The following is a 47,862-nucleotide window of genomic DNA, read 5'->3' as shown; positions in this document are numbered from 1 at the left end:
GGCAGCCCCGTGGGGCGCCTGCTCGATCAGGCCAAATCCACATGAAGTGACGAAGAACCTGACTCTTTGGGTAACCCCAGGAACATTACGGTTTACTATGAGAAGGCGCAGGCAACTCTCGGAGCGCCAGTAGGCACTGACCCTGCTCCTGCTGGATCAGAGATATTCACCGATGTGAATGGCAATGCCGTATATTTTGACGGCACGGATTATTATGATGCTGGTGGCGCCAGTTCCGGTGCTACACCGCCCGCAGGCTCTACTCCCCTGACGCCAACGGCCGAGCCGAATACTTGGAATGTAAAAGTCAGCATGGATGGCTTCTACGATCCGGCTAACGATACGACCGTTGAGTTCGATAATAACGGTACTTTGCAGGCCGTTGGTGGTACTGCAGGCACTACTACCTATGACCTGAATTTCGCCAGCAATGCCAATACCCCACTGGGTGGTGATGCCCAAGCACTTGCTGTTCAGGTCAATCTCGCTGGCACTACCCAGTTCGGCAATACCTCCACGACCAGTACCCTGACTCAGAACGGCTACACCTCCGGCACGATGGTGGGCATCACAATCGAAGACGATGGCACCATCATGCGCAACTACTCCAACGAGCAGTCGCGCCCGGCCGGCCAGATCGCCCTGGTGAACTTCCGCAACGAGGAAGGGCTGACGCCGGCCGGTGACAATGCCTGGACGGCGAGCGTCGAATCCGGCCCGGAACTCGTCGGCGAGCCGGGTACCGGGGTGTTCGGTGGCGTGGTGTCGGGTGCGGTGGAGACCTCCAACGTGGACATGGCCCGCGAACTGGTCGACATGATCGTAGCCCAGCGCGCCTATCAGGCCAACTCCCAGACCATCAAGACTCAGGACGAGCTCCTGCAGACTGCCATCAACCTGCGCTAAGCCTGAGTCGAGACGGGAGTCCCAGCCATGGATCGCATCCTCTATACCGCCATGAGCGGCGCCAAGCAGAGCATGGACCAGCAGGCGGTGGTCAGCCACAACCTTTCCAACGTCTCCACGGCCGGCTTCCGCGCGCAGCTGCATGCCATGCGCGCGGTGCCCGTGCAGGGGGAGGCGGCCCATGCCACCCGGGTGTCGGTGGCGGCCAGCACGCCGGGCACCGACTTTTCCCAGGGCCCCGTGCAGCGCACCGGGCGTGACCTCGACGTGGCGCCGGAAGGCAACGCCTGGCTGGCAGTGCAGGCGGACGACGGGGGAGAGGCCTACACCCGGCGCGGTGACCTGCAGGTCGATGGCAACGGTGTAGTGCAGATCAATGGGCGGCCGGTGATCGGTGCGAATGGCCCGATCATCGTGCCGCTGGGCTCCAGCGTCTCGGTTGGCGCCGACGGCACGCTCAGCGCCATCGGCGAAGGGCAGGACCCCGATGCGCTGGTCGACGTCGGCCGGCTCAAGCTCGTCACGCCTGGCGAAAACGGCCTGGTACGGGGGGAGGACGGCCTGTTCCGTGCCCCGCCGAACGCGGAAGGCAACGTAGCAGCGCTGCCGGCGGACGAGAATGCCCGGGTGGCCAGTGGTTCGCTGGAAGGCAGCAACGTCAGCGCCGTGGAAGCCATGGTCTCCATGCTGGACGTGGCGCGGCGCTACGAGATGCAGATGAAAGTGGTCAGCACCGCCGACGAGAACGCCCAGCGCGCCAACGGCCTGCTGTCCATCCAGGGCTGATGCGGCCCACGCAAGAGGAACCTAGAACATGATCAAGTCACTCTGGACCGCCAAGACCGGCCTGGAATCCCAGCAGGTCAAGCTCGACGTCATTTCCAACAACCTGGCCAACGTCAGCACCAATGGCTTCAAGCGGTCGCGGGCCGTCTTCGAAGACCTGCTCTACCAGAACCTGCGCCAGCCCGGTGCCCAGAACGACGTGCAGAATCGCCTGCCATCCGGCATGCAGGTCGGTACCGGCGTGCGCCCCGTGGCCACCGAGCGCCTGCACACCCAGGGGGGGCTGGAAAACACCGGCAACTCGCGCGACCTGGCGATCAACGGCAACGGCTTCTTCCAGGTGCTGATGCCGGATGGCTCCACCGCCTACACCCGCGATGGCAGCTTCCAGCTCAACGAGAATGGCCAGATGGTCAACGCCAACGGCTATCCGCTGGAGCCGGCCATCATCATTCCCGACAACGCCCTTTCCCTCTCGATCGGCGAAGACGGCGTGGTGTCGGTGCGTCAGCCGGGCAACAACCAGTCGCAGGAAGTGGGTCAGGTCACCATCTCCACCTTCGTCAATCCCACGGGGCTCGAGAGCATCGGCGGCAACCTCTACGTCGAGACGACCTCGTCGGGACCGCGCAACGAAACCATGCCCGGCATGAACGGGGCGGGGCGCCTCTCCCAAGGCTATGTCGAAACCTCCAACGTCAACGTGGTGGAGGAGATGGTCAGCATGATCCAGACCCAACGGGCCTACGAAATCAACAGCAAGGCGGTCCAGACCAGCGACGAAATGCTGGCGCGCCTGGCTCAGCTGTAAGGCCGCCGGCCCGGAGAATTGCGTGAACTCCCAGTTGCCCCCCGTGGCCCGGCGCCTTGCCGTGGCGCTGTTGGCCCTGACGTTGCTGGCCCTGGCTGGCTGCGCCCAGATTCCCCGCGCCTCGATCGTGGGTGAACAGGAGCAGCTCGCGCTCGTTGAGCCGCCGCCGCGCAAGGCCAATGGTTCCATCTACCAGGCGCATCGCGGGTACCAGCCACTGTTCGAGGATCGGCGCCCGCGTCAGGTGGGCGACATCCTCACCATCGTGCTCGACGAAGAGGTCAGCGCCAGCAAGAACGCGCGTTCCAACGCCGATCGCGACGGCTCGGCGAGCCTCGATCTGGCCCAACTACCGGATGCTCTGGAGACGCTTTCCGAATACGGGTTTGACGTGTCCGGCGAGAGCGACTTCAGCGGTGGCGGGGGTTCCCAGGCCAACAACTCCTTCACCGGCACGATCACGGTGTCGGTGCTCGAGGTGATGCACAACGGCAATCTGCGCGTGCGGGGCGAGAAGCAGATCGCCATCAATCAGGGCGTGGAGTTCATCCGCTTCTCGGGGGTGGTCAATCCGCGTGCCATCACCGGGCAGAATACGGTGCCCTCCACCAGCGTGGCCGATGCGCGCATCGAGTACGTGGGCGATGGCTACATCAGCGAGGCGCAGCACATGGGCTGGCTGCAGCGCTTCTTCCTCAACGTGTCCCCTTTCTGATCTGATGGCTTTTGGCTTCCGAGGCAACCCGATGACGTTTCCCGTAACCCGCGCAGTACGCCCGTTGCCGCTGCGCCGGCGCCTGGCGAGCCTCGCCGTGCTGTTGCTGGCTTGTGTGGTGGCCCTTCCGGCCCAGGCCGAGCGCCTCCGCGAACTGGCCAGCTTTGCCGGCGTGCGCGACAACGTGCTGGTCGGTTATGGCCTGGTCGTGGGCCTCGACGGTACCGGCGACCAGACCATGCAGGCCCCCTTCACCGGTCAGAGCCTGACCAACATGCTTTCGCAGCTCGGCATTACCGTGCCGGAAGGCACCAACATGCAGCTGCGCAACGTGGCCGCCGTGATGGTCACCGCCGACCTGCCGCCTTTCTCGCAGCCCGGCCAGCGTCTCGATGTGAACGTGTCGTCGGTCGGCAACGCGCGCAGCCTGCGCGGTGGCACCCTGTTGATGACACCGCTCAAGGGGGCGGACGGTGATACCTATGCCATCGCCCAGGGTAATCTGCTGGTCGCCGGTGCCGGTGCCGAGGCGGCCGGCAGCAGCGTGCAAATCAATCAGCAGGCGGGGGGGCGCATTGCCGGCGGGGCCATGGTCGAACGCGAGGTGCCCGTCAAGCTGGGCGCCGACAACGGCTTGCTGGAGCTCCAGCTCCATGAGGCTGACTTCGGTACCGCACAGCGGGTGGTGAGCGCCATCAATCTGGAGTTCGGGCGTCCGGTGGCCGCCGCACGCAACGGGCGTGTCATCGCCCTCGACGGTCCCCACAATGCCAACTCCCGGGTCAACTTCATGGCGCGGGTCGAGCAGATCAACGTCACGCCCACCGAAGCCCCGGCCAAGGTGGTGTTCAATGCGCGCACCGGTTCCGTGGTCATGAACAGTGCCGTGACGCTACGCCGTGCCGCCGTAGCCCACGGCAACCTTTCCATCGTCATCGACACCCAATTCGGCGTCAGCCAGCCGGCACCGCTGGGCGAGGGCGAAACCGTCGTCGTGCCGGATGCCGATATCGAGATCCAGCAGCAGGAGGCCTACCTGAGGGTGGTGGAAGGCGCCAGCCTGACCGAGGTCGTCAATGCGCTAAATGCGCTGGGCGCCACGCCCCAGGACCTCATGGCGATACTCGAAGCGCTCAAGGCAGCCGGCTCGCTGCGTGCCGAGTTGGAGATCATCTGATGAGCATTCAGCAATCCAGCAGCCAGTTTGCCCTCGACATGCAGGGCCTGCAGCGCCTCAAGCACACGGCAAGGCAGGATGCCGGGGCCGGTTTGCAGGATGCCGCCAAGCAGTTCGAGGCGATGTTTCTGCAGATGATGGTCAAGAGCATGCGCGATGCGGTACCCACCTCGGATCTGATGTCCAGCAAGCAGACCGAGTTCTATCAGTCGATGCTCGACCAGCAGTGGGCGCAGACGATGTCCGAGCGTGGCATCGGCCTGGCCGATCACCTGGTGGAACAGCTCCAATCGCGAGGACTCGTTCCGCCGTCACAGGAGCGAGTCGACGAGGGCGAGCTCGAGGCCCTGATTGCGGGCATTCCCCGCGGTACCCCGAGTGTGCTTCAGGATGCCATCCAGCCCGATGCCGAGAGCACCTCCGAGCCCGCTGAAACCGCCCCCGCCGACTCGCCATCCCACTTCCTCGATGCTCTGGATGCCCAGCGCGGCGGCTTCATGAATGCCGTCCAGGCAACGGTGGCCGCCAGTGAAACGGTACCAGGAGCTGAATCCACCCGGGCCAAGGCGCCCGGCGATGAGCTGGGGCCCGTGCAGCGCTTTGCGGAACGCCTCGTCGAGCCCGCCCGAGCGGCCAGCCGTCGCACGGGGGTGCCGGCCGAGCTGATTCTGGCTCAGGCGGCGCTGGAGACCGGCTGGGGGCGGCATGAGATTCCCACGGCCAATGGCGGCAACAGTCACAACCTGTTCGGTATCAAGGCCGGCAGCAGCTGGGCCGGCGAGACGACGGACATCACCACCCACGAATACATCGACGGCCGGCGCACGCCTGTCACCGACGCCTTCCGCGTCTATGACTCCTTCGAGGCGGCCTTCACCGACTATGCGCGGTTGATCGGCGACAACCCGCGCTATGCGGCAGTGGGCCGGGCTGGCTCGCCCGAACAGGCGGCCCGGGCCTTGCAGGCCGGTGGCTATGCCACCGACCCCGCCTATTCCGACAAGCTCATCGCCATCATGGGACAGCTGCGGAATACCGCGGGCACGGCCCTGGCCGAGGCCGACACGGGTAGCGATCTCAGCCTGGCGCAGTCGCTGTACTGAGGGCGTGCCACGCGCTCGCCGTCACGGGATTATTCATTGATAGGCCTAAAGTTGCCGGCGGCGTCGCCGATAAACAGGGTATTGGCAAAGGAAGCGAGACCATGAGCATCTTCTCGACTGGCCTGAGCGGACTCAACGCCGCCCAGAATGCCCTGAATACCACCAGCAACAACATCAGCAACGTCTACACCCCCGGGTTCAACCGAGAGTCGACGATCCTCTCCGAAGGGAAGGGGGACGGTGGCGTGCGTGTCAATGATATCCAGCGCCAGTTCAACCAGTACGTGGCCTCGCAGCTCAACGCGGCGACCAGCGCCTCGAGCGCCCTGGAAACCTACGAGAACCAGGTCAGCCAGATCGACAATCTTCTGGCCGATCGGGATGCCGGACTGGCCCCGCTGGTCCAGAACTTCTTCTCGTCCCTCGAGGATCTGGCGGGGGCACCGTCCGATCCCGCCTCGCGTCAAGGCGTACTGGGCAGCGCCGATACCCTGAGTGCGCAGTTTCGCGCCTTCGATGGCTACCTGCAGGACATGCAGGAGGGCATCAATGGCCAGATCAAGGATGAAGTCACTCAGATCAACAACACCACCCAGCAGCTGGCGACCCTGAACCGCGAGATCGCCCTGGCCAGGGCACGGCAGGGTGAAGCCCCCAATGGACTGCTGAACCAGCGCGATCGGCTGGTGAACGAGCTCAGTGAGCGCATGGACGTGCGCCTCAATATTCAGGACGGCAAGGCCTATAACATCAGCTTGCCCAACGGTCAGCCGCTGGTGTCCGGCACCGAGCATCGCCCGCTGCTGGCCATGGAGTCGCCGAGCGATCCCCAGCAGATGGTGCTGGGCTATCGTGACTCGGGGGGCAACGTCCAGCCGCTGTCGGAAGACACCGTCACCGGTGGTACCTTGGGCGGCCTCATGACCTTCCGCGCCGAGACCCTCGACAAGACCCAGAATCAGATCGGCCAGATGGCCGTCTCCATGGCCGTCGGCTTCAATGAGCAGCACCGCCTTGGCCAGGATCTTGATGGCGAACAGGGCGAGGACTTCTTCGCCATCGGTCAGCCACGCGCCTACTCCAATGAACGCAATGCCGGCAGCGCCGAGATCGACGCTACCGCCTTCGATGCGGCCAATATCGGTAAGCTGCGTGCTACCGGCTACGAGATTCGAGTGACGCAGGATAACCCTACCGATGCTACCGGGTTTTCGATCATCCGCAAGGACAGTGGCGAGCAAGTCAGTCTCGACGCTGATGCGTTCGATGCTGCGACCGATACACTGTCTTTCGGCGGCATGACGCTGACGTTCAATGACAGCACCGCCCTGCAGGAGGGCAACCGTTTCGAGGTGCAGCCCGTACGCCAGGCCGCTGCTGAGATGGAAACCAATATTGCTGATCTCGATAAGATTGCGGCGGGTAGCTTGGTGGCGACCGACGGCGATATGGCCGTATCGGGGCTGGGGGCCGACGCCGGCGCACTCAGTGGCGGCGAGGCCTACGATATCACCTTGAACGATGCGGGCCAGCTAACCTTCAGTGGCGCAACCGGCTTCACCCAGCCGACTGACATTCTCGTCAATGGAGAGACGCGCACTGTGGACGCTTCTGGCGTTGTTGATGGTGCTCCCATAGCCGCCAGTGACAAGCTGGAAGTCAACGGCGTCCGATTCACAATTGACGAACTGCCCCAAGCCGGGGAAACCAGCGGCCTGGAGTTTGGCCGCAACGCTGCGGGCTCGGGCGACAACACCAATGCCTTGGCGATGCAAGACTTGCAGGATGCCGAGCTGGTCGCCGGCAATGCTTCGCTCAGCCAGGCGTACGGCAGCATGGTCAGCGACGTGGGCAACCGCACCAATATCGTCAAGGTCAATCTCGATGCTCGCCAGGGGCTGACCGATCAGCTGCGGGCGGTGCAGCAGTCCGAGTCCGGCGTGAATCTGGACGAGGAGGCGGCCAACCTGATCCGCTTCCAGCAGTTCTATCAAGCCAACGCCAAGGTGATCGACACCGCCTCCACGGTGTTCGATACCATCCTCGGCCTGCGTAACTGATTCTGAAGGGAGTCTTCCGGCATGCGTATCAGCAGCGTCACCATGTACGAGCAGAGCGTCTCGTCCATGAATCGCCAGCAGAGCGACTTCCTCAAGGTCGGGCAGCAGATCGCCAGCGGTCGCCGAGTGGTCAACCCCTCCGACGACCCCCAGGCCGCGTCGCGTGCCGTGGGCGTCTCGCAGGCCAAGGCCGTCACCGAACAGTATGCCGATGCGCGGGTGTCGGCACGCAATACGCTGGCCCAGGGCGAGAGCGTGCTCAACAGCGTCAGCGACGCCATCACCAGCGCCAAGACGCTGCTGGTGCAGGCTTCCAGCGATACCCTGAGCGACGTCGACCGCCAGTCGGTCGCTGCGGAGCTGCGTGGTATCTATGAGAGCCTGGTCGGCCAGGCCAACGCCACCGACGGCAACGGCCGTTACCTGTTCGGTGGCTATCAGGATGATTCCCCACCCTTTGCCCGTACCAGCGGCGACGGGGTAGAGGGGGTCAAGTATATCGGCGACGACAACACCCGTGCCCAACGCATCGACGCCTCACGGTTGATGCCGGTGGCGGACAACGGCGAGACGATTTTCCGCAGCGTGCCCTCGGGCGCGGGCTATGTGGCCCGGGCAGAAAGGGATACGGATGCAGGAAGCAGCAACACTATTGGTGTTCAAGAAGCAGAAGGCTTCTTCGCCAATAGTGGCTCGGTCACGTTCAAGGGTCCAAGCCGTGTAAATGCTGATGCTGCTGGTTTCGGTGAGAGTTTCCGTATTGAGTTCAGTGTTGATGACACTACTACTCCCGAAACTGTCTCTTACTCTGCTCTCGATGCGGCTGGAAATGCCATGCAGGATGAAGCGGGTAACTCTGTCCAAGATGTAGTCTATGAGTCGGGGCAAACCATCAACGCTGCTGGAATCAGTATTACCCTTGAAGGCGAACCTGAAGACGGTGATCAAATCCAGCTGCGCCCGGCCAATGCGGACGACGCCAATCAGGATCTCTTCAAGTCCCTGAAGGACGCCATCGACGTGTTGGAGATGGATCAGCAGGGGCAACCCGAGAACCGCGCCCATGTCCGCAACACGCTCTCTTCCACCATGCGCGAGCTCGACAACAGCCTCGATAACGTTCTGACGGTGCGTGCCTCCATGGGGGCACGGCTCAACGAGCTCGATGTCGTCGATGCCGTGGGCGGCAACCGCATGATGAACTACGAACAGACCCTGTCCGACCTGGTCGACCTCGACTACAACGAGGCCATTTCGGAATACAGCCTGCGTCAGGTCGGGCTCCAGGCCGCCCAGAAGGCCTTCGTGGATATCAAGGGGCTGTCGCTCTTCAATTTCCTCTGATCACCGTACGCCAGTGCTTCCCTGCCGACCGTGGCGACTGCCATGGTCCTTGTCCCGCCCCGGTTCGCCAGGGCGGTTTTTTCGTTTGAGCTTCACGTCGGGGGCGGGAGTGGCGCAAGGCTTTCGATGAGCTGGTGCACAAAGGCCAGGCCGTTGCCGAACAGGCGCGCCAGGAAACGCGAGATATCGGTCATCAGCACCATCAGCAGTATCAGGCCGACGGTCAGGGAGGTGGGAAAACCGATATTGAAGACGGTGAGCTGCGGTGCCGAACGGTTGAGGATGCCCAGCGCCAAATTGATGATCAGCAGCGACCCCACCAGCGGCAGGGCCAGCGACATGCCGGAGACGAAGATCGTGCCACCGTAGCGCACCAGCAGCTCGAAGGCCGCCGGATCGAAGCGGCCGATGCCGATTGGCAGCCCCTGGAAGCTGGCGATCAGGGCCTCGAGCACCATCAGGTGGCCGCCCATGGCCAGGAACATCAGCAGGGTGATCATGTAGAAGATGCGCGACAGGATCGCCGAGTTCGTGCCGCTGCTGGCATCGAAGAAGGTGGCGAAGGCGAGCCCCATCTGCATGCCGATGAACTCGCCGGCGGCCTGCACGGCGGCGAAGGTCACGCGCATGACGAGCCCAATGGCGATGCCGATGAGCAGCTGCTCGATCATCACCCCGAAGCTTGCCCAGGAGAGCATGGGAATGTCGGGCATGGGCGGCAGCACCGGCGCGATGACGACGGTGATCAGCAGAGCCAGGCCGATCTTTACCTGTCGTGGGACGCTGGAATGCCCCCACAGCGGCGAGGCGCCGAAAAAGGCGAGGATACGCACGAAGGGCCAGAAGAAGGCAACGAGCCAGCCCTGGAGCTGGGCGAAGGTCACCTCCACCATGGGCGGGTCACTGCAGCATGCCGGGGATGCCGGTGAAAAGCTCCCGGGTGAAGTCGGTGATCAGCTTCAACAGCCAGGGGCCGGTCAACACCAGCACCGCGAAGACCGCCAGGATCTTGGGAATGAAGGAGAGGGTCATCTCGTTGATCTGGGTGGCCGCCTGGAAGAGGCTCACCGTCAAGCCCGTCAGCAGGGCCGTCAGCAGCAGGGGGCCGCCCAGGAAGAGGGCGGTGCGCATGCCTTGGTAGGCGATTCCCATGACCGTTTCGGGTGTCATCGTGTCGGCTCCTTCCCGCCAGACGGGCGGGTCACGCGAACGAGGCTGTCACAGGTAGTGGCTGTCACAGGTAATGGTTGTCACAAGTAGAAGCTTTCCGCCATCGAGCCCACGATCAGCTGCCAGCCATCCACCAGCACGAACAGCATCAGCTTGAAGGGCAGCGAGATGGTCACCGGCGGCACCATCATCATCCCCAGCGACATCAGCGTGCTGGCCACTACCAGGTCGATGATCAGAAAGGGGATGAAAATGGTGAAACCGATCTGGAAGGCGGTCTTCAACTCGCTGGTGACGAAAGCCGGCACCAGGATGCGAAAGGGGACCTCTTCCGGGCCCTGCATGGGCCCCACCTCGCCGAGACGGGCGAAGAGGGCGAGGTCGGGCTCGCGGGTCTGGGCCAGCATGAATTCGCGGACCGGCACCTGGGCCCGGGCCAGAAACTCCTCGAAGTTGATCGCGTCGCTGGTGAGCGGTACCCAGGCCGTCTCGTAGACGTTGCCGATGACCGGCGACATGATGAAGAAGGTGAGGAACAATGCCAACCCCAGCAATACCTGGTTGGGGGGCGTGGCCTGGGTGCCCATGGCGGTGCGCAGCAGGCTCAACACGATGATGATGCGCGTGAAGCTGGTCATCATCAGCAGTGCCGCGGGCAGGAAGGCCAGCGAGCTCAGCAGCAGCAGGGTCTGCAGGGAGAGCGACCACTGCTGTCCGCCATTCTCGAGCGGCCTGCTGACGATGCCGGGAATTTCCTGGGCCAGTGCTCCGGCGGTACCGACGAGCAGCAGCAGGACACCGGCCGCTGCCAGCAGCAGGGCGCGCATCATGATCCCCTCCGGCCATTGCCTCCCAGACCGGCATTGTGGCGCAGGGCACGGGCGAAGCGGGTGGCGAAGGGCTCGTCACCTGCCGCCTCCGCTGGCGCGCCTTCGGGAGTGGGCGGGGCGGGCATTTCATGCACCTTGGTGACCTGGCCGCCGCCCACGCCGAGTACCAGCCAGGTGTCTTCCACCTCGACGATCACCAGGCGCTCGCGGTTGCCCAGCGCGGTGCTGGCGACGACCTGCAGGTGGTGGCCGGCCATGCGGGTGTGCCCGCCCCAGCGGCGCAGCAACGCCGTGCACACGAAAATGATAACGACGACCAACGCCAGGGCGGCAGCCGTCTTGCCCAGGGTGGCCATGCCCACCAGGCTGTCGCCGCTCGAGGCGAGGGCGTCGAGCCCGGCAGCCTGCGTTTCGGAAGCAGGGGTGTCGCTCATCGATTGAGTTTCTGCACGCGTTCGGAGGGCGTGATGATCTCGGTGATGCGGATGCCGTACTTGTCATCGACAACCACCACCTCGCCCTGGGCGATCAGGTAGCCGTTGATGAGGATGTCCATGGGCTCTCCGGCCAGGCCGTCTAGCTCGATCACCGAACCCTGGGCCAGTTCCAGAAGCTGCTTGATGGTCAGCTTGGTGCGGCCGAGCTCCACGGTTAGCTTGACCGGGATGTCCATGATCATTTCCAGGTCACGCGGTGTCGTGCTGCTGTCCGCGCCCTTGTCCAAAGGACGAAACACCTGGTCGCCGGCCGCCTGAGCGGGTGCCTTGGGACGCGACTCTTCGGCGGGCCTGTCCTGCTCGGCGGATTCCGCGGCTTCCTGCTCGGCCAGAGCCTCGGCCCAAGGATCTTCCTCGGCCGGGCCCGACGACTGCTCCGCCGCCTGCTGCTCAGCCATGGCTTCCGCCCAGGGATCGTCATCGGCAGAGGCTCCGGTGTTCTCCTGCTCGGACATGGCGGCCGCCCAGTCATCGTCGGAGACGTTCTGATCGGGTTTCTTGGGATCAGTCATGCTTGAAGTCCTTGGCTTGCGGCGCAGTGCCCTTGATGAAGGCGTCGGGAGACGAAGAGTGCTGCGCCCCATGGTCGATGATGCGGATGACACGAAGCGCGCGTTGGTCGTGCTGGCTGCCGTACTCGCACTTCATCACGGGGACGCCATCCACACTGGCCGTTACGGTTTCCGGCAGCTCGAGGGGCAGGACGTCGCCCACCTTCAACGCCATCACGTGGGCGATCCGGCTGGGAATGGTGGTGAAATTGGCGATCAGCTCCACCTCGGAGTGACGAAGTTCGCCCGCCATGCGCTGGGTCCAGGTGCCGTCCTGGTCCTGGCTGCCATCGCTGAGCGGGTTGGCCAGCAGGTCGCGCAGCGGCTCGATCATCGAGTAGGGGATGCAGACCTGGAAGCTACTGGTGAGGTTGCCCACCTCGATGTTGAAGCTGGTGTTCACCACGATCTCATTGGGCGAGTTGGTGATGTTGGCGAACTTCGACTGCATCTCGGAGCGCAGGTAGCTGATCTCCAGCGGGTACACCGACTTCCACGATTCCGAGTAGGCATCGATGGCCAGTGACAGCAGGCGCTGGATGATCCGCTGTTCGGTATTGGTGAACTCGCGCCCCTCGGACTTGGTGACGAAGCGCCCGTCGCCGCCGAACAGGTTGTCGACCACCATGAACACCAGGTTGGGGGGGAACACGATCAGGGCCGAGCCGCGCAGCGGCTTCATGGCGATGATATTGATGTTGGTGGGCACCGGCACGTTGCGCGAGAAGTCGCTGTAGCTCTGGTAGCGCACGTTGTCGACGGTAATGTCCGCGCTGCGGCGAAGCAGGTTGAACAGACCCATGCGGAAATGGCGCGCGAAACGCTCGTTGATGATGTCCAGGGCCTGCAGCCGCTCCCGGATGATCCGGTGCTGCGTCGCCGGATCATAGGGGCGCACGCGGGAGTCGCCGTCGCTGCGCGCCGACGGCTCATCATCTCCGCTCACGCCCTTGAGGAGCGCGTCGATCTCTTCCTGTGACAGCAGGTCGTCTTGGGACATGGTGGCCCGCCAGCGCTATTGGACGATGAACTCGGTGAACAGCACGTCCTGGATCTCCAGCGACGGCTGCGGCTCGGTCATGGGCTCAGAGAGGGTTGCTATCACTTCCTGGCTGAGCAACCGCTTGCCCTCCGGCGAAGTGAGCTCCTGGGCCTCCTTGCCGGAAAAGAGCGTGAGCAGGCGGCTGCGCACCTGGGGCATGTGCTCCTCGAGCATCTCGCGCGTCTCCTCGTCGCCGACCTTGAGCGAGAGACCGGTATACAGCAGTCGCGAGCCGTAGCGGTCGTCGGCCAGGTTGACCGTGAAGGGCTCGATCTTGACGAAGATCGGCGAAGGGCGTTCTACCTGCTGTGTCTGCAGCTGGCCGTCAGCCTCTGTACCGTCATCCTGCATCACCAGATAGATGGCGATGCCGGCCGCGACGCTGGAAAGCAGTACCAGCACCAGCAGTAGCCATAGAAGCTTGGAAGAGCCGTCCTTCGAGTTTGCCATTGCCCTGCCTATCGTGATGGGTTGTCGTGATGGATCGCCGTGCGAAAAACCGGAAGTATGCCCGGTGGCGTTCCGGAACGATGGGGCGAACACCCTGCGTGTACGCCGCTATCTCAAGTTTTTGTCAGCGTCGAGGCCCTGGCCCGCGTCTCACGGCCTCAGGCGTAAAGGTTGACCCGGCCGTCCAGGGCGATGTCGCTCATGCCCTCGCCGGCAGGAGGCGTGCCATCGCCGCGGGCCAGGCCTTCGTCGGCGAGCTCACCCTGGCCCGCCGTGCCACGGCCGCTGCCTTCCTCGTTACCGGCGAAGGCCTGGCCCTCCTGCTGGCGCTGCTCGCCCACCGAGGTGTCGTTCAGGTCGATGCCCTGCTCGGCAAGGGCCTCGCGAAGCTGAGGAATCGCCTGCTCGATGACCTGGCGCACCTGGGCATGGGCCGACAGGAACTGGGCCTGGGCACCCTGTTCGGTCATCTTGAGCGTCACCGACAGCGGCCCGAGTTCGGCAGGATGCAACCGCATCTCGATGTGCTGCTCCCCTCCCTGACGAGCGAACTGCACCAGCTGCTGGCCCAGCTGGCCGGGCCAGGCCGGGCTCTGGACCGGTGCACTCAGGCTGGCCTGGCCGGGCATGCCAGTGCCGGTCGTTGCGGCAGTCGCCGACGCCATGGCCTGTGTGAAACTGCCCTGCGGGCCGGCTGGGCTGCTAGTCAGGGCCGCCATGGCCTCGTTAGCTACCGCTCGCCCACTCTCGCTGCCGAGCCCGTTCGATCCGGCGTTCTGACGTGCTGTCAGCCAGGCTGTCTCGGCGGCCCTGACATCGAGTGACTTGGCGTCGAGCGGTGTGGGTTCGAGCGACTTGGCGGCGAACTGCGGGCCGCCTCTATCGGTAGCTTTCGCCTCCCGTCCCTGGCCGTTCAGCAGCGCGTCGGCGGGTGTCCCAGTGGCAGGCTGGGCTGGCGCTGCTATCCCTGGGCGTGCTTCGGCCGCTCGCTCGCCGGCCGTTGCCTGGCGCTGACCGCCGGCCAGGGCCGCCAGGGCTTGCTGGAGAGCGGCGATGCTGGTGTCGTCAGCGGTTTGGGCGCTTGCCTCGTTGGACTGAATGGCCGCCTCGATGGCCTGGGCGGTCGCCGCGTCGAGCGACGGGTCGTCAGCCAAGTCCGTCAGCACGTCCTCCAGGCGAGGCAGGGGCGTGCCTTCCTGTCCGGGCTGCGGTGGGGCGGCAGAGGCGTCGGCCATGATGGACTCCAGGCGCTCCACGATCGCCTCCAGGTCCTGCTGCGCCTGGGGCAGTTCCAGCTGGGGAGCGTCGGCGCCGGGCATCGACAGACCGTGGGCAGCCAGTGCCTCGGCGAGGGCGTTGGCGCGTGCCGTCTGGGGGGGGGGCTGCGCGGTCGGCGTCGCGGAGGCAGACGCCGCCAGCGTGGCCAGGTCGCCGCCCGTGCGCTGCCCGGCGCTGGCCAGGCTCTGGGCGAACTGCCCGGCGGCGGGGGCGTTGCCCGGCTGCCTGGTGGCGCTCTTGCCCGGTAGGGCGGCCAGCATCATCTGAATGTCCATCGCCATCTCCCGCTGTGTCTCAGGTGTCGCGGGCGGCGTTGCGCTCGCGCAGCAACCGTCCCGATGCCATTTCGTCATTGAAGCGCTGCTCGCGGCGCGCTTCCTGTTTCTGCTGCTCGGCTTCGCGGCGCGACGACAGGGTGTCGTAGGCCGAGAGCCGCTGCTGTTCCTGCTGCCACTGCTGCTGGCGCCGCGTCACCCGCTGGCGCTGTTCCTCGAGGGCCTGGCGGGCGCGCTCCAGGGCGGCATCCAGCGAGGCGAGGAACTGCTGGTAGTTGTGCATGCTGGCCGGGTCGATGCCGTCACGCATGGCCTGCTGCAGGCGCACCGCGTACTCGTGACGATAGCGGGTCAGCGACTCGAGCTGGGCGTTGACCTGCTGCTCGCTCTGTCGCTCGCCTGCCAGCGCCTGGCCTGCCTGGTCGCGGGCATTGCGTGCCAGCTCGCTGAGCATGTCCAGCTGTGAGGTTGCACTCATTGCTTACCTCCGAGGGTCGTCTCGAGCTGCTTTCGGGCCGCGGCAATCGAGGCGCTCTCCTGCATGCTCTGCTGGAGGAATTGCTCCAGCGCGGGGTAGCGCCTCACGGCCTCGTCGAGCTGCGGATCGTGGCCCGGCGTGTAGGCCCCGACGCTGATCAGGTCGCGGTTGCGCTGGTAGCGCGAGAAGAGCTGCTTGAAGGATTGCGCCATGCGCAGCTGGTCGGCGTCGATGATGTGGGTCATGGCACGGCTGATCGACGCCTCGATGTCGATGGCCGGATAGTGCCCGGCCTCGGCCAGGGTACGCGACAACACGATATGGCCGTCGAGGATGGCGCGCGCCGAATCGGCGATGGGGTCCTGCTGGTCGTCGCCTTCGGTGAGCACCGTGTAGAAGGCGGTAATCGAGCCGCGGCCGCGCTCGGCGTTGCCGGCACGCTCGACGAGGCTCGGGATCTTGGCGAACACCGAGGGCGGATAGCCCTTGGTGGCCGGCGGCTCGCCGATGGCCAGGGCGATCTCGCGCTGCGCCATGGCGTAGCGGGTCAGGGAGTCCATGATCAGCAGCACGTTCTGCCCCTGGTCACGGAAGCCCTCGGCGAGCCGCGTGGCATAGGCAGCGCCCTGCAGGCGCTGCAGCGGCGAGGTGTCGGCCGGCGCGGCCACGACCACGGCGCGGCGGCGCCCCTCTTCACCCAGAATGTTGTCGATGAAGTCCTGGACCTCGCGCCCCCGTTCGCCGATCAGCCCCACCACGATGACGTCGGCCCGGGTGTAGCGCGCCATCATGCCGAGCAGTACCGACTTGCCTACGCCGGAGCCGGCGAACAGCCCCATGCGCTGGCCGCGGCCGATGGCCAGCAGCGAATTGATGGCGCGAATCCCCACGTCGATCTGGTCCTCGATGGGCGCGCGCGACAGTGGGTTGAGCGGTGGGGAGGAGAGTGGTGCGCGCGGCGCGCCCTCCAGTGGGCCGAGGCTGTCGAGGGGCTGCCCGTTGCCATCCACGACCCGCCCGAGCAGGGACTCGCCCAGCGGGAAGCGTCGGGCGGCATGGTCGGGGCCGTCGCCCAGCGGAAAGACCCGCGCGCCCGGCATCAGGCCGGTGATCTCGGAGAGCGGCATCAGGAAGAGCTTCTCGCCGGCGAAGCCGACCACCTCGGCTTCCGCATAGCGCGGCGGCTCATGGCTGCCGGGGGAGGGCAGCTCGATGCGGCAGGCATTGCCCAGTGCCACGCGCAGTCCCACGGCCTCGATCACCATGCCGGTGGCGCGCAGCACGCGCCCGCTGGTGCGATAGGCCGGCACGCTGTCGACCCGCTCGCGCACGTGGGCGAGCGTCTGCTGCCAGCGTGCGTGATGGGGGTTGTGGGCCAGGGCCTCGGGCATGGGGCGCTCCTGCTACTCGCTCTTGCGGTCGGACGACGGAGAGCGGCGCTGGCGCACCTGCGCCTTGACCGCCTGCCAGCGGCTCTCCCAGGTGGCATCCAGTTCGCCGCTGGCGCTGGTGACCCGGCAGCCTCCGCGGGTGAGCTGGTCGTCGGGCTGCAGTTTCCAGCCGGCGGCTGCCAGCTCCTCGCCGAGGTGCTTTTCCACCAGCTTGTGATCCAGGGGGTGGAGCCACAGGCGCTGTTGCCCCGTCAGCGGCGGCTCGGTGTGCAGCAGGGCACGGATGATCTCGAGGATCTGCCGCGGGCGCGTCTTGAGCGCCTCGCCGGCGAGCTGGTAGCCGGTCGACAGGGCCAGCGCCACCAGGTCGTCGCCGAGCCGTTCGTCGAGCTCGCTGAGGGCCTCGGAGAACGCCGTGGCAAGCGGCTCGAGGGGGGCGAGGGTTTCGTGGGCGCGTGCGTCAAGCTCTTCCTCGGCCTGGCGGCGCCCCGCCTCGAGCCCCTGGGCATGGCCCTCGCGGCGGCCCTCCTCGAACCCGGCCCGGTAGCCTTCCTCGCGCGCCTCACGGCGTACCTGCTCGCGCAGCGCCTCCAGCTCGGCACGCTGCCGCTCGGCAGCGCGGCGAGTGGCGGCCTCCTGCCGGGCGTGCTCGCTCGGCGGTGCGGCCTCCTCGCGGCGGCGCGCACCGGAGGCCAGCTCGCCCATGTGCCAGCGCTGCCAGGCGGCGTTGCGCTCGATGGGGACGGCGGGCTGATCAGACATAGGTGTCGTCTCCGCCGCTCAGCACGATCTCGCCGGCATCGGCGAGGCGGCGCACCACCTGCAGGATCGCTTTCTGCTCCGCCTCCACCTGGGAGACGCGGATGGGGCCGCGCGCCTCCATGTCCTCGCGCATGAGGTCGGCGGCACGGCGCGACATGTTGCGCAGGAACTTCTCCATGAGCGAGTCGGGGGCCCCCTTGAGCGCCACCACCAGCGAGTTGGTGTCGATCTCCTTGAGCACCAGCTGGATGCTGCGATCGTCGATGTCGAGCAGGTTCTCGAACAGGAACATCTCGTCGATGATCTTCTGGGCCAGGTCCTCGCTGTGGGCGCGCACCGTCTCGATGGCGGTCTCTTCCTGGTTGGAGTTCATCAGGTTGAGGATTTCCGCGGCGGTTCTCACGCCGCCCATCTTGCTGCGCTTGAGGTTCTGGCCGTCGAGCATGTTCGACAGCACCTCGGTGAGCTCCTGGAGTGCGGCCGGCTGCACCCCGCTGAAGGTGGCGATACGCAGCACCACGTCGTTGCGCAGCTTGTCGTCGAAGAGCTCGAGCACGTCGGCGGCCTGGTGACGCTCCAGGTGGACGAGGATGGTGGCGATGATCTGCGGGTGCTCGTCGCGGATCAGCTCCGCCACCATGGAGGGTTCCATGAGGTTGAGCGAGTCGATACCCGAGCTGGTGCTCGAGGTCTCGAGCACATCCTCGATCAGGCTGGTGGCGCGCTCGCTGCCGAGTGCCTTGGTCAGCACCGAGCGGATGTGCTCGCTGGAGTTGAGGTTGAGGGCGATGAACTCCTCGGTCTCGTCGTTGAAGTCCTGCAGGACCCGCTGCATGTCCTCGTGGGAGACCTGGCCGAGCTCGGCCATCTCCATGCTGAGCTGCTGAATCTCCTTGGGCGGCAGGAACTTGAACACCTCGGCCGCGCTGTCCTCGTCCAGGGCCAGCATCAGGATGGCGCTGCGGCGCAGGCCGCTCATGGCTTGGGTGGTTGCGGCACTCATTCCTTGTTCATCCAGTTGCGAACGATCATGGCTATCATGCGCGGATCCTCCTGGGCCATCTCGCGCAGCTCGGTGAGGTGGTCCTCGTAGGCGGACGACTTGCGACGGCGCTTCGGCTTGGGATAAGTGCGCTCCTTGTCGGCGCTGGCGTCCTCGCTCTCGTCCTCGCTGGTGGCCGCCTCGTCACCCACCTGCACGCTGAGCGCGCCGCCCGTGGTGGTGGCGGTGGTGAGCACCGGCTGCTGGGTATAACGCTTGATCAGCGGGCGCAGGATCAGCAGGTAGGTGAGCAGGATGCCCAGCGCGACCAGGAGGTAGCGGCCGATGGTGAGCGCCAGGGTGTGCACCTCGGGCGATTCCCACCACTCGAGGGTTTCTTCTGCCTCCTCGGTGCGACTGAAGGGGCTGTTGACCACTTCGATTTCGTCGCCGCGTGCCTGGGAGAAGCCGATGGCCTGGCGCACCAGGCGCTCGATCTGGTCGATCTCGACATCGCTGAGCGGTACCTGTTGCCATTCGCCGGCTTCGTCGCGCTCTTCGCGATAGTCGACCACCACCGCGGCGGAGAGACGTTCCACGCTGCCACGACGATGCTGGATGTGCTCGACGCTGCGGTCCACCTCGTAGTTGACCACGTCGTCCTGGCGCAGGTTGTTCAGCGCCTGCAGCGCCTCTTCCTGGGCCGTCGTTTCCTCCTCGCCGTTCTCGGCGTCGCCTTCTTCGCTGTCCTCGCCCTCGGGCTGGGCGATGGGGGAGGGCGCCGTGCCGGGGGGCGTGTTGCTCAGCGCGCCAGGGATCCCCAGCGCCAGGTCGTCATCGCCATTGTAGGAGAGCGAGGACTGGCGGCTGCGGATAGCGGCTTCGTTGGGGGGCTGGTTGGGCGCGTAGCGCTCGGCGGTCTGCTCCCGCCGGGAGAAGTCGATCTGGGCGGCCACCTGGGCTCGCACGCGCTGGCGCCCGAGCAGGGGAATGAGGATGTTCTCGATGCGCTGCCGGTAGGAGCGCTCCACTTCGGCGATGTAGTCGAGCTGGGTGCCGTCGAGGTCGAGGCCATTGCCGCTGGGGGTGGAGAGCAGGCGGCCGTTCTGGTCGACGACGGTGATATCCTCGGCGGCAAGGTCGGGCACGCTGCTCGAGACCATGTGCACGATGGCGTTGACCTGGCCTTCGCCCATTGTCCGCCCGGGCTGCATGGTGAGCACCACCGATGCCTTGGCCGGCTTCTGGTCACGAACGAACACCGAGTCCTGGGCCATGGCGAGGTGAACGCGAGCCCGCGTGACCGGCCCCAGCGACTCGATGGAGCGCGACAGTTCACCCTCCAGGCCGCGCTGGAAGTTCACCTGCTCGGCGAACTGGCTGACGCCGAACGCCTGCTCGTCCATCAATTCGAAGCCGACATTGCCGCCTTGCGGCAGGCCCTGTTCGGCGAGCTGCAGGCGCAGGGTGTGAACCTGGTCGCCGGGCACAAGCAGGGCCTGGCCGCCCTGGCTGAAACGATAGGGTACGCCGCGGCTGTCCAGCTCGCCGATGATACGACCGCCGTCGGCCTCGCTGAGGTTGCTGTAGAGCACCCGGTAGTTCGGGCTCTGCGCCCACATGATCAGCGCCGCCACGATCGCAATGAAGGCGGCCCCGCCGATGAGGACGGCAATCAGCGGGTTGTTGCGCAGGGGGGCCAGCAACTGATCCAGCGAGCCCTGCCTGGCAGAGCCCGCCGTCTGGTTGTTGCTGGATTCCTGGCGGTTTGGCGTCGTAGCGCCATTGCTCATGCGCACCCCCGAGAGCGCGCCATGCCCGCCTGATGAACCCTGGTTTCCCTGCTTTTCCGAGATGAAGGCATCGACTGCATCCGTCCATCGCTATTCTGGCGCCCGTGCTGCAGTGTGACCTGCCGGCAAGTGCGCATTTATGATGGACGCCATTATCCAAGGGGGCGTGTACGCCAAAGGCAGGAAAAGCCCGGTTTTTCCGTGCCATTTGGTGGCATGGCGCGCGACACCGAGCTGCTAGCCTGGCATCACCTTTAAAGCACCGTCGTGATTTTCGATTATCTGACCAGGGACAGCTTGCGCATGAGTTCACCCTCCATCCAGTCGGCGCTTGCCCAGATGCAGAGCCTCGCCAGTCAGGCCGCTGGCCAGTCTGACAAGGGGCAGCAGGTTTCCACCCGCGTGGGACAGGGCGGCTTCGCCGACGAGCTGCAGGCGTCGATCCAGCGCATCAACCAGTTGCAGCAGACCGCCAACAGCCAGGCCAAGGCCTTCCAGGCCGGCGATCCCAGTGTCGAGCTCAACGACGTGATGGTCGACATGCAGAAGGCCAGCGTCGCCTTCGAGATGGGCAAGCAGGTGCGTAGCCGCCTGGTGACGGCCTACAAGGATGTCATGAACATGCAGGTGTGAGGCGCGTGCTTATGCCTCGAGATCGATGAGGCGACCCTGCAGCTCCTGAAGTCGCTCGGCGATCGCCAGCACTTCCTCGGCGGGGATCTGGCGCAATACCTCGCCGGACTCCCGATCGATGATCTTCGTCACCACTTGGGAAGGTACCTCGTTGATCTCGAATTCCACACCGTACTGACGCAACACCTCGTTGATGCGCTGGACCGGCTCGATCAGCTCGGCCTGGCCCGGAGCCTGGGCATGGCTTTCGGCCTGGGACAGCATACCGCCGGCGGTGGGCAGCGAGGCGATCACGGTTTCCTTGCGTTCGCGAGGTGTCATCGTCTGAAGCGGCGAGGGTGCCTGGGCACTGGTGGCATCGGTCAGCGGTGATGTCATGGCGATCTTCCCTTGTTGTCGGTTCTTGACCCGCGCAGTGGGTCCCCTCCGTTTCAGTCCCTATCGGCCGTTGTTTCACCAACTTTAGCCTTTTACGGTCGAGGGGCGCCTTTCGCGTCATCGATCCGTTTTTTCTTGTCAAACAAGCCACTCAGGCCAAGGCCGGCGAAGCTTGTCAAGCCATTCGCGGCCTGTCTTGATCTGTGTCATTGCAACTTTAGTGTGCCCTTACTAGCGTCTTTCCCTGCGCAAAGCGAAAGCTAATACAACGCTTGCCGAACGATAACGAAAACGCAGGGAGCAAGGAGACGATGCGCAACAACCAGCCGGTAACGGACAGCGAGTATGTCATACGCGAGGATCAGAACCTCATCTCGCGTACCGACAGCAAAGGGCGCATCACCTATGCGTCTCCTACCTTCTGCGAGGTCAGCGGCTACTCCCGCGACGAGCTGATCGGCTCGCCCCACAACCTCATCCGCCATCCCGACATGCCGGAGATCGCCTTTGCCAACCTCTGGGAGACCCTGGAGGCGGGGGAGGTGTGGTCCGGACTGGTCAAGAACCGGCGCAAGAACGGTGACTTCTACTGGGTGCATGCCAATGTGGTGCCGATCGTCGAGGCGGGCGAAGTCAAGGGCTATACCTCGGTACGGGTCAAGCCGCGCGATGCGGACAAGGCGCGGGCAGAGGCCGCTTACGTGCGAATCCGCGAAGGGCGTGCCCGGGGTATCGGGCTGAATCGCGGCCGCCTCGTGCATACCGGTCTCGTCGGTGCGTTGCAACGGCTCTCGCTCAATGCCTTGCAGGGTCGGTTGCTGGCCACGCTGTTGATGGCGGTCGCGGGTCTGATGCTGGCGGGGCTACTGGTGTGGCAGTGGCGGTTGCTGATTGCCCTGGCCGTGGCTGGCCTGGTGGTCAGTGTGTGGCGTCGTCATGCCGCCGCCGTGTCACGGACGCGGGAGTTCGCCATGCAGGTCGCGGCCGGCAATCTGGCCGCATCGCCGCCGCCCGTCGGCCGTGACGGCTTCGGTGAGGTGGTCGACGCCATGGCCATCATGCAACGCAGCCTCGCCAACATCTCCGTGGATATCCACGCCATTCTGGCGACCGTCTCCCGCGAGACTGCCGAGCTCGAGCGGGACAACCGTAACCTGGCGTCACACACCCAGCAGCAGTCCGATTCGCTGCAGCAGACGGCGGCGAGCATGGAGGAGCTGACCACCACCGTGCAGCAGAATGCCGCCAATACCGAGCAGGCCGAGAGCGAGGCGGACAAGGTGCGCCGCGCCGTCGGCGAGAGCGACGAGGTGGTCAGGCAACTGGTGGCGAGCATGCAGCAGATCGCCGCCAGCGCTGGCAAGATGACCCAGGCCATCGAGGCGATCGAGGGGCTGGCCTTCCAGACCAACCTGCTGGCGCTGAACGCCTCCGTCGAGGCGGCGCGTGCCGGCGTGCACGGTCGCGGTTTCGCCGTGGTGGCCCAGGAGGTACGCCGGCTGGCGGAGAGCTCCGCGGATTCCGCCGAACACGTGCGACGCCTGATCGATACCACCCTCGAGGACGTGGGGGTAGGCGAACAGCGCATCGCCAGCCTCGAGACTCACAACCGTGGCGTGGTCGAGGCGGTAGGCGGCATCGACACCCTCATTCGCGAAATCGCCACGGCGTCTCGGGAGCAGGCCATCGGGCTCGAGCAGATCAATCAGGCCGTCGTCGGGATGGATTCGTCGACGCGCCAGAACGCCGAACGGGTCTCTCATTCCGCCTCGCTCGGCACACTGTTAGCCGAACAGGTCGAGCAGCTGAGCGTGGCGATTTCGGCGCTGCGCCAGGCCGGTGAAGGCAAGGAGTGGGTCAGTCGCGAGCAGCGGTTCCAGGCGCAGCGAGCGCGAAAAACGCCGGCCGAGCAGGTCGAGGCGGTACCGGCGGAGGTCGAATCCCTGCCTGTCGGTGCGCTGTGATAGGCTAGCCGCCATGCCGGGAATGAATGACAAGGAACGGTACGATTCATGACGCAACCCCCTTCGGGTGTGACCGCGGAGAGTGGTCGGAACAGTCGCTCGACAGATGACCGCCATCGCCAAGGATTGCCGTCGTGTTGCCGCTTTTTCGAGCAGGCCAATGAGGCGATTCTGTTGACCGATGCCGAGCATCGCATCCTCGGCATGAACCGTGCCTTCGGGGATTTCATCGGCCGCGCGGCGGAGCATGTCGTCGGCGAGTTGCTGACCGACTACCTGCAGTCGCCGACGGCGCTCTGGCACGACGAGTACGACGATCGCTTCCGCGTGCAGGCGGAGTGTTGCCATGCCTCGGGCGAGAGGCGCCCGGCGCTGCTCTCGGTGAGTCGCCTGCGCGATGCCGCGGGCGGCATCGACCATTACATCATCGTGGTCACCGACCTGGCTGCCCTGGTGGATACCGGCAAGGCCTCGAGCGCGAGCCGCGAGGTGTTCTTCGACGCCCTTACGGGCCTGCCCAACCTGCAGCTCGTCACTCAGCTCATCCAGGACGCCATGCAGCACGCCGTGCGTACCGGCGGCGAGCTGGCCGTCTGCTCGCTCGATCTCGACCACTTCAAGGCGATCAACGACCGCCTGGGCGAGGCGGCCGGCAACCTGCTGCTCTCCGCCTTCGCGCAGCGTATCAGCCACCTGCTGGGCGGTGACGAGGTGCTGGCGCGCATCGGGGGCGACGAGTTCGTGCTGGTGCTGCACCGGCGTGCCGAGAGCGACTTTCTCGATCGGTTGCAGCGCGCCATCCGCCAGCCGATGCTGGTCGGCGACCAGTCGGTGCGGGTCTCGGCAAGCCTGGGCGTCACCCACTATCCGGGCGATGCCGCCGACGGCGACGTGCTGTTGCGCCATGCCACCCAGGCCATGTATCGCGCCAAGCAGCGCGGCCGCGATACCTATCACTGCTTCGACCCCGAGCTCGACCAGGCCCTGCAGGTACGCCAGGAGCGTCGACGGCGTTTCGCGGCGGCCATCGCGGGCGACGAGCTGTGCCTCTATTACCAGCCCCAGGTGGACATGGCCAGCGGCAATGTGGTGGGCGTCGAAGCGCTGATTCGCTGGCAGCATCCCGACGAGGGACTGCTCTCGCCGGCCGCCTTCCTGCCGGACATCGCCGGCAACACTCTCGAGGTCGATCTCGGAGAGTGGGTGCTGGCCCAGGCGATGTGCCAGCTCCAGGCGTGGTGCGAGGCGGGCATCACCTTGCCGGTGAGCGTCAACATCGCACCCTCGCACCTGCTCCAGGCCGATTTTCCCGAGCGTCTCGCCGTGATGCTCGAGGCCAACCCTATGGTGCCGGCGCACCTGCTCAAGCTGGAGGTGCTGGAGACGGCGGCCATGCACGACATCGAGACCGCCATGGCGGTGATCCGGCGCTGCCAGACCCTCGGCCTGCGCGTGGCGATCGATGACTTCGGCACCGGTTTCTCGTCGCTGACCTACCTGCGCCAGCTGCCCGTCGACCTGATCAAGATCGACAAGAGCTTCGTGCGCGACATGCTCAGCGACCCGGACGACATGGCCATCGTCGAAAGCATCATCTACATGGCCAACCGTTTCGAGCGGGCCATGCTCGCCGAAGGCGTGGAGAGCCTGGAGCACGCCCGCGCCCTGACGAAAGTGGGCTGCCGCCTGGCGCAAGGCTTCGGCATCGCCCGCCCCATGCCGGCCGCTCAGGTGCCGGACTGGCTGGCCGAATGGCCATCGCGCCAGGAGTGGAGAGCACTCCAGCAACCCCACCCAACCCCCGGGCCCGGCCCGAGGTGAAGCTCGGTTTCATTCACTGCTCAGCGAGATGTCATGAGTCACGAACTCCCCGTTGAACGCGTCATGCAGACCGGCCTGCTCACCTGCGAGCCCGGCACGCCGCTCTGCGTGGCCGCGGACCGCATGGCCGAGCGCCGGTGCAGTTCCATCATCGTTGTCGAGGGTGATGAGGTGCTGGGTATCTGGACCGAGCACGACGCCCTGGCCGTCGACTTCGCCGACCCGGCCGCCGTGCGCCGTCCCATCGGCGAGGTGATGAGCCGTCCGGTGGTCAGCCTGCCGGTCGACACGCCCGTGGGCGAGGCGGCCATGCGCTTCGCGGCCGAGGGGCGTCGCCACTATCTGGTGGTCGACGATTCGGGAGGGCCGCGGGGCATCCTCACCCAGACCGACGTGGCTCTCAACCAGGGGCTCGAGCCCTACCTGCGCCTGCGGGAAGTGCAGGGCGCCATGCACCAGCGCCCGCTGATCCTGGAGGGGAGCCGACTGCTGGCGGACGCGGCGCGCCACATGCGCGAGCTGGGCGGCGATGCCGCCGTGGTGCACTGCGGCGACAGCGAGCTCGGCATTCTCACCGAGCGCGACCTGGTATGTTTCGTGGCCCGCCACCCGGGGAATACACCGGTCGGCGAGCTGGCCAGCCGGCCGCTGCTCACCGTGCACCTCCGCGATACCCTGATCGCCGCGCGCGACCGCCTGCTCGACAACCGCGTCCGCCACCTGGCGGTGCTCGACGACGGGGGCGAGGTGGTCGGCTTGCTGGGCTTTCGCGACATGCTCGCCGGCGCCGAACAGCTCTACCTGCAGGACCTGCGCGAGGCCCTCGAGCAGCGCGATCACGCCCTGGCCCAGTCGCGCCACAACCTGCAGCTCGCCGAGCGGGTCATCGACTCCTCCCTGGAGGGCATCATCATCACCGATGCCGAGAATCGCATCGAGTTCGTCAATCCGGCGTTCACCCACATGACCGGCTTCACGCTCGAAGAAGCGGTGGGGCGTACTCCGCAGATCCTCTCCTCGGGCCGCCATGACGCCGCCTTCTATCGACAGATGTGGGAGACGCTGCAGCGCTGCGGCTACTGGCGCGGCGAGATATGGAACCGTCGCAAGAGCGGGGAGCTCTATCTGGAATTGCTCACCATCACCGCCATCACCGACGACGACGGGCAGATCACCCACTACGCGGCGCTGTTCAACGACATCACCCACATCCGCGAGAACGAAGAGCGCGTCCGGCGGCTGGCCTACTACGACGCCCTGACCGGTCTGCCCAACCGCCGCCTGCTGGAGGACCGCCTCGAGCTGGCGATTCGCCATGCCCACCGCAACCAGACGCGCCTGGCGGTCATCTTTCTCGACCTGGACCACTTCAAGCAGGTCAACGACACCCTGGGCCACGCCACGGGGGACGAGCTGCTGATGCTGCTCGCCGAGCGCCTGCAGACGCGACTGCGCGAGGACGACACCCTGGCCCGCCTGGGCGGCGACGAGTTTCTGGTACTGCTGCCCGATCTCGACGAGATCGACGAGGTGACCCGCATCGCCCGGCGCCTGATCGAAGCGGTGAGCGAGCCCAGCCAGATCGGCCAGCACAGCTTTCGGGTCGGGGCGAGCCTGGGGATCAGCCTCTATCCCGACGACGCCGACTCCGCCGAAGCGCTGATCCACGAGGCCGACGTGGCCATGTACCGCGCCAAGCAGGAGGGGCGCAACGCCTATCGCTTCTACCGTGCCGCGATGAATCGCCAGGACGACCGGCAGCTGGTGCTGGAAACCGCCCTGCGCAACAGCCTGGAGACCGGCGAAGGGCTCGAGGTGCACTATCAGCCGCTTTTCGAGCGCGACAGCGGGCGGCTGCACAGCGCCGAGGCGCTGGTGCGCTGGCATCACCCGCTGTTCGGGACCATTCCCCCGGGCGACTTCATCCCCCTGGCCGAGCGCGCCGGCCTGATGATGCCGCTGGGCGAGCACGTGCTGCAGCTGGTGTGCGCCCAGTTGGCGGTTTGGCAGCGCGAGGGCAGGGCGCCCGTACCGGTGGCCGTCAACCTCTCTGCGCGGCAGTTCTGGCAGAACGACCTGGCGGGCAAGGTGGCGCGTAAGCTCGAGGCGCACGGCCTGCCGCCTGGGCTGGTGGGCTTCGAGATCACCGAGAGCACGCTGCTCGACAAGCAGCAGCAGGCGGCCACGCTGCTCCAGGGGCTGCGCGACTTCGGCTGCAGCATCGCCATCGATGACTTCGGCACCGGCTACTCCTCCCTGAGCTACCTGCAGGACCTGCCGGTCACCGCCCTCAAGATCGACCGCAGCTTCATCAAGCGCCTGGGCGACGGCGAGCGCGGCAGTGCCGCCATCGTCGCCGCGGTGACCGGCATGGCCCACGAGCTGGGCCTGCAGGTCGTCGCCGAAGGGGTGGAAACCGACGCGCAGCGCCAGGTGCTGGCCCGCTACCCGGTCGACCTGCTGCAGGGCTTCCTGCTCGGCCGCCCCGTGGAAGCGCGCCAGTATGCACGCCGCTATCTATCGCGGCCGCTGCATGCCGGAGCGTAGGCGCCAGCCCTGTCCGAGGAGCGCCGCCAAGTCGGCGCTTTTCCGGCTTTAGCCCGGGCGCCGATGCCAGTAGGCTAGGCGGCTGTCCCGCGCTTGCGATCACACCATGACTCGACCCGCATTCACCGGCAGCAGCGACCATCGTGGCCCCCTGCGCCACGATTCCCTCTTGCCGTCGCACGCCGGCGACGACGAGGACGGTGGCTGGATGATCGGCTACCTCGATGTCATGACACTGCTGGTGGCCCTGCTGGTGCTGATCTTTACGCTCTCCTTCACCGGGCAGGAGCCCGATGCCCCGGCTTCGCCCGCACCGTTCGACGAACCGCGCACGCGCGGCGTGCCCCTGCCCGAGCCGCTGCAGCGGGCGCTGGCGGCACGCCCGGCGGTTAACCTTCCCGCGCAAGGCTGGCTGAGCCCGGTGGCCGTATCGGCGGCCCTGGGCGTGGCCGGCCTGCCGCCACGGCCGCCCAGCGTTCAGCCACCGCCGCTGCTGGCCCGGCGGCCGCTGCCGCAGGCATCGCCCACGCCGGGCGAGCCGCTCCCGCCGCTCGACTGGCTGGCCTCGACCCCGCCCGACTGGCTGCTTCCCCAGCCGGTGGCCCCGGCCGCGACCGATCTGGCCCTGCCGCCGGCGGATTTCCTGCTGGTGCTCACCGACCGCCCGCCGGAAGGCGTGCGCGAGGTCTCCCCGCAGGCACTGGCCGGTGCGGAGCGGCTCGCCGAGCGCCTGGCGGATGCCCCCTACCTGCCCGACCTCGAAGGCGTGGCGGTGTCGCGCGTGGACGAGGGCATCCGGCTGCGCGTCGAGGATCAGTGGCTCTTCCCCACCGCCGAGGCCGAGCTCACCGCCGAGGGCGAGACGTTGGTGCAGCGCATGGTCGCGATCGTGCAGCGCCACGACGGCGAGGTGGCGGTGGAAGGGCACACCGACAGCCGCAGCATCGACACCGACGACTTTCCTTCCAACTGGGTGCTCTCCAGCGCCCGCGCCATCGCCATCGTCCATGCTCTCGAAGAAGCCGGCGTCGAATCGCGTCGGCTGCGTGCCGTGGGGCTCGCCGACACCCGGCCGCTGGCCGACAACGCCACCGCCGAGGGGCGGGCGCGCAACCGGCGGGTGGAAGTCATCATCCACGCACGGTGACCCACGTCCCTCAAGTCACTCCACTGCCTGCCGATAGTACCCCACTCATGCTCGTGGCACCCGCGGGCGGCATCCTTTGCCCATAATGATGAGTGATCCTCACATGCCTACATCCCTACGACTCCGTATCCTGCTGGCGACGGTGGTGGTCATCGTCCTGGCGCTGCTGGCCAATGGCCTGGCCAATTTTCTGACGGTGCGCTCGCACAACGACGATCAGGTGGCCCGCAACCTCACCGCCGTCTCCCAGGGCAATGCCAAAGCCATCAGCGAGTGGTTCGCCACGCGAATTTCCATGATGGAAGCGCTGCGCGTCGGCGACGACATCGACGATTCCCTCGGCGACCTCGAGCTCGTCGAACAGTCCGGCGACTTTCTGGCCGTCTATCTCGGCGATCCCCGCGACGGCAGTACCATCTTCTCCGACGGTTGGGAGCCCGGCGACGACTTCGACCCGCGCGAGCGGCCCTGGTACAAGGCCGCCGTGGAGGCCGAAGAAACCATCGTCACCGCACCCTACGAGGATGCGCAGACCGGCGATTTGGTGGTGACCATCGCCACGCCTTTCCATGACGACGGCGAGCTGCAGGCCGTGGCCGGGGGCGACATCGTCATCACCGACATCGTTGACATCGTCACCGAGATCGCCCCGACGCCCTCCAGTCTGGGCTTTCTGACCACTGCCGACGGAACTCTGGTGGCGCACCCCGACCCGGAGCTCAGTCTCGCCTCGACCACCGAGCTGGCGCCGACGCTGGATGCCGCGCGTCTCGCTGAGCTTGCCGAGGCAAGCGAGCCCATCGAGGTCGCACTGGGCGGCGAGGCCAAGCGCCTGCGCAGCGCCGACGTGGCGGGCACCGACTGGCAGCTGGTGGTCGCCCTGGACGATCACGAGGCCACTGCCGGCCTGCGCGCGGTGCTCGGCACCTCGGCGATCACGCTGCTAGTGGTCGCTGGCGGTGCGACGCTGGTGCTGGGAGCGCTGCTGCGCGTGATGTTCCGTCGCCTCAAGACGGTGCGCAGTGCCATGGTCGACATCGCCAGCGGCGAGGGCGACCTGACCCGGCGCCTGCCCGAGGGCGGCAAGGACGAAGTGGCCGAGATCGCCGCGGCGTTCAACGGCTTCGTCTCGAGGCTGGAAGGGGTGATGTTGACCATTCGCGATGCCAGCGAATCGGTCAACGTGGCGGCCGGCGAGATCGCCACCGGCGGGCAGGATCTGTCGCGGCGCACCGAGAATGCGGCCTCCAGCCTGCAGCAGAGCTCGGCTTCCATCGAGGAGATCTCCGGCACCGTGGAACATACCGCCCAGTCCTCGCGTCAGGCCAACGAGCTGTCGCAATCGGCCGTGCAGATGGCCTCTCAGGGGGGCGACGTGGTCCATCGCGTGGAATCGACCATGGAAGAGATCACCGACTCGTCGCAGCGCATCGCCGAGATCGTCAAGGTGATGGACGGCATCGCCTTCCAGACCAATCTGCTGGCTTTGAATGCCTCGGTGGAAGCCGCACGTGCCGGCGAGCACGGCAAGGGCTTCGCCGTGGTGGCCGGCGAGGTGCGCCAGTTGGCCACTCGCAGTGCCGAGGCCTCTCGCGACATTCGTGGCTTGATCGACGATTCCGGCCAGAAGGTCACCGCCGGTACCGAACTGGTGCGCCAGGCCGGCAGCTCCATGCAGGAACTGGTGGCCAGCGTGAACCGCGTGGCCGAGGTGCTGGGCGAGATCAGCGTTGCCGCCGGCGAGCAGAGCGACGGTATCGGCCAGGTTAACGTGGCGGTGGCCGAGCTCGACCGCATGACCCAGCAGAATGCCGCCCTGGTGGAAGAATCCACCACCGCCGCCGAGCAGCTCAAGGATCAGGCCGAGCGTCTGTCTGAAGCGGTGGGGGGCTTCACCTTGAGCGAGACACGGCCGATGCAGGGGTAACCCTGCGTCGTACCGGCCGCAACGCAGCAGGCCAGCGGCATTGCCGCTGGCCTGTCGTCTTGTGGAGCCGATGGAAGCTCGTCGGTATCAGCACGGATCCATGGGCAGGCAGACCCGCTCACGGGTGCCACGCACCGCTTCCCGCTCGGCCTCGCGAGTGGCCTTGCCGGTGGCGTCCACGCGCCGAAGCACCTGGCCGTTGCCCTCCACGGCGCCGCTGACGATGCGCGCGTGGGCGACCTTGTCGGCCACGCGGGTGATGTCGACGTCGGCTACCCAGGTCTCGCGCGGGCCCAGGCTCTCGCCGTGGTAGGGGTCCGTGTAGGCCTTGCCGATGTCGTACACCGCCCAGCGCTGGCCCGGCTTGACGATCACCCCGCCCTGGTTGAGCACGATCTCGCCACCGCGGCTCTCCACCACGCGCAGCGGGTAGATGACATTGAGCGCGCGGAAGGTGAGTTCGCTGCCCAGGGCGTCGAACACCCGCTGGGTGACACCGCCGCTGCCGGGTCTGTCGATGCCCAGTTCGGCGAGATCGGTGCTCAGGGTGTGGCTCCACATCACCTGGCCGGTAGCGGGAATCACCACCCGCGCCTCCAGCGTGGCCACGCCATCGCCCTGGTGCGAGCGCTCGCCGGTGATGGGGTTGGCCACCTCGCGCAGGGCCATGTCGAGCTCGGTCAGGCGCGTCACCACCAGGTAGTCGGCCCCCAGGTTGCGGCCGAGCATCGCCTTCTCGGCCAGCGGTACACGGCCGGAAGCGATGAAGGCCTGCTCGGCGCGGATCGCCTGCTGCATGTCCCGATCCAGCACGTTGAAGCGTCGCGCGCCGACCATGGCCTGCACCAGTGCCTGGGTGAGCCGCGCCGAGACGTCGCCGGCGGCCAGGGCCTCGCCGTTGATGCGCAGTTGGGCGGTGTCGACCTCCACCGGGTAGACGGCCAGGCGCTGGCGGTTGCTCTGGGCGCCCGCGCCGGGCACGCGGTACACCGGCACGCGCACGGAGAGCCGCGCCAGCTGGCCGCCGCCCGGGGCGGGGCGTACCTCGAGCACGTCGTACCCGCTGATCAGCCCTTGGCTGCGCACCTTTGTACCGCTCTTCACTCGCGATTCATGGGTCACCGAGGCCTCGCGGCCCTGGCCGTCGCGTACCGAGAGGCGGTTCATCGAGCGGCGCAGTTCGCGGCTGGCATCCACCTGGGCGCCGTGCACCTGGCGCACGGCCTCGCCCAGGGCATTGAAGATCGCCTCTTCGCGGTCCACTCCGGTGGCCTCGGCCTGCACCACGCGGGTCTGCACGCCGGCCTGGGCGGCCAGCGGCAGGGCGGCGACCAGCAGCCACAGCAGCAACCGCAGCGTCCTTGTGAGACTGCTCATCACCACTCCCCGAACGAGCCGGTGGCGCGCGACGTCGCCGGAGTGCTGGGCGGCGTACCGCTGGTAGCGCCATCAGCCGGCTCCGGCTCGTCACGCTGGGTCAGCCCCTGGGCCTTGGCCGAGGTGCCGGGCGACCAGTACTTCACGTAGCCGAGATAAGGGTGACCGGTGCTGGGATCGCTGCTGTTCCACTGTCCCACGGTCTGCACGCCCTGCAGATGGGCGTCTGCCTCGGAGCGCAGGACGCTGTTGACCATGCGGCCCACCCCCTCTTCGGTGAGCAGCCGCGAGCTGCCGTCGCCGCGGGTCTCGCGCACCTGCTCGCGCAGCTTGCGCTTGGTACTCTCCTTCTGCCCCTGCACCGTCATGCTGGCGAACTGGGCCAGCCAGCCGTCGGCCATCATCTGCGCGCTGGTGCGTGCCGCTTCCAACTCGGCACTGATGGCGAACTCGTCCATGCTGCCGCGCACTAGGGCCGGCGCCCCCATGCCGAAGGAGATCAGTCCGTAGCGGCCCTCGCCGTCGACGATCGGCTGCACGCCGAAGTAGCCGAGCATGGGCGTGCCTTCCTCGAGCTGGGGCGCCAGGCGCGCCTGGATGGTCTCGACGGGGATCGCCTGACCCGGGGCCACGTCGCCGGTGCGCAGCTGGCGGCCGAACTCGCTGAAGCGCGCCGACTTGACTACCACCACGCTGACGCGGCCGTTGTTGACCGGCCCATCGCCGCCAACTTCCTCGATGACGCCGAAAATGCCGATACCGGAGAGCTCGCCCATGGCGCGCCAGGTGGTGTCGGTGACGAACTCGTCATAGATCAGCTGCTTGCGCTCGGCCAGGTTGAGCTGGGGCAGCTGGCTGGCATCGCCACCGAGCTCCTCGATCACCTTGTTGAGGGTCTGTACCGAGGCTTCGGCCAGGCGGCTCGCCAGGGCTTCGCCCAGTTCGGCGAGGTTGCTGGTGTCGGCCACGTCTTCCGGCAGGCCGTTCTGCATGAAGCGGTCAGCCATGCTCTTGCCGATGTTCACCGAGTCCTGTGAGACGAGTTCGCCCATGGCCTGCAGGAAGGCCTCCTCGGTGGCGATCAGGCGTGCCTGGCTGAAGTCGATGCTGGTGGGGTCCATGGCGATGTCCGTCGAGGCGACGACCAGGGTGCCGCCCGCCGGGTTGTTGGCCGACTCGCCCTGTACCCAGCCGCGATCCTGCAGGAACGCCTGGATCTTCTCGTCGCTCTGGGAGACCTCGTCGATGGCATAGAACGGCGAGGGTGGGGTGGCGGCGGCGTCCGTTTGGGCGGCGCGGCTCTGCTCGGCCAGCTCCTGGGCCGTTGCGGCGCCGGGCAGCAGCAGGGCGAGGGCGACGGCGGCGGCAAGCGGTTTCAGCGTGCGTTCGAACATGGGGCCTCCTTACCAGCTGACCGAGGCGTTGGAGCCCCGCTTGATGACCTGGGTCTCGTCCTCCCACAGCGCCAGGCCGCTGGCCAGGTCGGTCAGCGAGAGCTGCACGTAGTACTCCACCTGCTGCTCGCGACCCACCTTGCGGTTGCGCTGCAGGATCTTGCCGGAGAGGCTCAGGTCGGGTGCCTGCAGGGTGCCCTTCTTCTGGACGCCGCGCTGGTCGAACTCGTCGGAGTCGCGCAGCGTTCGCGAGAGCATGTTCATCTCGTCCTCGGCGCCGTCGATGCCCACGGCGGTGGTGGTCACCACGCGGCCGGAACGCAGCAGGTCGACGCGAATCTTCTTCACCAGCTGATCGGTGTCCAGACGCTGCATGGTGTCGTTGACGATGCGGCTGACCACCATCACGTAGCGGCCGCCGTTGGGGTTGTCCACGGCGCCGCTCTCGAGCATGGAATCCACCGCGCGACCGGCGGCGTTCTCGAAGTCGCGGTAGTCCAGCGCCATGCTGACCGGGCCGTCGTCGTTGGCGGGATCCACGTAGCGCGGGGTGGTGGCGCAGCCCGCCAGCAGGGTCAGGCTGGCCAGCAGGATGAGTAGCAGTCTCATGGTGTCATTCCCTAAGTGGTTGGAAAGCTTGGTTGGAAAGAAATGCCTGTGATACATGCAGGGCTGGTTGTTGTGGGTTGTGGGAGGGCGGCTTGCCGCGCGAAGGCGCCGCCAGGTGCCCATTGTCTGGCAGCGCTGCGCGCTGCTTCGCCCGATAAATCGGCCTCCCACGGGGTAGCAGGTGCATAGATTGCGGGAGGGCGATTTAGCTCCGGTTTGACGCCTCGACGAAGGCGCCGTCAGGTGCCCCTCCCTGTGCTCAAGACGCATCGGCCACCAGCTCGCCGGCTTCGTCGCCGCTCGGTGCGCCGTGCAGCGAGAGCTGTTCGCCGCCGTGCTCGCCCTGCAGGTCGATCAGCGAGACCTGCGCCGGGCTCTGGGCGCTGGGGCGCTTGACGTAGACGAGGGTGTAGGGCCAGTCGGGCAGGCTGAGCTCGCCCAGGGCCGTGCCGCCGGCTGCGAGCGTCAGCCGGCCGGAGTCGGGCCGTGCCAGGCGGGCCACTTCCCAGTGGTCGGGAATGGCCTGCCAGCTGCGCAGGTCGGCCTGGGTGGTGGCGGCGGCGAAGAGCGCTGTGCCCAGCTGACCCACGGCGCCCATCTCCTCGGCGGCGGCGGTCTGGATCAGCGCCTTGATGGCGGCGGAGGCCACGGCGCGCCCCAGCACGGCGGGGAAGCGCGCCTGCATCTCGGTATGAATCACCTTGCCCATGGCCGAGAAGGCCTCCGGGGTGATCGTCTCGCCGCTGCCGTCGCGCAGGGTGAGGGGCTCGCTCACCGCCTGGCGATTGGCGTAGCGGGGTAGGGCGATGCCGGTGTAGGCGGGGCTGGTGGTGTTGCCGTGGAAGAGCAGCAGCGGCACGTCGAAGCGCGTCTCCTCGGCCACCGGGCCCAGGCCGTTCTCGTAGATCACCCACACCCGATCGCCCAGCGCCTCACGCTTCGCCTTGCCGGCGGCCAGCGCGGTGGCCAGTTCGGCATCGGCGGCGAGCGCCCGGTTGCCCGGGGTCATTTCGGCGACGCGCTTCAGCGAGGTGGCCGCGCGCTCCAGGTCGCCGGTCTCGCCGCTGGCGAGGAAGAAGAGCCCGTGCAGGTAGGTGGCGGAGGGCACGATGAACTCGGGGTAGACGCTCCACTGCGAGGTCTCGCCGTAGTTAGCGGCGATGCTCTCCTGGAGGGCGTCGCTCTCCAGGCTCTGCTGGATCGACTGCTGCTCGGCTTCCGCCTCTTCGGCCATCGCCTCCTGCTGGGCGGTGATCTCCTTGGCGAAGGTCTCCACGGCGCGGCGGGTGCGGTCGTCGGCACGGTTGAATTCGATGCGCGCGTAGTCGCGGTTGCCTTGCTGGAGGAAGGCGAGCCCCTTGTAGGTGTTGACCAGCACCGTCTCGGCGAGCATCGGGGTGTAGTCGCTCTCGGCGTCGTTGAGCAGCACGGCCTTGCCGCCCTCCAGCAGCCCGGCGGCAAGCCCGGTGGTGTCGTCGAGCTTCATGCCGGTCTCGGCACGGTCGTAGAGGCTGATCGCCGTGGCCGTGTCGCCGGCCAAACGGTGGGCTTCCGCCTGGTGCAGCAGTTCGAGCAGCTGCTTGTCTTCCGCTTTGTCGCCGCCCGTCAGCGTGGCCTTGGCCTCCATGGTCGCGGCGGCTCCCAGGTAGTCGCCTTGCACCCAGGCGGCGTTGAAGGCTTCCATCTGGCTGCGCTGCTGGTGCGCCGCGCAGCCGCTCAGCCCCACCGCAAGCGTGGCGACGGCCAGTGCCTTGATAGTGTGCGTCATGTGGTTCCCTTGCGTAGCGTCAAGCGTTCTTCTTGCCCGGCCGCTCTCCGGCGGCCGGCTATGGCGAGGGGAGGGAAGGCGCTGAGCGCAAGCAAAGGGGAAGCGAGCGGTGGCACGACACGGCAGCACCGTCGCGAAGCGGCAGGAGGGCATGAAACGCAGCCCGGCACCTCTCCCTGGCGAACACAGCAAGGCGCCTTCCACGCGCCTCGAAGTGGATTTCGGCCGGGGAGAGAAGAACTTTAGCGAACTTTCATGCAACCAAAGGCGTAGGCTGGGGCGCGTGGCACTGGGTAGGGAGGGATCCGATGCCCGCGAGCGGCGCCAGATCGTGGGGTTCGAGGTGGAAACCCTCGAACCCTAAAGTCCCGCCCTCATCCGCCGATGTGGGTAGCACGAGCAACAAAATTCACCGGCCAAAGGCAGTTCTCATGGCTAGTATCTCATCGCTCGGCGTGGGTTCCGGGCTTGATCTCAACGGCCTGCTGGGCCAGCTTCAACAATCCGAACAGGCAAAGCTCGAACCCATCCAGCAGCAGGTCCAAGAGCAGAAAGTCAAGATTTCCGCCTACGGCGAGATGCAAAGCGTGCTCTCCTCCTTCCAGGATGCGGCCAGCAAGCTCAGCGATACCTCGCTATTCCAGGGCCATAACGCCAGCGTGAGCGGCGATGCCTTCCAGGCCGCGGTGAACAGCGATGCGGCAGCGGGTGAGTACAGCGTCACGGTCAATGACCTGGCCACCGCCGGCAGCCTGGCCACCCAGCGGGTGGACGACCCCACGGCCGAGATCAGCAGTGGCGCAACCGACCTCGACCTCACCTTCGAGGACGCCGCCCTTGACACCACGGTGGCTATTGACGCTGACAGCTCCCTGGAAGGCATCCGCGACGCCGTGAACGCCGATCCCGAGGCCGCGGTGAATGCTTCCATCGTCAATGACGGCGCGGGCTACCGGCTGGCGCTGATATCCGAGGAGACCGGCAAGCAGGCCAGCATCACCGGCACCAACTTCGCCGCCGTGGCCGATCAGGCGACCCTGACCGACAACACCATTACCCAGGCCGGGCAGGACGCCAGCCTGGACGTGAACGGCATCGCCATCACCAGCACCACCAACCAGGTCGACGACGCCATCCAGGGCGTGACTTTAGACCTTCAGCAGCAGGGTAGCGGCACCCTGAGCGTGGCGCGCGACGATGAGTCGATCCGTGAGGCGGTGACCGGCTTTGTGGAGAGCTACAACGAGCTCAAGGGCACCGCCGGGCGCCTGACCGCCTTCAACGGTGAAGAGGGCGAAGCCGGTGAGCTGATCGGCGACAGCGCCGTGCGCACCATCGAGTCGCGCCTGCGCAGTAACCTTGCCGCCGGGGTGACGGTGGATGGCGAACAGGGCCTGCTTTCCGATGTGGGGCTATCGATGACCGTCGACGGCACCCTCGAGCTCGACCAGGGGCAACTCGATGCCGCCCTTGCCGAGGACCCGGCCGCAGTAGAAGCCTACTTTGCCGGCGATGGCACGTCGCCAGGCCTGGCGGGTCGCCTTACCGAAACGGCCGAGCAGCTGACCAGCGACAACGGCGCCCTGACCACCTCCCTCAACGGCGCCGAAAACCGTATCGACAGCCTCAACGATCGTCATGCCCGTATGGAAGCCAGCATCGAGCAGACGGTAGAGCGCTATCGCACCCAGTTCAGCCAGCTCGATGGCATGGTCGCCCAGATGAACCAGACCAGCGCCTACCTCACCCAGCAGCTGAGCAATCTGGAGGGTGGCCAGTCTGGCGGTGGGCTATAAACTGTAATGCCTAGCGGTGGCGTGCGATGAGGAATTCCTACGGTTGGGCGGCATACCATCAGCTACAGGTTTTCCCGGGTGGGCTGGTTGAGTCTAAAGTTTGCGTGAGTGGCGCCGATAGATATGGCATAGCCGCGCTTCCGTCATGCGGTATACATGGAGAACACGTATGGCAATCTCAGCCCTTGGTATAGGCTCAGGCCTCGATCTCAACGGTCTGCTTGATCAGCTGCGCTCCGCCGAGCAGCAGAAGCTTGAGCCGCTAACGGCCCAGAAGAGCCAGGAGAAGGCGAAGATCTCCGCCTATGGCCGGCTGCAGTCCGGCCTGAACAAGTTTCAGGACGCGGTAACCAAGCTCAACGAGACCTCGCTCTACCAGAAGCTCTCCGCCAGCGTTCAGGGCGAAGGCATGACTGCTACTGCGAGTGCGGAAGCCAGTCCCGGGCAGTACGAAATCGCCGTGACCCATACCGCCCGCGCTGGAAGTCTGGCGAGCACCCGGGTGGATAATTTGACTGATTCTCTGACGGGGGCGAATGCGTCCCTGGACCTGACTTTTGGCGATGGCAGTGCGCCCGACAGTACAACGAATGGCACGAAGAGTATCGCCTTGCCGGAGAACGCAACCCTGGAAGACATCCGCGATACCATCAATGCCGATGCTGAGGCCGGGGTGGATGCCTCCATTATCAACGATGGTACCGGCAATCGTCTGGTGCTTACCTCTCGGCAGAGCGGTGCCGATGCCGGCATCACCAACATGGCCTTCACTAACCTCGCCACCGGGGTGACGCTGGATGAGGATCTCGCCACTCACCAGGCGGGCCGCAACGCCTTGCTTGATATCAACGGCATCGAGATCACCAGCTCCACGAATACGATAGAGGGAGCTATTCAGGGCGTGACGCTGGAGCTGGCGCCTGACGCCACGGGCGAAACCCTCAGCCTGAACGTGGCGCGCGACAGCGGCTCTCTCAAGGAGGCCGTCGGCAAGCTGGTGTCATCCTACAATGAGCTGCAGTCCACCATCGGCCGCATGACAGCCTACGGTGGCGAGGACGGCAAGTCGGGTGAGCTGATCGGTGATCGTACCGTCCGCAATATCGAATCGAACCTGGCGCGCGACCTGACCAATAGCGTGGCGGGGAGCGAACTCACGATCATGTCGCAGCTGGGCATCTCTCTGAATGAAAAAGGTCGCCTGGAGCTGGATGATGCCAAGCTCGATGAGCTTGCTACCAGCAATCCGCAAAAGCTGGCCGATTTCTTTGCCGGAGCAGATGAGGCTTCGGGGATGGCAGGGCGCCTGGATGCCACCCTTGGGCGTTTTCTCGGCGATGATGGCATGATCAGCAGCGCCGTGGAGAGTGCCGAAACCCGAGTCGAGAGCATCGACCGCCGTACGGCGCGCATGGAGCAGAGCATCGAGCGCACTATCGAACGCTATCGCGTGCAGTTCGGCCAGCTCGACAGCATGATTGCCAACATGAACCAGACCAGCAGCTACCTGATGCAGCAGTTCGAGTCGCTGGATGCCCAGCTTGGTCGTGATTGATCACTGACGAGACAGGCTACACGGCCTGTCTCTCGTGGTTTGAAACCCCATCGCCCCCGCCTCTTTAACGCGAAGCGGGGGCGATTCTGTTTACTCAGGCGGCCGGCTCAGCCCAGCAGCGTCAGTGCCGTCTGCGGCAGTTGGTTGGCTTGGGCCAGCAGGCTCTGCCCCGCTTGTTGCAGGATCTGAACCTTCATCATGTTGGCAGTCTCAACGGCATAATCAGCATCCAGGATGCGAGACTGCGCGGCTTCCGTACTGATGCTCTGTTGAGTCAGGTTGTCGATAGCACTATCAAAGCGGTTGTTGAGCGCCCCATAATGGCTGCGGTACTCATCGACCTTGGCCAAGGCGTCATCAAGAGCACCAAGTGCCGCGCTGGCGCCTTGCCCTGTGCTCAAGCTGATCTCGTCAAGTCCCAAGGTCTGGCTGTCAGCCGGCGTCGGCTCGATGGTGAGTTTGTTGGCCTTGTCGCCGCTGTTTGCGCTCATCACGATATCAGTAGGCGTGCTGGTGGGGTGTTTGGGCGGTCCATCTGGCATATGGTCCCAATCGACCATCATATCGTAGCTGCCACTGCCCGTGACGGCGAGGAAGAGAGGCTCTTTGACTTCTTGAATTAAGACCCTCTCATAAGCTGTGGAAGGATAGGGTGAATTGTTTCCATCGTTGATTACGTTATCGTGCCAGTCTCCGTCGCCGCTGTAGGTGATCTCCATGCCGGCAACGGTGCGCGTTGCTCCGCCGGTAGCATCGTAGTGGCTGGTGTTGTGAAATAGCGACGAGCCATCATAAGCGACCTGATCGCTGAATCCATTGGCCTCGTTGAGCAGATCATCTTTCATATCTTGCTCTGTAGTGATGCCTCGCGCTGTCCAGGTAGCGTCGGTGGCATTCGAGTCACCCTCTACCATTGGGGTGCCGACCAAGTGAGCACCGTTGCGGGTGAAGAGTTGAATATCATCATCGGCACCGAGCGAATTTATCTCGATCACTAAATTGGTCGTGCCTTTGGGAATGAAACCGATCGGGTCAGTACCCGATGAGCGCCCATTGTCCCAGGCTCCCTTGGCAACCTGAAGGGCGTTCTTGATAGTCTTGGTATTTCCTAGCTCGGTCACCTCTTGCCGTTGCGATGTCGGTGCCAAGAGGTGTTTCTCGAAGGCCTGGGTGTCCATCGCGATGCGGTCGACTTCCTCTACGATTTGCAGGAACTCGTTGTGAATGGCGCTGCGGTCTTCGCTGGAGAGCGTATCGCTGGCTGCTTGCAGCGCCAGCTGGCGCCCCCGCTGCAACAAGCCATTGATGCCATCCAGTGCGCCTTCGGCGGTCTGCATCAGGCTAATGCCGTCATTGAGTCCCTTGCTGACGGCATCATTGGCGCGCAGGTTGGTTTCCATGCGGTTGCTGATGGCAAGCCCGGCGGCGTCGTCCTTGGCGCTGTTAATGCGCAGGCCGGAGGAGAGCCGCTCCATGGCCGTGCTCAGGTCAGACTGTGACTTGCGCTGATTCTGCTGGCCGGTCAAGGCGGTGATGTTGGTATGGATCGAAGTCATCCGGCGTCCCTGCTGTATGCGTCATCTCCATCTTATGATCGGCCTGGCCGAATGAAACTTTAGGGTGGGTGCAGGAGCAAAGTAAGCTGAAGCCCGTTTCGGCACAATGAATGGTGGGGCGCAGAGGCATGGCGAGCCACAGCCGCTAGGCCCTTGGCCAGGTGGCTGAGTTCCTGGTCACGGCTTTATGACGCTTACGGGAATGGGTGTCTACGTAGCTTGGTAGGAAGCAGGCAGCCCGCTTTTCTGGCGGGCCGTGCAGTGTCAAGCCGAGGGCCGCATTTTTTTTTCGCCCTCACCCTAAAGTCTCCCCGCGCTCCGCCGTTATTCAGGGTAACGGCCAACGGCGCCGTTGCGGCAGGCCCGGAACGCTGGGCCAAGCATAATCCCAGCGGGCCCGCCAATGGAGCCCCCAACGTAGAAGGAATGATCTCATGTCCGTGATCAATACCAACATCACCTCGATGATCGGTCAGCAGAACCTGCAAAAGAGCCAGAACGCGCTGTCCACCTCCATGGAGCGCCTGTCCTCCGGCCTGCGCATCAACAGTGCCAAGGACGATGCCGCCGGCCAGGCCATCGCCAACCGTATGAGCGCCCAGATCACCGGCCTGTCTCAGGCGCAGCGTAATGCCAACGACGGTATCTCTGTCGCCCAGACGGCAGAAGGCGCGCTGAACCAGGTCAACGACAACCTGCAGCGTGTCCGCGAGCTCTCCGTTCAGGCCCAGAACGACACCAACTCTCAGGATGACCTGAAGTCCATCCAGGGCGAGATCAATCAGCGCCTCAACGAGATCAACCGTATCTCCGAAGAGACAGACTTCAACGGCACCAAAGTGTTGGCCAGCGACACGACACTCTCTATCCAGGTGGGTGCTAACGATGGCGAAACCATCGATGTCTCACTGGAGAAGATCGATGCCGAAACTCTGGGCCTTAACAAGTTCAATGTCTCCGGCCCGGAGGGAGCAGCGGCGGCCACGACGAGTGCTGCCGATCTGGCAGATGCCAACGAGCTTGTGGAAAGTTCTACTGCGGTTGCAAGTTTTACCGCCAACTCAGCTCTCACCGGTGCTGACTTCGGTCTGGATAGTGGAACGGCCGTTAGCGGGGGCACCACGACATATATCGATGATAATGGCACCCTCTATACCAAGCTCAACATCGATGGTACCGAGCTGACCGACAGTGAGGTCGAGAGCCTGGCCGAGCAGGGCATGCGCATTGATGCAAGCTCTGCCACAAATGAGGTCTATATGGCACTGGAGGCTGATGATGCAACCGTTATCGCATCTGGCTCCTTGAGCTTCGATGCCACTGGTACTGGTGAGGATAATATTAAGCAGAATCTTGCCAACCTGACCTTCGAACGGAGCAGTGAGCTGTCTACGCTTGACAAGTCACTGAATCAGGTGGATAGTCTGCGTTCCGATCTGGGTGCCATCCAGAACCGCTTCGAGTCCGCGATCACCAACTTGCAGACCAACGAGACCAACCTCTCGGCGGCGCGCTCCCGCATCGAGGATGCCGATTACGCTTCTGAGGTGGCCAATATGACCCGTGCTCAGATACTGCAGCAGGCTGGTACCTCGGTACTCGCCCAGGCCAACCAGACACCGCAGAACGTCCTCTCTCTGCTGGGATAAGTTCAGGCCACTTTGTGGGCTCAAGGAACGGGATAGCCATCGGCTATCCCGTTTTTCGTGGCTTTACACTCAATCCGAGTTGGTAGCATGACACCCATCGTCACAACAGCCGGGAGAGGAGTGACATGCCCAAGCCTAAGCGCCGCCCCCCTTTGAAATTGAACCGCCAAGCGCGTGAAGCCCAGCTTGAGCGCTTGGCGACTCGTTTCCTCGAACACTACCGGGCCAAGCGGCTGGAAACGGCTGTGGAACTGGCGCGGGAGATCACCGAGCGCTATCCCCGAGCCTCATTTGGCTGGAAGTCACTAGGCACGGCATTGATGGAATCCGGCGACCCTCAGAGCGCCGTGGCGCCTCTGCAGCAGGCCCTCGAGCTTCAGCCGGATAATAACGAAGCTCTGACCAGCCTAGGCAAGACACTCCAACAACTAGGTCGCTATAAGGAAGCCGAGGACTGTCTTGCTCGGGCCTTGGCGGATGCCCCCGACAACTATCAGGCCAACATGCACTTGGCGGGAATCCATCAGCAGCGTGGCCGCCATGACCAGGCTCTAGATTACTATGAGCGTTCCCTGGAGAGCCTGCCGGACGCCTTGCTGGCCAAGATGCGCAAGGCCACGGTATTGGTTGAACGGCGCGAGTACGACCAGGCGCTGGCCGTGCTGGAGCCACTTGTCGCACAGTACCCCAAAGCTGCGGGCGTTTTGACCAACTTGGCCAATCTTTACGGAACCATGGGCCGTTTTGATGAGGCCGAGGAGTTCTATCAGCGAGCCATCGACCTTAGGCCCGATGCATGGCTTTCTTTTTCCAACTATTACTTCACTGCCCACTACAATCCACAACATGACGCTGATGCACTTTTTGCTATTGGTAAACAGTGGCAGCAGCGGTATGCGCCAGCGGAAATTCCGTCACGCCCCTCTACTGAGAAGACGGTTGCACGCCCCCTGCGAATCGGCTTGATCTCGGCAGGTCTCAAGACCCACCCGGTCGGGCAGATGATCCTCGGTGCTCTGGAGCATTTGTCGTCGGGACAGTTTCTGCTCTATGCCTATTCCGACAGTCTGGTAAATGATGCCACGGCACGCCGTCTTAAGTCCCTGATGTATCGGTGGCGCGAGGTTCCGCATACCCCGGATGCGGAGCTGGCACGGATGGTGCGTGATGATGCCATCGATATCCTGATCGACATGACCGGGCACACCTCGGGCAGTCGCCTGCCAGTGATTGCGGAAGAGCCGGCGCCCCTAATCGTCAAATGGGTGGGCGGGCTCTTCAACACAACAGGGCTCGAAGCTGTCGACTATCTGCTCTCAGACGAAGTAGAGACACCCAAGGGGGTAGATGATTACTACTTTGAGAAGCTGATCCGTTTGCCCGATGACTATATCTGCTATACGCCGCCTCACCATCTGAATGATGAGCCCGGATTGCTGCCGGCACTCAGCAATGGCTATATCACCCTCGGGTGTTTCAATAATCCGGCGAAGATCAATGAGGTGCTGCTGGAGCAGTGGTCGGTCCTGATGCATGAGTTGCCACAGTCACGGTTGCTGCTCAAGGGGGGGCAGTTTACCGATACGAATTATTGCGAACGGCTGCATGCTTTTATGGAAGAGCAGGGTATCGACCGCGAGCGTGTGCTGTTGGAGGGGCCGGTTCCCCACAAGGAACTAGTAGCCACCTACCGCAGTGTGGATATCGCCCTTGATCCGTGGCCATATTCTGGCGGTTTGACCACCTGTGAGGCGCTCTATATGGGCGTGCCCGTGGTAACCCTGCCTGGGCCTAGCTTCGCCGGGCGCCATAGTGCCACTCACCTAGTCAATGCGGGCCTGCCGGAGCTGGTGGCGGATGACTGGGACGAGTATCGCCAGCGAGTGATTGAACTCGCCGGGGATCTGGATAGCCTGGCACTGATCCGTCAAGGGCTGCGACAGCAACTTCTTGACTCACCCGTCTGCGATGCACCTCGCTTTGCCCGTCACCTTCTCAAGGCCTTACGCGCTATCTGGCAGCGCCACTGTGAAGGAAAGACGCCCACTGCGCTGACCTTCAACAAGGCAGGGGAGGCCTGGTTCGAGGGAGAAGCCCACCCCGTCGCCATTGATATCCCGGAAACCGCCACGGCGTCTCCTGCCGCGAATGCGAAAACCAAGGAGGGGTTCCACTGGCAACTGCCGGGCAAGATCGTGGTTATCGATAACAGCGCCAAGCTGGTCCGTGAACAGGGTTTCGAACGATTGAGACACCTTGATGCCTTCGGGGTGGTGGTCTTCGATCCGGCTAGCCGAGTGGCGGATGCAAGCCAGTTTGAAAGTAGCGACGACGTCCAGCTCTTTCCCCATGCGTCACTGGGAGATGGTCGGCCGGCGACGCTGCATGCCTGTCTGGACCCGGCCATGAGCAGCACCTTGGAACCGCTGCCACAGGAGCAGCAGTTCAGTTCGAACATACAGAGAGCGAAGGTGCTGGCCCAACTGCCTATCAATACCGTCGCTCTGGACAGCATTGAGGGTCTGGAAAGCCTCGACTGGCTGATTCTCGATGAGCTGAGCGATGCGATGGCCATTCTGGAGCACGGTGAAGATGCGCTCAAAGATACCTTGCTGATCCAGGTGCGTATCGCCTTTCAGCACACTCACGAGCGACAGCCCAACTTTGCCGAAGTGAGCCACTGGATGGCTCGTCACGGCTTCCGCTTCTATCGCTTCAATGACAGGCAGCATGTCAGCCATCTACCTGAAAGCGTTCCATTGGAAGAACGCCAGGCAAGCGATCTTGTAGCCGCCGATGCAATGTTTATTCCCAGTTATGCAAGAATAGTAGACCTAGTAGATGGTCAGCGCATTAAGTTGGCTTTTTTGCTACATGCGATCTTCGGTATCAAGGATATGGCTTATCTGCTGTTGTCTTCAGTGGATGGTAGAAAGGCGAAACAATATCTGGTGGCTGAGGGGTTGATGCAGCCACTTGCTGGAGAATCAGAGAAAGGAAAAGAGATAGAAGCTGAAGAAGAGGGTAAAGAGTCTTCAGGAGTTGCGCATGGAGTATCAGAATTTAAAGTTCCTCAAGCGCCCTTCATGTCTTCAGCGGAGCGTGATCTTTTCATGAATTCGCTCTCTCGGGCGAAGCATTATTTTGAATTTGGCTCTGGCGGTTCAACGGTCTGGGCGGTGGATCAGGGGCTGATAGCGTACGGGGTGGAGAGTGATGCCAACTGGGTGAATGCATTGAAAGCTAAGTTGGGGGAGAATTGTAAGGTCGAAGTTGTGGATATTGGGCCGACAAAGGAGTGGGGATTTCCGGTCTCAATGAAGCATTCGGAAAGTTTTCCGGATTATAGCCAGGCGATTCATGCCCATAAGCAGTCGTTTGACCTGATCTTGGTGGACGGCCGTTTCCGCGTTGCGTGCACAATGGCAGCGATTCAGCATATATTAGATAATTCAAAAGAGACAAAAGAAGCTAGGATTTTTATCCATGATTTTTGGAATCGGCCCATCTACCATGTAGTGCTTGAGTTCTTGGAGGTTGTAGAACGGGTTGAGTCAGCAGGCCTTTTCAAAATAGGAAAAGATGTGAACAAGGAAGCTGTGGCTGCTGTGTGGGAGCAGTATGCCAAGCAGCCGCAGTGAGGCTGCATGCGCTTTCTTCTTCAACGACAAAGGCTGCATGAGCATCGCCGCAGCTGGATCGCCGATTGCTTGCATCAGTTGGACATCGCTATTCACCGGCCCGCTGCAGGTGTGGCATCTGGAGAGCGGCGGGGAGGGGCTGACGCCGGGGATGCGCCAGGCCGTGGCGCAGTGGGCGGCCACTTCATCGCGAGCGGCTGGCGGATATCTCCTGGTTCATGCGGGTGCTCAACGAATCCATCGCTCGCCAGGCCAACGCCGAGGATGGCGTGAAGGGGCGCTTCTGGGAGGGGCGCTTCAAGAGCCAGGCGCTGCTCGACGAGGCGGCGATCCTCAGCGCCATGGCCTAGTCGACTTGAACCCGATTCGAGCCGGCATTGCCGAGACGCCGGAGACCAGTGAACACACCTCGGTGGCCGAGCGTGTCGCCGCGCTGGCGCCAGAGGCAGAGCATGTGGCGCCGGAGGGAGAGGATGAGGCAGCGCCGCCCGCGGCAGCCAACGTGCCGGCCTGGTGCGATTCGCTGCCGCTTCAACCTTTGATGCCCTTCGACGCCACGGCGCAGCTCCCCAGCGCCATCCCTTTCAGCTTGGAGGACTATCTGGAACTGGTCGAGACCGCCGGCCGTTGTCAGCGCCCGGACAAGCGCGGCGCCATCGCCGAGCGAGTACCCAGGCTGCTGAAGCGCCTGAACATCGAGCCGGAAGCCTTCATTGCCGCCTCCACTACGCTGCTCAAGCGCTTCGGCAGCTCGGTGGGTACGCCCGCCAGCCTCACCATCTGCTGCGCCGCCCGCCAGGTGCGGCATCTGAGAGGCATGCGAGCGGCGTGGGAGGTGTTCGAGCGGCGGGTGGCGTGAGCCGGTTGGCCCCAACAGCTTCTTGGTGTCAACGCGGTGGGAACGTGTGATTTCGTGTTGCTTTGTGTGCGTCAATGACGTACCTTTGAAGCATGTACACCATCGCCGAAACCGAAATATTCACCAAGGACGCCGACGCTCTCTGGGATGAGGACGAACGAGGCGAGTTTTATGAATGGCTGGCGATGAACCCTGAGGCGGGCCCTGTGATTCCTGGCTCTGGTGGTTGCCGCAAGGTGCGTTGGCAGCGGGAGAATAGCGGTAAGCGCGGCGGTGTACGAGTGATTCACTATAACCGCTTGGCGAATGGGAAGATCTGGCTGCTGGTAATCTATGCCAAGTCCGTCCGGGGCAACATCCCGGCCCATATCCTCAGGCAGATCAAGGAGGCGCTCGATGATGCGTGACGCCGATGTCATGACCGGTGAAGAGCTGGGTAACAAGTTGCTGGAGTCAGTACGCCAGATGAAGCGTGGCGAAGCGGCTCGCGAGACTCAGGTAGAGGTGCCGAAAGCGGCTGAGGTACGCCATCGAATGGGGCTTTCGCAGAAGGAGTTTGCAGACCTGCTGGATGTAAGCCTTGGTACGCTGCGTGGCTGGGAGCAGGGGCGCCGCGAGCCCACTGGAACCGCACGTACTTTGCTTCGAGTGGCGGAGAAGCACCCTGAAGCACTGCGTGATCTGGCATAAAGAACATTCTCAGCCTTGGGTGGACGGCACGCCGCCCACCAGGTGCGGCATCTGAGAGGCATGCGAGAGGCGCGGGAAGTGTTTGAGCGGCGGGCGGTGTAGCGCGTCAATCTGGATGAGAAGCCAGCGACAATCTGGATGAGAACCAGA

The 47,862-nt window shown here is 64.7% G+C and carries 41 protein-coding genes; 22 read left to right on the top strand and 19 right to left on the bottom strand.

What is annotated here, in order from left to right:
• Window positions 1-66: 66 nt before the first annotated feature.
• From FEF15_RS14040 to flgL, 8 genes are all read left to right on the top strand, one after another.
• On the top strand, window positions 67-906 hold the full coding sequence (locus FEF15_RS14040; RefSeq protein WP_163559797.1) for a flagellar hook-basal body complex protein: 840 nt from the start codon (window positions 67-69) through the stop codon (window positions 904-906).
• Window positions 907-933: 27 nt separating this feature from the next.
• Entirely contained in the window at window positions 934-1,692 is a 759-nt protein-coding gene (locus FEF15_RS14035) for a flagellar basal body rod protein FlgF (RefSeq protein ID WP_163559796.1), read from the top strand.
• Between the two features lie 28 nt (window positions 1,693-1,720).
• Window positions 1,721-2,503 carry a flagellar basal-body rod protein FlgG gene (flgG, locus tag FEF15_RS14030; RefSeq protein ID WP_163559795.1) on the top strand — a complete coding sequence of 261 codons (783 nt, stop codon included), beginning with the start codon at window positions 1,721-1,723 and terminating at the stop codon, window positions 2,501-2,503.
• Between the two features lie 22 nt (window positions 2,504-2,525).
• The gene (locus FEF15_RS14025; RefSeq protein ID WP_163559794.1) at window positions 2,526-3,218 is read left to right on the top strand and encodes a flagellar basal body L-ring protein FlgH; all 693 of its coding nucleotides are present in this window, start codon (window positions 2,526-2,528) and stop codon (window positions 3,216-3,218) included.
• 31 nt (window positions 3,219-3,249) lie between these two features.
• A complete protein-coding gene (locus FEF15_RS14020) occupies window positions 3,250-4,395 on the top strand; it encodes a flagellar basal body P-ring protein FlgI (protein ID WP_163559793.1) in 1,146 nt (381 codons plus the stop codon).
• Window positions 4,395-5,498, top strand: coding sequence for a flagellar assembly peptidoglycan hydrolase FlgJ (flgJ, locus tag FEF15_RS14015; RefSeq protein ID WP_163559792.1), 1,104 nt, complete (start codon window positions 4,395-4,397; stop codon window positions 5,496-5,498). The genes FEF15_RS14020 and flgJ overlap by 1 nt, the downstream gene beginning before the upstream one ends.
• 101 nt (window positions 5,499-5,599) lie before the next feature.
• Window positions 5,600-7,558, top strand: a complete 1,959-nt coding sequence (flgK, locus tag FEF15_RS14010; protein WP_163559791.1) for a flagellar hook-associated protein FlgK — start codon at window positions 5,600-5,602, stop codon at window positions 7,556-7,558.
• Between the two features lie 21 nt (window positions 7,559-7,579).
• The gene (flgL, locus tag FEF15_RS14005) at window positions 7,580-8,902 is read left to right on the top strand and encodes a flagellar hook-associated protein FlgL (RefSeq protein ID WP_163559790.1); all 1,323 of its coding nucleotides are present in this window, start codon (window positions 7,580-7,582) and stop codon (window positions 8,900-8,902) included.
• Window positions 8,903-8,994: 92 nt separating this feature from the next.
• Here flgL and fliR read toward each other — a convergent pair whose 3' ends face one another.
• The 13 genes from fliR to fliF form a co-directional block, all read right to left on the bottom strand.
• Window positions 8,995-9,795: a flagellar biosynthetic protein FliR gene (fliR, locus tag FEF15_RS14000; RefSeq protein ID WP_163559789.1), complete on the bottom strand. Its 801-nt coding sequence runs from the start codon at window positions 9,793-9,795 to the stop codon at window positions 8,995-8,997.
• Window positions 9,796-9,802: 7 nt separating this feature from the next.
• Complete coding sequence (gene fliQ, locus FEF15_RS13995; RefSeq protein WP_163559788.1) at window positions 9,803-10,072, bottom strand: flagellar biosynthesis protein FliQ; 270 nt, start codon at window positions 10,070-10,072, stop codon at window positions 9,803-9,805.
• 80 nt (window positions 10,073-10,152) lie between these two features.
• Window positions 10,153-10,902, bottom strand: coding sequence for a flagellar type III secretion system pore protein FliP (gene fliP, locus FEF15_RS13990; protein WP_163559787.1), 750 nt, complete (start codon window positions 10,900-10,902; stop codon window positions 10,153-10,155).
• Complete coding sequence (gene fliO, locus FEF15_RS13985; RefSeq protein ID WP_163559786.1) at window positions 10,899-11,336, bottom strand: flagellar biosynthetic protein FliO; 438 nt, start codon at window positions 11,334-11,336, stop codon at window positions 10,899-10,901. Before fliO ends, fliP begins: the two co-directional genes overlap by 4 nt.
• The gene (gene fliN, locus FEF15_RS13980) at window positions 11,333-11,911 is read right to left on the bottom strand and encodes a flagellar motor switch protein FliN (RefSeq protein ID WP_163559785.1); all 579 of its coding nucleotides are present in this window, start codon (window positions 11,909-11,911) and stop codon (window positions 11,333-11,335) included. The genes fliO and fliN overlap by 4 nt, the downstream gene beginning before the upstream one ends.
• Window positions 11,904-12,950 (bottom strand): flagellar motor switch protein FliM, encoded by a 1,047-nt coding sequence (fliM, locus tag FEF15_RS13975; protein WP_163559784.1) that lies wholly within the window; start codon window positions 12,948-12,950, stop codon window positions 11,904-11,906. The genes fliN and fliM overlap by 8 nt, the downstream gene beginning before the upstream one ends.
• A 15-nt stretch (window positions 12,951-12,965) precedes the next feature.
• Entirely contained in the window at window positions 12,966-13,442 is a 477-nt protein-coding gene (gene fliL / locus FEF15_RS13970; protein WP_163559783.1) for a flagellar basal body-associated protein FliL, read from the bottom strand.
• A gap of 158 nt (window positions 13,443-13,600) precedes the next feature.
• The gene (locus FEF15_RS13965; protein ID WP_163559782.1) at window positions 13,601-14,995 is read right to left on the bottom strand and encodes a flagellar hook-length control protein FliK; all 1,395 of its coding nucleotides are present in this window, start codon (window positions 14,993-14,995) and stop codon (window positions 13,601-13,603) included.
• A gap of 19 nt (window positions 14,996-15,014) precedes the next feature.
• The gene (gene fliJ, locus FEF15_RS13960; RefSeq protein ID WP_163559781.1) at window positions 15,015-15,473 is read right to left on the bottom strand and encodes a flagellar export protein FliJ; all 459 of its coding nucleotides are present in this window, start codon (window positions 15,471-15,473) and stop codon (window positions 15,015-15,017) included.
• Window positions 15,470-16,864 carry a flagellar protein export ATPase FliI gene (gene fliI / locus FEF15_RS13955; RefSeq protein ID WP_163559780.1) on the bottom strand — a complete coding sequence of 465 codons (1,395 nt, stop codon included), beginning with the start codon at window positions 16,862-16,864 and terminating at the stop codon, window positions 15,470-15,472. Before fliI ends, fliJ begins: the two co-directional genes overlap by 4 nt.
• A gap of 12 nt (window positions 16,865-16,876) precedes the next feature.
• Window positions 16,877-17,626 (bottom strand): flagellar assembly protein FliH, encoded by a 750-nt coding sequence (locus FEF15_RS13950; protein ID WP_163559779.1) that lies wholly within the window; start codon window positions 17,624-17,626, stop codon window positions 16,877-16,879.
• Window positions 17,619-18,629: a flagellar motor switch protein FliG gene (fliG, locus tag FEF15_RS13945; protein ID WP_163559778.1), complete on the bottom strand. Its 1,011-nt coding sequence runs from the start codon at window positions 18,627-18,629 to the stop codon at window positions 17,619-17,621. Before fliG ends, FEF15_RS13950 begins: the two co-directional genes overlap by 8 nt.
• Window positions 18,626-20,401 carry a flagellar basal-body MS-ring/collar protein FliF gene (gene fliF, locus FEF15_RS13940; RefSeq protein WP_163559777.1) on the bottom strand — a complete coding sequence of 592 codons (1,776 nt, stop codon included), beginning with the start codon at window positions 20,399-20,401 and terminating at the stop codon, window positions 18,626-18,628. Before fliF ends, fliG begins: the two co-directional genes overlap by 4 nt.
• 303 nt (window positions 20,402-20,704) lie before the next feature.
• Here fliF and fliE point away from each other — a divergent pair, with 303 nt between their 5' ends.
• Complete coding sequence (gene fliE, locus FEF15_RS13935) at window positions 20,705-21,034, top strand: flagellar hook-basal body complex protein FliE (protein WP_163559776.1); 330 nt, start codon at window positions 20,705-20,707, stop codon at window positions 21,032-21,034.
• 9 nt (window positions 21,035-21,043) lie between these two features.
• On the opposite strand, the gene FEF15_RS13930 is transcribed toward fliE, so the two are convergent.
• Window positions 21,044-21,412, bottom strand: coding sequence for a flagellar protein FlaG (locus FEF15_RS13930; protein ID WP_163559775.1), 369 nt, complete (start codon window positions 21,410-21,412; stop codon window positions 21,044-21,046).
• A 311-nt stretch (window positions 21,413-21,723) separates the two neighbouring features.
• Here FEF15_RS13930 and FEF15_RS13925 point away from each other — a divergent pair, with 311 nt between their 5' ends.
• From FEF15_RS13925 to FEF15_RS13905, 5 genes are all read left to right on the top strand, one after another.
• A complete protein-coding gene (locus FEF15_RS13925) occupies window positions 21,724-23,376 on the top strand; it encodes a methyl-accepting chemotaxis protein (protein WP_163559774.1) in 1,653 nt (550 codons plus the stop codon).
• A gap of 48 nt (window positions 23,377-23,424) precedes the next feature.
• The gene (locus tag FEF15_RS13920; RefSeq protein WP_163559773.1) at window positions 23,425-25,197 is read left to right on the top strand and encodes an EAL domain-containing protein; all 1,773 of its coding nucleotides are present in this window, start codon (window positions 23,425-23,427) and stop codon (window positions 25,195-25,197) included.
• 33 nt (window positions 25,198-25,230) lie between these two features.
• Window positions 25,231-27,744, top strand: coding sequence for an EAL domain-containing protein (locus FEF15_RS13915; protein ID WP_163559772.1), 2,514 nt, complete (start codon window positions 25,231-25,233; stop codon window positions 27,742-27,744).
• Window positions 27,745-27,850: 106 nt separating this feature from the next.
• Entirely contained in the window at window positions 27,851-28,891 is a 1,041-nt protein-coding gene (locus FEF15_RS13910) for an OmpA family protein (RefSeq protein ID WP_163559771.1), read from the top strand.
• 103 nt (window positions 28,892-28,994) lie between these two features.
• Entirely contained in the window at window positions 28,995-30,818 is a 1,824-nt protein-coding gene (locus tag FEF15_RS13905) for a methyl-accepting chemotaxis protein (RefSeq protein ID WP_163559770.1), read from the top strand.
• Between the two features lie 87 nt (window positions 30,819-30,905).
• Here the strand turns inward: FEF15_RS13905 and FEF15_RS13900 are convergent, their stop codons facing one another.
• The 4 genes from FEF15_RS13900 to FEF15_RS13885 all read right to left on the bottom strand — a co-directional run bounded on the left by FEF15_RS13900 (window position 30,906) and on the right by FEF15_RS13885 (window position 35,966).
• Window positions 30,906-32,195 (bottom strand): CsgG/HfaB family protein, encoded by a 1,290-nt coding sequence (locus FEF15_RS13900; RefSeq protein WP_163559769.1) that lies wholly within the window; start codon window positions 32,193-32,195, stop codon window positions 30,906-30,908.
• Window positions 32,195-33,589 (bottom strand): DUF6844 domain-containing protein, encoded by a 1,395-nt coding sequence (locus FEF15_RS13895; RefSeq protein ID WP_163559768.1) that lies wholly within the window; start codon window positions 33,587-33,589, stop codon window positions 32,195-32,197. The genes FEF15_RS13900 and FEF15_RS13895 overlap by 1 nt, the downstream gene beginning before the upstream one ends.
• 9 nt (window positions 33,590-33,598) lie before the next feature.
• Entirely contained in the window at window positions 33,599-34,198 is a 600-nt protein-coding gene (lpoB, locus tag FEF15_RS13890) for a penicillin-binding protein activator LpoB (protein WP_163559767.1), read from the bottom strand.
• A 259-nt stretch (window positions 34,199-34,457) separates the two neighbouring features.
• The gene (locus FEF15_RS13885) at window positions 34,458-35,966 is read right to left on the bottom strand and encodes a hypothetical protein (protein ID WP_205598539.1); all 1,509 of its coding nucleotides are present in this window, start codon (window positions 35,964-35,966) and stop codon (window positions 34,458-34,460) included.
• A gap of 431 nt (window positions 35,967-36,397) precedes the next feature.
• On the opposite strand from FEF15_RS13885, the gene fliD (FEF15_RS13880) reads away from it, so the two are divergent.
• The gene (gene fliD / locus FEF15_RS13880) at window positions 36,398-37,762 is read left to right on the top strand and encodes a flagellar filament capping protein FliD (protein ID WP_163559766.1); all 1,365 of its coding nucleotides are present in this window, start codon (window positions 36,398-36,400) and stop codon (window positions 37,760-37,762) included.
• A gap of 169 nt (window positions 37,763-37,931) precedes the next feature.
• Window positions 37,932-39,317 carry a flagellar filament capping protein FliD gene (gene fliD, locus FEF15_RS13875; RefSeq protein WP_163559765.1) on the top strand — a complete coding sequence of 462 codons (1,386 nt, stop codon included), beginning with the start codon at window positions 37,932-37,934 and terminating at the stop codon, window positions 39,315-39,317.
• Between the two features lie 107 nt (window positions 39,318-39,424).
• Here the strand turns inward: fliD (FEF15_RS13875) and FEF15_RS13870 are convergent, their stop codons facing one another.
• Window positions 39,425-40,873: a flagellin gene (locus FEF15_RS13870; protein WP_163559764.1), complete on the bottom strand. Its 1,449-nt coding sequence runs from the start codon at window positions 40,871-40,873 to the stop codon at window positions 39,425-39,427.
• A gap of 434 nt (window positions 40,874-41,307) precedes the next feature.
• On the opposite strand from FEF15_RS13870, the gene FEF15_RS13865 reads away from it, so the two are divergent.
• The 6 genes from FEF15_RS13865 (at window position 41,308) to FEF15_RS13845 (ending at window position 47,712) form a co-directional block, all read left to right on the top strand.
• On the top strand, window positions 41,308-42,522 hold the full coding sequence (locus FEF15_RS13865; RefSeq protein WP_163559763.1) for a FliC/FljB family flagellin: 1,215 nt from the start codon (window positions 41,308-41,310) through the stop codon (window positions 42,520-42,522).
• 125 nt (window positions 42,523-42,647) lie between these two features.
• Complete coding sequence (locus FEF15_RS13860; RefSeq protein ID WP_163559762.1) at window positions 42,648-46,163, top strand: tetratricopeptide repeat protein; 3,516 nt, start codon at window positions 42,648-42,650, stop codon at window positions 46,161-46,163.
• Window positions 46,164-46,381: 218 nt separating this feature from the next.
• Window positions 46,382-46,513, top strand: coding sequence for a hypothetical protein (locus FEF15_RS19640; protein ID WP_276208214.1), 132 nt, complete (start codon window positions 46,382-46,384; stop codon window positions 46,511-46,513).
• 5 nt (window positions 46,514-46,518) lie between these two features.
• Window positions 46,519-47,022 (top strand): hypothetical protein, encoded by a 504-nt coding sequence (locus tag FEF15_RS13855; protein ID WP_163559761.1) that lies wholly within the window; start codon window positions 46,519-46,521, stop codon window positions 47,020-47,022.
• A gap of 92 nt (window positions 47,023-47,114) precedes the next feature.
• Window positions 47,115-47,429 carry a transcriptional regulator gene (locus FEF15_RS13850; protein ID WP_163559760.1) on the top strand — a complete coding sequence of 105 codons (315 nt, stop codon included), beginning with the start codon at window positions 47,115-47,117 and terminating at the stop codon, window positions 47,427-47,429.
• Complete coding sequence (locus FEF15_RS13845) at window positions 47,419-47,712, top strand: helix-turn-helix domain-containing protein (RefSeq protein WP_240454177.1); 294 nt, start codon at window positions 47,419-47,421, stop codon at window positions 47,710-47,712. The genes FEF15_RS13850 and FEF15_RS13845 overlap by 11 nt, the downstream gene beginning before the upstream one ends.
• The last annotated feature ends 150 nt before the right edge of the window (window positions 47,713-47,862 follow it).

This window comes from Halomonas sp. NO4 (assembly GCF_010994375.1).
In the GTDB taxonomy this organism is placed as follows: domain Bacteria; phylum Pseudomonadota; class Gammaproteobacteria; order Pseudomonadales; family Halomonadaceae; genus Halomonas.
Note: the sequence above shows the minus strand (reverse complement) of the source record. Positions and strands in the feature narration are given on the sequence as shown.

Bases quoted from the DNA above. Each gene is read 5' to 3' on its own strand.
- FEF15_RS14035 (WP_163559796.1), top strand. From the start codon at position 934: ATGGATCGCATCCTCTATACCGCCATGAGCGGCGCCAAGCAGAGCATG.
- flgG (WP_163559795.1), top strand. From the start codon at position 1,721: ATGATCAAGTCACTCTGGACCGCCAAGACCGGCCTGGAATCCCAGCAG.
- FEF15_RS14020 (WP_163559793.1), top strand. From the start codon at position 3,250: ATGACGTTTCCCGTAACCCGCGCAGTACGCCCGTTGCCGCTGCGCCGG.
- flgJ (WP_163559792.1), top strand. From the start codon at position 4,395: ATGAGCATTCAGCAATCCAGCAGCCAGTTTGCCCTCGACATGCAGGGC.
- flgK (WP_163559791.1), top strand. From the start codon at position 5,600: ATGAGCATCTTCTCGACTGGCCTGAGCGGACTCAACGCCGCCCAGAAT.
- flgL (WP_163559790.1), top strand. From the start codon at position 7,580: ATGCGTATCAGCAGCGTCACCATGTACGAGCAGAGCGTCTCGTCCATG.
- fliR (WP_163559789.1), bottom strand. From the start codon at position 9,795: ATGGTGGAGGTGACCTTCGCCCAGCTCCAGGGCTGGCTCGTTGCCTTC.
- fliQ (WP_163559788.1), bottom strand. From the start codon at position 10,072: ATGACACCCGAAACGGTCATGGGAATCGCCTACCAAGGCATGCGCACC.
- fliP (WP_163559787.1), bottom strand. From the start codon at position 10,902: ATGATGCGCGCCCTGCTGCTGGCAGCGGCCGGTGTCCTGCTGCTGCTC.
- fliO (WP_163559786.1), bottom strand. From the start codon at position 11,336: ATGAGCGACACCCCTGCTTCCGAAACGCAGGCTGCCGGGCTCGACGCC.
- fliN (WP_163559785.1), bottom strand. From the start codon at position 11,911: ATGACTGATCCCAAGAAACCCGATCAGAACGTCTCCGACGATGACTGG.
- fliM (WP_163559784.1), bottom strand. From the start codon at position 12,950: ATGTCCCAAGACGACCTGCTGTCACAGGAAGAGATCGACGCGCTCCTC.
- fliL (WP_163559783.1), bottom strand. From the start codon at position 13,442: ATGGCAAACTCGAAGGACGGCTCTTCCAAGCTTCTATGGCTACTGCTG.
- FEF15_RS13965 (WP_163559782.1), bottom strand. From the start codon at position 14,995: ATGGACATTCAGATGATGCTGGCCGCCCTACCGGGCAAGAGCGCCACC.
- fliJ (WP_163559781.1), bottom strand. From the start codon at position 15,473: ATGAGTGCAACCTCACAGCTGGACATGCTCAGCGAGCTGGCACGCAAT.
- fliI (WP_163559780.1), bottom strand. From the start codon at position 16,864: ATGCCCGAGGCCCTGGCCCACAACCCCCATCACGCACGCTGGCAGCAG.
- FEF15_RS13950 (WP_163559779.1), bottom strand. From the start codon at position 17,626: ATGTCTGATCAGCCCGCCGTCCCCATCGAGCGCAACGCCGCCTGGCAG.
- fliG (WP_163559778.1), bottom strand. From the start codon at position 18,629: ATGAGTGCCGCAACCACCCAAGCCATGAGCGGCCTGCGCCGCAGCGCC.
- fliF (WP_163559777.1), bottom strand. From the start codon at position 20,401: ATGAGCAATGGCGCTACGACGCCAAACCGCCAGGAATCCAGCAACAAC.
- fliE (WP_163559776.1), top strand. From the start codon at position 20,705: ATGAGTTCACCCTCCATCCAGTCGGCGCTTGCCCAGATGCAGAGCCTC.
- FEF15_RS13930 (WP_163559775.1), bottom strand. From the start codon at position 21,412: ATGACATCACCGCTGACCGATGCCACCAGTGCCCAGGCACCCTCGCCG.
- FEF15_RS13925 (WP_163559774.1), top strand. From the start codon at position 21,724: ATGCGCAACAACCAGCCGGTAACGGACAGCGAGTATGTCATACGCGAG.
- FEF15_RS13920 (WP_163559773.1), top strand. From the start codon at position 23,425: ATGACGCAACCCCCTTCGGGTGTGACCGCGGAGAGTGGTCGGAACAGT.
- FEF15_RS13915 (WP_163559772.1), top strand. From the start codon at position 25,231: ATGAGTCACGAACTCCCCGTTGAACGCGTCATGCAGACCGGCCTGCTC.
- FEF15_RS13910 (WP_163559771.1), top strand. From the start codon at position 27,851: ATGACTCGACCCGCATTCACCGGCAGCAGCGACCATCGTGGCCCCCTG.
- FEF15_RS13905 (WP_163559770.1), top strand. From the start codon at position 28,995: ATGCCTACATCCCTACGACTCCGTATCCTGCTGGCGACGGTGGTGGTC.
- FEF15_RS13900 (WP_163559769.1), bottom strand. From the start codon at position 32,195: ATGAGCAGTCTCACAAGGACGCTGCGGTTGCTGCTGTGGCTGCTGGTC.
- FEF15_RS13895 (WP_163559768.1), bottom strand. From the start codon at position 33,589: ATGTTCGAACGCACGCTGAAACCGCTTGCCGCCGCCGTCGCCCTCGCC.
- lpoB (WP_163559767.1), bottom strand. From the start codon at position 34,198: ATGAGACTGCTACTCATCCTGCTGGCCAGCCTGACCCTGCTGGCGGGC.
- FEF15_RS13885 (WP_205598539.1), bottom strand. From the start codon at position 35,966: ATGACGCACACTATCAAGGCACTGGCCGTCGCCACGCTTGCGGTGGGG.
- fliD (WP_163559766.1), top strand. From the start codon at position 36,398: ATGGCTAGTATCTCATCGCTCGGCGTGGGTTCCGGGCTTGATCTCAAC.
- fliD (WP_163559765.1), top strand. From the start codon at position 37,932: ATGGCAATCTCAGCCCTTGGTATAGGCTCAGGCCTCGATCTCAACGGT.
- FEF15_RS13870 (WP_163559764.1), bottom strand. From the start codon at position 40,873: ATGACTTCGATCCATACCAACATCACCGCCTTGACCGGCCAGCAGAAT.
- FEF15_RS13865 (WP_163559763.1), top strand. From the start codon at position 41,308: ATGTCCGTGATCAATACCAACATCACCTCGATGATCGGTCAGCAGAAC.
- FEF15_RS13860 (WP_163559762.1), top strand. From the start codon at position 42,648: ATGCCCAAGCCTAAGCGCCGCCCCCCTTTGAAATTGAACCGCCAAGCG.
- FEF15_RS19640 (WP_276208214.1), top strand. From the start codon at position 46,382: ATGCGGGTGCTCAACGAATCCATCGCTCGCCAGGCCAACGCCGAGGAT.
- FEF15_RS13850 (WP_163559760.1), top strand. From the start codon at position 47,115: ATGTACACCATCGCCGAAACCGAAATATTCACCAAGGACGCCGACGCT.
- FEF15_RS13845 (WP_240454177.1), top strand. From the start codon at position 47,419: ATGATGCGTGACGCCGATGTCATGACCGGTGAAGAGCTGGGTAACAAG.